The sequence below is a fragment of the Ensifer sp. Root423 genome (genome assembly GCF_001426275.1).
Taxonomy (GTDB): Bacteria; Pseudomonadota; Alphaproteobacteria; order Rhizobiales; family Rhizobiaceae; genus Ensifer; species Ensifer adhaerens.
Window position 1 is genome coordinate 115,343 of the sequence record NZ_LMEG01000046.1, and the last position, 56,304, is coordinate 171,646.

General features: G+C 59.3%; 56 protein-coding genes and 6 pseudogenes (2 of these 62 only partly in view). 27 read left to right on the forward strand and 35 right to left on the reverse strand.

Translation table 11 applies throughout. From position 1 onward, the window contains the following. The 5 genes and pseudogenes from ASD01_RS36345 to ASD01_RS36350 all read left to right on the forward strand — a co-directional run. Positions 1 to 176, forward strand: partial view of a hypothetical protein gene (locus tag ASD01_RS36345; RefSeq protein ID WP_029742947.1) — the 3' portion only. Its footprint begins 1 nt before the window's first position; only the last 176 of its 177 coding nucleotides appear in the window; its start codon straddles the left edge of the window (only 2 of its three bases are visible, at positions 1 to 2); its stop codon occupies positions 174 to 176. Continuing rightward, positions 163 to 639, forward strand: coding sequence for a hypothetical protein (locus tag ASD01_RS32645; protein WP_244495327.1), 477 nt, complete (start codon positions 163 to 165; stop codon positions 637 to 639). The genes ASD01_RS36345 and ASD01_RS32645 overlap by 14 nt, the downstream gene beginning before the upstream one ends. A 23-nt stretch (positions 640 to 662) precedes the next feature. Next, positions 663 to 881, forward strand: a complete 219-nt coding sequence (locus ASD01_RS35895) for a hypothetical protein (protein ID WP_156623722.1) — start codon at positions 663 to 665, stop codon at positions 879 to 881. A 252-nt stretch (positions 882 to 1,133) separates the two neighbouring features. After that, positions 1,134 to 1,539, forward strand: a pseudogene (locus ASD01_RS35125) (hypothetical protein); the annotation flags it as partial. Next, positions 1,516 to 1,623 (forward strand): annotated as a pseudogene (locus ASD01_RS36350) (antirestriction protein ArdC); the annotation flags it as partial. The pseudogenes ASD01_RS35125 and ASD01_RS36350, both read left to right, overlap by 24 nt. 3 nt (positions 1,624 to 1,626) lie before the next feature. Here the strand turns inward: ASD01_RS36350 and ASD01_RS32655 are convergent. After that, entirely contained in the window at positions 1,627 to 1,809 is a 183-nt protein-coding gene (locus ASD01_RS32655; RefSeq protein WP_049811044.1) for a hypothetical protein, read from the reverse strand. A gap of 527 nt (positions 1,810 to 2,336) precedes the next feature. On the opposite strand from ASD01_RS32655, the gene ASD01_RS32660 reads away from it, so the two are divergent. Then, entirely contained in the window at positions 2,337 to 2,645 is a 309-nt protein-coding gene (locus ASD01_RS32660; RefSeq protein ID WP_060644933.1) for a DUF736 domain-containing protein, read from the forward strand. 662 nt (positions 2,646 to 3,307) lie between these two features. Beyond that, complete coding sequence (locus tag ASD01_RS36355) at positions 3,308 to 3,478, forward strand: hypothetical protein (RefSeq protein ID WP_176960363.1); 171 nt, start codon at positions 3,308 to 3,310, stop codon at positions 3,476 to 3,478. 157 nt (positions 3,479 to 3,635) lie between these two features. Here the strand turns inward: ASD01_RS36355 and ASD01_RS32665 are convergent. From ASD01_RS32665 to traC, 5 genes and pseudogenes are all read right to left on the reverse strand, one after another. Then, a pseudogene (locus tag ASD01_RS32665) lies at positions 3,636 to 3,910 on the reverse strand (HU family DNA-binding protein). A 338-nt stretch (positions 3,911 to 4,248) separates the two neighbouring features. Beyond that, a complete protein-coding gene (locus ASD01_RS32670; RefSeq protein WP_049810932.1) occupies positions 4,249 to 4,689 on the reverse strand; it encodes a thermonuclease family protein in 441 nt (146 codons plus the stop codon). Between the two features lie 9 nt (positions 4,690 to 4,698). Further along, positions 4,699 to 6,615: a Ti-type conjugative transfer system protein TraG gene (gene traG, locus ASD01_RS32675; RefSeq protein WP_029742455.1), complete on the reverse strand. Its 1,917-nt coding sequence runs from the start codon at positions 6,613 to 6,615 to the stop codon at positions 4,699 to 4,701. Beyond that, entirely contained in the window at positions 6,602 to 6,817 is a 216-nt protein-coding gene (traD, locus tag ASD01_RS32680) for a type IV conjugative transfer system coupling protein TraD (protein WP_060644934.1), read from the reverse strand. Before traD ends, traG begins: the two co-directional genes overlap by 14 nt. 4 nt (positions 6,818 to 6,821) lie before the next feature. Next, positions 6,822 to 7,118: a conjugal transfer protein TraC gene (gene traC, locus ASD01_RS32685; RefSeq protein WP_029742457.1), complete on the reverse strand. Its 297-nt coding sequence runs from the start codon at positions 7,116 to 7,118 to the stop codon at positions 6,822 to 6,824. Between the two features lie 253 nt (positions 7,119 to 7,371). On the opposite strand from traC, the gene traA reads away from it, so the two are divergent. From traA to ASD01_RS32705, 4 genes are all read left to right on the forward strand, one after another. Beyond that, on the forward strand, positions 7,372 to 10,683 hold the full coding sequence (traA, locus tag ASD01_RS32690) for a Ti-type conjugative transfer relaxase TraA (RefSeq protein ID WP_060644935.1): 3,312 nt from the start codon (positions 7,372 to 7,374) through the stop codon (positions 10,681 to 10,683). Between the two features lie 62 nt (positions 10,684 to 10,745). Next, the gene (traF, locus tag ASD01_RS32695; protein WP_060645001.1) at positions 10,746 to 11,246 is read left to right on the forward strand and encodes a conjugative transfer signal peptidase TraF; all 501 of its coding nucleotides are present in this window, start codon (positions 10,746 to 10,748) and stop codon (positions 11,244 to 11,246) included. Beyond that, complete coding sequence (locus tag ASD01_RS32700) at positions 11,236 to 12,402, forward strand: conjugal transfer protein TraB (protein WP_060644936.1); 1,167 nt, start codon at positions 11,236 to 11,238, stop codon at positions 12,400 to 12,402. The genes traF and ASD01_RS32700 overlap by 11 nt, the downstream gene beginning before the upstream one ends. A 13-nt stretch (positions 12,403 to 12,415) precedes the next feature. Beyond that, positions 12,416 to 13,018, forward strand: a complete 603-nt coding sequence (locus ASD01_RS32705; protein ID WP_029742461.1) for a TraH family protein — start codon at positions 12,416 to 12,418, stop codon at positions 13,016 to 13,018. Positions 13,019 to 13,041: 23 nt separating this feature from the next. Here the strand turns inward: ASD01_RS32705 and ASD01_RS32710 are convergent, their stop codons facing one another. From ASD01_RS32710 to trbB, 12 genes are all read right to left on the reverse strand, one after another. After that, positions 13,042 to 14,130, reverse strand: a complete 1,089-nt coding sequence (locus tag ASD01_RS32710) for a nucleotidyltransferase family protein (RefSeq protein WP_060645002.1) — start codon at positions 14,128 to 14,130, stop codon at positions 13,042 to 13,044. Between the two features lie 464 nt (positions 14,131 to 14,594). Continuing rightward, entirely contained in the window at positions 14,595 to 15,890 is a 1,296-nt protein-coding gene (trbI, locus tag ASD01_RS32715) for an IncP-type conjugal transfer protein TrbI (protein ID WP_029742464.1), read from the reverse strand. Between the two features lie 12 nt (positions 15,891 to 15,902). After that, positions 15,903 to 16,340, reverse strand: a complete 438-nt coding sequence (gene trbH, locus ASD01_RS32720) for a conjugal transfer protein TrbH (protein WP_029742465.1) — start codon at positions 16,338 to 16,340, stop codon at positions 15,903 to 15,905. Positions 16,341 to 16,343: 3 nt separating this feature from the next. Next, positions 16,344 to 17,156, reverse strand: coding sequence for a P-type conjugative transfer protein TrbG (trbG, locus tag ASD01_RS32725; RefSeq protein ID WP_029742466.1), 813 nt, complete (start codon positions 17,154 to 17,156; stop codon positions 16,344 to 16,346). 16 nt (positions 17,157 to 17,172) lie between these two features. Beyond that, positions 17,173 to 17,835 carry a conjugal transfer protein TrbF gene (locus ASD01_RS32730; RefSeq protein WP_060644937.1) on the reverse strand — a complete coding sequence of 221 codons (663 nt, stop codon included), beginning with the start codon at positions 17,833 to 17,835 and terminating at the stop codon, positions 17,173 to 17,175. Positions 17,836 to 17,855: 20 nt separating this feature from the next. Next, positions 17,856 to 19,040, reverse strand: a complete 1,185-nt coding sequence (trbL, locus tag ASD01_RS32735; RefSeq protein ID WP_060644938.1) for a P-type conjugative transfer protein TrbL — start codon at positions 19,038 to 19,040, stop codon at positions 17,856 to 17,858. A 4-nt stretch (positions 19,041 to 19,044) separates the two neighbouring features. Further along, a complete protein-coding gene (trbK, locus tag ASD01_RS32740; protein ID WP_060644939.1) occupies positions 19,045 to 19,221 on the reverse strand; it encodes an entry exclusion protein TrbK in 177 nt (58 codons plus the stop codon). Next, positions 19,215 to 20,018, reverse strand: coding sequence for a P-type conjugative transfer protein TrbJ (gene trbJ / locus ASD01_RS32745; RefSeq protein WP_060644940.1), 804 nt, complete (start codon positions 20,016 to 20,018; stop codon positions 19,215 to 19,217). The genes trbK and trbJ overlap by 7 nt, the downstream gene beginning before the upstream one ends. Continuing rightward, positions 19,990 to 22,440, reverse strand: a complete 2,451-nt coding sequence (locus ASD01_RS32750; protein ID WP_060644941.1) for a conjugal transfer protein TrbE — start codon at positions 22,438 to 22,440, stop codon at positions 19,990 to 19,992. The genes trbJ and ASD01_RS32750 overlap by 29 nt, the downstream gene beginning before the upstream one ends. Positions 22,441 to 22,450: 10 nt before the next feature. Continuing rightward, a complete protein-coding gene (locus ASD01_RS32755) occupies positions 22,451 to 22,765 on the reverse strand; it encodes a conjugal transfer protein TrbD (RefSeq protein ID WP_060644942.1) in 315 nt (104 codons plus the stop codon). Beyond that, positions 22,737 to 23,117: a TrbC/VirB2 family protein gene (locus ASD01_RS32760; RefSeq protein WP_060644943.1), complete on the reverse strand. Its 381-nt coding sequence runs from the start codon at positions 23,115 to 23,117 to the stop codon at positions 22,737 to 22,739. The genes ASD01_RS32755 and ASD01_RS32760 overlap by 29 nt, the downstream gene beginning before the upstream one ends. Continuing rightward, the gene (gene trbB / locus ASD01_RS32765) at positions 23,107 to 24,075 is read right to left on the reverse strand and encodes a P-type conjugative transfer ATPase TrbB (protein ID WP_060644944.1); all 969 of its coding nucleotides are present in this window, start codon (positions 24,073 to 24,075) and stop codon (positions 23,107 to 23,109) included. Before trbB ends, ASD01_RS32760 begins: the two co-directional genes overlap by 11 nt. Before the next feature lie 399 nt (positions 24,076 to 24,474). Here trbB and ASD01_RS32770 point away from each other — a divergent pair, with 399 nt between their 5' ends. The 3 genes from ASD01_RS32770 to ASD01_RS32780 all read left to right on the forward strand — a co-directional run bounded on the left by ASD01_RS32770 (position 24,475) and on the right by ASD01_RS32780 (position 27,408). After that, complete coding sequence (locus ASD01_RS32770) at positions 24,475 to 25,401, forward strand: nucleotidyltransferase and HEPN domain-containing protein (protein ID WP_244495328.1); 927 nt, start codon at positions 24,475 to 24,477, stop codon at positions 25,399 to 25,401. Between the two features lie 431 nt (positions 25,402 to 25,832). Further along, positions 25,833 to 26,168 carry a helix-turn-helix domain-containing protein gene (locus ASD01_RS32775; RefSeq protein WP_029742477.1) on the forward strand — a complete coding sequence of 112 codons (336 nt, stop codon included), beginning with the start codon at positions 25,833 to 25,835 and terminating at the stop codon, positions 26,166 to 26,168. After that, entirely contained in the window at positions 26,161 to 27,408 is a 1,248-nt protein-coding gene (locus ASD01_RS32780; RefSeq protein WP_060644945.1) for a type II toxin-antitoxin system HipA family toxin, read from the forward strand. Before ASD01_RS32775 ends, ASD01_RS32780 begins: the two co-directional genes overlap by 8 nt. A 338-nt stretch (positions 27,409 to 27,746) precedes the next feature. On the opposite strand, the gene ASD01_RS32785 is transcribed toward ASD01_RS32780, so the two are convergent. Both ASD01_RS32785 and ASD01_RS37700 read right to left on the reverse strand, forming a co-directional pair. Then, positions 27,747 to 28,445 carry a helix-turn-helix transcriptional regulator gene (locus ASD01_RS32785; RefSeq protein WP_049810934.1) on the reverse strand — a complete coding sequence of 233 codons (699 nt, stop codon included), beginning with the start codon at positions 28,443 to 28,445 and terminating at the stop codon, positions 27,747 to 27,749. Positions 28,446 to 28,554: 109 nt separating this feature from the next. Continuing rightward, on the reverse strand, positions 28,555 to 29,049 hold the full coding sequence (locus tag ASD01_RS37700) for a winged helix-turn-helix transcriptional regulator (protein ID WP_458574515.1): 495 nt from the start codon (positions 29,047 to 29,049) through the stop codon (positions 28,555 to 28,557). On the opposite strand from ASD01_RS37700, the gene ASD01_RS37095 reads away from it, so the two are divergent. Both ASD01_RS37095 and ASD01_RS32795 read left to right on the forward strand, forming a co-directional pair. Next, a complete protein-coding gene (locus ASD01_RS37095) occupies positions 28,945 to 29,214 on the forward strand; it encodes a hypothetical protein (protein ID WP_060644946.1) in 270 nt (89 codons plus the stop codon). The two genes, ASD01_RS37700 and ASD01_RS37095, sit on opposite strands and share 105 nt — an antisense overlap. A 322-nt stretch (positions 29,215 to 29,536) precedes the next feature. Then, positions 29,537 to 29,755 carry a hypothetical protein gene (locus ASD01_RS32795; protein WP_156623723.1) on the forward strand — a complete coding sequence of 73 codons (219 nt, stop codon included), beginning with the start codon at positions 29,537 to 29,539 and terminating at the stop codon, positions 29,753 to 29,755. Positions 29,756 to 29,759: 4 nt separating this feature from the next. On the opposite strand, the gene ASD01_RS32800 is transcribed toward ASD01_RS32795, so the two are convergent. The 5 genes from ASD01_RS32800 to ASD01_RS32820 form a co-directional block, all read right to left on the reverse strand. After that, positions 29,760 to 30,419 (reverse strand): response regulator transcription factor, encoded by a 660-nt coding sequence (locus ASD01_RS32800; RefSeq protein ID WP_060644948.1) that lies wholly within the window; start codon positions 30,417 to 30,419, stop codon positions 29,760 to 29,762. An 18-nt stretch (positions 30,420 to 30,437) separates the two neighbouring features. Next, complete coding sequence (locus tag ASD01_RS32805) at positions 30,438 to 31,217, reverse strand: SDR family NAD(P)-dependent oxidoreductase (protein WP_060644949.1); 780 nt, start codon at positions 31,215 to 31,217, stop codon at positions 30,438 to 30,440. Further along, a complete protein-coding gene (locus tag ASD01_RS32810; protein ID WP_060644950.1) occupies positions 31,208 to 32,923 on the reverse strand; it encodes an acetolactate synthase catalytic subunit in 1,716 nt (571 codons plus the stop codon). Before ASD01_RS32810 ends, ASD01_RS32805 begins: the two co-directional genes overlap by 10 nt. 15 nt (positions 32,924 to 32,938) lie before the next feature. Continuing rightward, a complete protein-coding gene (locus ASD01_RS32815; protein ID WP_060644951.1) occupies positions 32,939 to 34,270 on the reverse strand; it encodes an aspartate aminotransferase family protein in 1,332 nt (443 codons plus the stop codon). A 98-nt stretch (positions 34,271 to 34,368) separates the two neighbouring features. Then, complete coding sequence (locus ASD01_RS32820) at positions 34,369 to 35,073, reverse strand: GntR family transcriptional regulator (RefSeq protein WP_060520095.1); 705 nt, start codon at positions 35,071 to 35,073, stop codon at positions 34,369 to 34,371. Between the two features lie 185 nt (positions 35,074 to 35,258). Between ASD01_RS32820 and ASD01_RS32825 the strand changes: the two genes are divergently transcribed. The 5 genes from ASD01_RS32825 (at position 35,259) to ASD01_RS32845 (ending at position 40,751) form a co-directional block, all read left to right on the forward strand. Then, positions 35,259 to 36,356, forward strand: a complete 1,098-nt coding sequence (locus ASD01_RS32825) for an ABC transporter ATP-binding protein (RefSeq protein ID WP_060645004.1) — start codon at positions 35,259 to 35,261, stop codon at positions 36,354 to 36,356. Then, positions 36,357 to 37,250 (forward strand): ABC transporter permease, encoded by an 894-nt coding sequence (locus ASD01_RS32830; protein WP_049810937.1) that lies wholly within the window; start codon positions 36,357 to 36,359, stop codon positions 37,248 to 37,250. A 124-nt stretch (positions 37,251 to 37,374) separates the two neighbouring features. Then, positions 37,375 to 38,091: an ABC transporter permease gene (locus ASD01_RS32835; RefSeq protein WP_244546829.1), complete on the forward strand. Its 717-nt coding sequence runs from the start codon at positions 37,375 to 37,377 to the stop codon at positions 38,089 to 38,091. Positions 38,092 to 38,130: 39 nt separating this feature from the next. Next, entirely contained in the window at positions 38,131 to 39,204 is a 1,074-nt protein-coding gene (locus ASD01_RS32840) for an ABC transporter substrate-binding protein (protein WP_060644952.1), read from the forward strand. 8 nt (positions 39,205 to 39,212) lie between these two features. Further along, positions 39,213 to 40,751, forward strand: a complete 1,539-nt coding sequence (locus tag ASD01_RS32845; RefSeq protein WP_156623724.1) for a M81 family metallopeptidase — start codon at positions 39,213 to 39,215, stop codon at positions 40,749 to 40,751. Here ASD01_RS32845 and ASD01_RS35135 read toward each other — a convergent pair. Both ASD01_RS35135 and ASD01_RS32855 read right to left on the reverse strand, forming a co-directional pair. Further along, entirely contained in the window at positions 40,693 to 41,211 is a 519-nt protein-coding gene (locus tag ASD01_RS35135) for a GNAT family N-acetyltransferase (protein WP_162251061.1), read from the reverse strand. The genes ASD01_RS32845 and ASD01_RS35135 overlap by 59 nt on opposite strands. 69 nt (positions 41,212 to 41,280) lie before the next feature. Then, complete coding sequence (locus ASD01_RS32855) at positions 41,281 to 42,516, reverse strand: 8-amino-7-oxononanoate synthase family protein (protein ID WP_060645005.1); 1,236 nt, start codon at positions 42,514 to 42,516, stop codon at positions 41,281 to 41,283. A 530-nt stretch (positions 42,517 to 43,046) separates the two neighbouring features. On the opposite strand from ASD01_RS32855, the gene repA reads away from it, so the two are divergent. Together repA and repB are read left to right on the forward strand one after the other, a co-directional pair. After that, positions 43,047 to 44,270 (forward strand): plasmid partitioning protein RepA, encoded by a 1,224-nt coding sequence (gene repA / locus ASD01_RS32860; protein WP_082566386.1) that lies wholly within the window; start codon positions 43,047 to 43,049, stop codon positions 44,268 to 44,270. A 48-nt stretch (positions 44,271 to 44,318) separates the two neighbouring features. Next, positions 44,319 to 45,299: a plasmid partitioning protein RepB gene (gene repB / locus ASD01_RS32865; protein WP_060644954.1), complete on the forward strand. Its 981-nt coding sequence runs from the start codon at positions 44,319 to 44,321 to the stop codon at positions 45,297 to 45,299. 222 nt (positions 45,300 to 45,521) lie between these two features. Here the strand turns inward: repB and ASD01_RS32870 are convergent, their stop codons facing one another. Both ASD01_RS32870 and ASD01_RS32875 read right to left on the reverse strand, forming a co-directional pair. After that, positions 45,522 to 45,785: a hypothetical protein gene (locus ASD01_RS32870; RefSeq protein ID WP_060644955.1), complete on the reverse strand. Its 264-nt coding sequence runs from the start codon at positions 45,783 to 45,785 to the stop codon at positions 45,522 to 45,524. A 272-nt stretch (positions 45,786 to 46,057) separates the two neighbouring features. Next, a pseudogene (locus ASD01_RS32875) lies at positions 46,058 to 46,954 on the reverse strand (recombinase family protein). 417 nt (positions 46,955 to 47,371) lie between these two features. On the opposite strand from ASD01_RS32875, the gene ASD01_RS32880 reads away from it, so the two are divergent. Beyond that, entirely contained in the window at positions 47,372 to 47,617 is a 246-nt protein-coding gene (locus ASD01_RS32880) for a type II toxin-antitoxin system ParD family antitoxin (protein WP_060644956.1), read from the forward strand. A gap of 2 nt (positions 47,618 to 47,619) precedes the next feature. Continuing rightward, positions 47,620 to 47,937 carry a type II toxin-antitoxin system RelE/ParE family toxin gene (locus ASD01_RS32885; protein WP_060608248.1) on the forward strand — a complete coding sequence of 106 codons (318 nt, stop codon included), beginning with the start codon at positions 47,620 to 47,622 and terminating at the stop codon, positions 47,935 to 47,937. Between the two features lie 63 nt (positions 47,938 to 48,000). Here ASD01_RS32885 and ASD01_RS32890 read toward each other — a convergent pair. From ASD01_RS32890 to ASD01_RS32905, 5 genes and pseudogenes are all read right to left on the reverse strand, one after another. Further along, positions 48,001 to 49,162 (reverse strand): annotated as a pseudogene (locus ASD01_RS32890) (site-specific integrase). Positions 49,163 to 49,419: 257 nt separating this feature from the next. Beyond that, a pseudogene (locus ASD01_RS32895) lies at positions 49,420 to 50,618 on the reverse strand (IS256 family transposase). 197 nt (positions 50,619 to 50,815) lie between these two features. Continuing rightward, complete coding sequence (locus ASD01_RS32900) at positions 50,816 to 52,267, reverse strand: ATP-binding protein (RefSeq protein WP_348272367.1); 1,452 nt, start codon at positions 52,265 to 52,267, stop codon at positions 50,816 to 50,818. Further along, entirely contained in the window at positions 52,185 to 52,523 is a 339-nt protein-coding gene (locus tag ASD01_RS37470) for a PAS domain S-box protein (protein ID WP_082584727.1), read from the reverse strand. The genes ASD01_RS32900 and ASD01_RS37470 overlap by 83 nt, the downstream gene beginning before the upstream one ends. After that, positions 52,516 to 53,304, reverse strand: coding sequence for an alpha/beta fold hydrolase (locus ASD01_RS32905; protein ID WP_060644957.1), 789 nt, complete (start codon positions 53,302 to 53,304; stop codon positions 52,516 to 52,518). The genes ASD01_RS37470 and ASD01_RS32905 overlap by 8 nt, the downstream gene beginning before the upstream one ends. A 279-nt stretch (positions 53,305 to 53,583) precedes the next feature. Between ASD01_RS32905 and ASD01_RS32910 the strand changes: the two genes are divergently transcribed. Continuing rightward, a complete protein-coding gene (locus ASD01_RS32910; RefSeq protein WP_060645006.1) occupies positions 53,584 to 55,767 on the forward strand; it encodes a PAS domain-containing sensor histidine kinase in 2,184 nt (727 codons plus the stop codon). Next, positions 55,764 to 56,141 carry a response regulator gene (locus tag ASD01_RS32915; RefSeq protein WP_060644958.1) on the forward strand — a complete coding sequence of 126 codons (378 nt, stop codon included), beginning with the start codon at positions 55,764 to 55,766 and terminating at the stop codon, positions 56,139 to 56,141. The genes ASD01_RS32910 and ASD01_RS32915 overlap by 4 nt, the downstream gene beginning before the upstream one ends. Positions 56,142 to 56,258: 117 nt before the next feature. On the opposite strand, the gene ASD01_RS32920 is transcribed toward ASD01_RS32915, so the two are convergent. Then, positions 56,259 to 56,304: the end of a PAS domain S-box protein gene (locus ASD01_RS32920; RefSeq protein ID WP_162251062.1), read on the reverse strand. 3,329 nt of this gene lie beyond the right edge of the window; only the last 46 of its 3,375 coding nucleotides appear in the window; its start codon lies beyond the right edge, outside the window; its stop codon occupies positions 56,259 to 56,261.

The following is a 56,304-nucleotide window of genomic DNA, read 5'->3' on the forward strand; positions in this document are numbered from 1 at the left end:
TGTCGCACGACCTTTCTCTTGCACAGGCCCACGCGTTCCAGCTTTCCCGCGACCTGATGGTCCCGGTCACCGTCTTCGAAGTCGACGGCGAATACGGCGTCCTTCCCTCTGACGAGATCGACGCTGGCGATGACCTTGAGGTCATCCACGAGCTCTATCCCTTTGCGGCTCATTGAGCCTCCCGACGAATTTCTGCCGAACATGGGTTCGGAGGAGTTCTTGTTATGCCTGTCGCGCCAGGCGCTGGAAGGCTCTTGCGCGGAGGCGTCCGTCCAGCCCCGGCCGAAGGTACGTGAAACCCGTGCGGCGCTCGTCGAGCAGTTCGCAAACGAGCACTTCGTCCATGCGTTGGGCCGCTTCGCGCCGCCAGCCGACGAGCTGCTGGGCTGGGTCCGCGCCGGCGCTGCGACCGATATCATTGGCGCGGGACCTCAGAATGTGGCGTCGGCGATGGGCACGATCCCGCCGAAGAGGATCACGACGACGCGGTCGATGGCGATCCACTGGATGCAGTTCTACCAGCCGACGAGAAGAATGATCATGACATCGATAAGAGGGCTGCAGCATGACCCTCCGCCATTCAATCGAACATCGCATCACCAACGGGGGTGGAGTTTTCCAGCAGCGCGGATGTTTTAGCCGTTGCCCGCATTGGTGATCTGGTGCTGGATATAGTCACGGCATCCAGCGCCTTTACCTGTCTCGTGAGTGCTGTCGCTGTCCGTCGGCCGCTTGCGACGATGACGCGCAGCGGCATCTCGATTGCCCTGACCCGGCAGATTGCGGCGCCTGCCGAAAGACAGGCGACGACGGTTAAGGTCCGGAGCCGGAAAGGCGCCGATCCGATCCCCGTCTCTCGCATCTGCCTGACCTTCGAATGATGGCGGAACTCGACGCCGTTGCAAACAGGCAAGCAGGTTATCGGCGAGCTTGAGTATCGCGATCATGCGGCTGTGGGGTACAGGCGGGAATAGGCGGACCTGAGACGACGGCGCCAGTGCTACACTTGCCCGGTTTCGGTCGGCATGCCGGGCTTGGCCATGTCGTCTTCTCTCGGTCTGGAACTGATATCGGGCCCGAACCGGATTGCCAACACCAGGTCATCGCAACCTCGCCGCGGCACCACCCTCGCAATGGTCCGCCTTTCCTGCCCCCACGCCACCCAGGCATTGAAGATCGCCGAAAGCTTCGGACAGCAGTCGTCGACAGCGATGGCATCCGCAGCCTTCATGAACGGTTGATCATCCACACTTCCAAGTGCCTCTCCGAAGGCCTGGGCTAAAAGGCCATGCAGATCCATCTGCAGCGCATCGTCGGGACCTTTGTCGGATCGGCGCACGGCGCTGGACAGTTCTACTCCCGCGCCGTGACCGAGCCGCGCGACGCCACCGCCAAGGCGTCCAACGATCCCTCGATGGCCCGGTTGGCTATGACAGCGCCGCCCAACGCAAGCGGGAGTTCGCGGCCGATATGGAGGTCCAGTCCCACGCGCTCAGAATGGCAGCGGAGGGCGCAGTGGCCAACGACAAACAGGCGATTTTCCAGGCGGCGGCTCACGCGCAGCGCGCCGTCAGCTTCCTGCATTCGTTGCAGCCAGAGGCGGAAGTGAAGGCAGCGGCATGATGTTCATGCTTGAGCGCGGCCGTCACCACCGGTGGCGGCCGCCTGATCCGTATCCAACGGCTCCTTGAGACCTTGTGCGATGATGTCAGCGTCCAGCCTTCCCCAGATCGATGGTCTCTCGGCATCGGGTTTGGGTTTGCGGGACGGTTTGCGTTCGACGATGAACGGCTTGGTCTGCTGACGCATTGATCCTCCAGGCTGCGACAAGCGAGAGCAACGATATCCCACCGGGTATGTCCGGCAAACGGGCACATTGAGGGAAGCGGATGCCCCGATTGATGCGGGTTGACAAAGGCCATGGTGGGTCAAGGCGACGGGTGCCGTTTGTGCACCGGCGAGCGCTGCGACACGCCTTTGCCATATCCCTTCACGTCAGAGTTTCCGGCAACCCATCTGCGGGCTCGATGAGGCATGTCTGACCGGAGACCGGCTTCGCCTCGATCGTCTTGCCGCAACGGCAGCCTCAGATTTCTTACCCCGGAGCCAACCTACCCCACTCGACAAGTCGAGCGAGGACCCCAGCTCGGTCTCCTCCTCTCCCACTAACAAATCTGCGACTTGCCGCCCTCCATTTTATTGCGGCCTAATCGCCACCCCAACGCGCGGGCGCGATGGGGACCCCGGCTGGGTGCGGTCCGATCGTCACCGGTCTTTGCGACAGCCATCGAGGCCGCGATGGGCGCGGCCCGATACACAAGAAAAGGAATACGACAATGGCAACCATCGGCACCTTCACCTCCACCGAAAACGGCTTCACCGGCTCCATTCGCACCCTCGCGCTCAACGTCAAGGCGCGCGTCGCCCGGGTCGAGAACCCTTCCGACAAGGGCCCGCAGTTCCGCGTCTACGCCGGCAGCGTTGAACTCGGCGCCGCCTGGCAGAAGACCTCCGAGCAGGGCCGCGACTACCTGTCGGTCAAGCTTGACGATCCGAGCTTCCCTGCCCCGATCTACGCAACGCTCGCTGAAGTGGAAGGCGAAGACGGACTCCAGCTCATCTGGTCCCGCCCGAGCAGGGACTGAGGTTTCCAGGGCCCCGCCGCCGGCGGGGCCCCCAGCAATGCAGGAAAACATGGCTCCGTCTTGGCGGTCTTGGTACCGGAAGCGGGATTTCATCAGTTGCAAATTTCTCGGGCCGGTTTTGTGCAGTCCGAATATCTGCAAAGGCGCGCCAACCGCCGTACCTACCCGATGTTGGGATTTGCTCTTGCGCAGTTTGTCAGATGTCTCAAACACGTCTTAATGCGTCTCGATGACCTACAATCGACATCGATTTGTTGTATCCCGGATCGAACAAATAGCCATGGCCACCCAGCTATCTCTTCCACGCAACCGAATTTCCGTGCTTCCAGCGGTGTAGGAGCAACAGGCGCGGGTGGCTTCGCGCGCCGGTGAGGCCTCTTCTTGTGTCGAGAAGACGATGCCGGACCCGGCATCGAGCCCGGTCCGGCTTTCTTGGTGCCATACGGCTTGCGGAAAAGCTGCTCAGAATATCCGATTGTACCAAGCGGGCATGCAGGCCTCAAGGACGAGCGGTGCCCCCAATTTCCTCCCGCAGCCTGATTGCTGCCCCGGAAATCGGCTCCCCCACTCGCCGGCTCTGCCGGTCGCTGTTGCGATCCCTGACTCCGCCATCCCCTTCTCGGGACTGTCGGTCATCTTTCACAAACGTCAGGGAAACGAAGATGACCCATTCTCTCGAAATCCAGATCGAAGAACTGCGGGCTGAACTGACTGGGACCATCAGCGACAGTGAACGGCGCGAGATCAAAATTGAGCTGGAACTGGCGCAAGCCGAATTGGCAATCATCACGGCGGAGCAGGAAGACAGAGCTGTACCTGAGCCGCCCTTCTAAGCCGGCATTTCCCATTCAGTGTCTTGCCAGCGGCTATGGATCGAAGATGGAATCGAGTCCGCTGGACTCGGTCTCTTTGCATGCGAAGGCCGCCATGGCGGCCTCCGCATGCAAAGAGAGTTTTCGCGACGCGCCCGATCGCGCACGCGAACAAAGCTCATTGGTTCAAGGCATCTTTCAACGCCTTGGCGGGCGCGAAAGTGAGCTTTTTGGCTGCCGCGACCTTGATCGTCGCTCCCGTGGCCGGATTGCGTGCCTCGCGTTCAGGCGTATCCTTCACCTTGAACTTGCCGAAGCCCGGAATGGAAGTCTCGGCGATTCCGCGGCAGTCGTGATCGCAGAGAAAACTGCTTCGACGATCGCCTTGCTTTGCACTTTGGTGAGGCCATGGTTGGTTGCGATCTTGTCGGCGATTTCATTCGTTGTCGTCACCCGCTCTTGCCCGCGCGGGCCTATACGCCCCATGGCTCGAGCATCGCCGATCGGGCAGTTGCACCTCCAACGACTTATATGGATCGATCGCAGCCAATCGATTCACGAGGGTGATGTTTCGTAAAGGTGGCTTCAAATGGAGCCGCTTGCCGGGGATAGTCGGTCCCGGGTTCCGCCTGGCGGCGGCGCTATGCTAACCCTCCTGCGGCGACCCTTTTAACCGGTCAAGCGGCGCGTGAATTGGCGCCGGACGCAGGATGCGTCCTCTGCCTGATACGCTCATTGCCTCAAGAGTGGCGGGGCGAAAGCCGCGACAGGTCTCATCGCCTTCGGCTGCGTCAGTTGCACCAGCTCCGACGCTGTCCCTCCCAGCTGCGCGCCAGGCCCTCGGATATCATGATTTCGCCGAGCGATGATCCGTTGCGCAGCACTGTCCGCAGCTTCCGGCCGTTGCGATCTGCATCGCGCAAGCCGCTGGTGAGCGAAAATTCCCCGGCATTTAGGAGCACGAGCAGACGGTACTTTGCGGCTTCACCGAGCTCTGCTTCGCGCACGCAACGCGGCGGACTGAGCTCCGGTGTGTCGATGTCGGCGATGCGGATTTTTTGACCGCGAAACCAGAAGGTGTCCCCATCTACGACGCAATTGACGCGCGGGGCGCTGGAGCAGATCGAAAACTGTGCCGAAAGGCTGTCACGCGCCGCGGCATGCGAGACTGCCGGCCCAGCCATACAGAGCAGCGTGCCCGCGATGGCCAACGAGCCTTTGAGAAAATTCATGCTTGCTTCCTATTTCATTTTTTCGAATCTGTTTTCCGCTACGCAACTTTTCATGTCTGCACGGCGAAACCAAATCGCTCGGCCGCAGCGAAGCGGCGGATTGCCAGCAGTAAATACGATCTGCTCGTCGGCTCGCATTTGCAGCACTTCGTGCGGCTGGATCAATGGTCTTGCCGCGAGTTGCTTCGAACGTGTCCGCGAGGATCCCCGTGACTGGAAACTGCGGCTCACCTGATCGATCTCGACAGTCGTCATTCCGCATCGCCGGGAAATGTAGTCGGCGGTTTCAGGATCGTTGATGGCAGCGAAACTGATCCAGCTTACACTTTCGAACCACTTGCTTGCCGCGTCGCGCCCGCCATAAGCTTCTCGCATCTGACCAATCGACTGATAGATCATCGTGAGCGTGATACCGTACTTGCGACCGGCGTCCCTTGCCGTTTCAAGAACGCGCATGTAACCGAGCCGGGACACCTCGTCGAGAAGGAACAAGGTGCGACCGTTCATCTCCCCATTGCGATTGTAGATCGCGTTGAGCAACGCGCCGATGATGACACGGGCAAGACCGGAGTGGCCTTCCAATGTTTTCAGATCCACGTTGATGAAAACGTCCGCGTGTCCGGTGGCAATCTCTCCGGTTGAGAACGTCGAGCCGGATACAAGTGCGGCGTAGTTTGAGTAGGACAGCCAATGCGTTTCCCTAACCGCGTTTGCATAGACGCCCGAAAAAGTCTCCGGCGTCATGTTCACGAAGGCCGCAACGTTCTCCTTCACGAAGTCGGAATCCGAATTGTCATAGATTGTTTGCAACCGCTCGCGAAGCTTCGGCTCCGGTTCGGAGAGGTTCTTGCGTACCTGACGCAAAGTTTGGTCCGCTTTGTCAGTGCGTCCCGACAGGCACACATCGGCGATCAGAGCCGTCAACAACTGTAGCGCTGACGCGCGAAAGAAGTCATCGCGCACGCCACGTACACCACCGCTTTCGCTCATGATCCACGAAGCGACCGACGCAATATCCTCTTCCTTCGTTCCACCAAACCGACCGACCCAATCCAACGCGTTGAATCCTGTCTCCGGGGCCATTGGATCGAGGACGAAGACGTCCCGGTCGGCGTCTCGCCTATGCTTCGAGACCATTGGCGCTACTTCTTTCGACGGATCAAGGATGACTACCGAGCCACCCCATTTGAGTGCCGTCGGGATCGTCACTGACGTCGTCTTGAAGCCGCCGGATCCGGCGAATACGATCCCGTGTGAGGAGCCGAATGACCCGTCGAAGCAAAGGAGCGGCGATTTGCCACCGGCACCCCAGGTGTCGGGACTATCCGCGCGAAACGACTGTGCTGCAGTGCTATCCTTATCGACCCGGTAAAGCTCTCCGACAACGATTCCTCCGGATTCGGGAAAAAGCCTTGCGGCCGATGCGAGCTTCATCCAGTCCGCTTCTCCATGAAGTGCCCGTCTTCCGTTGACACGCTTCGGTTCTGGACGCGCAAAAGCGGCGTTGCCGATCAACACGACCCTCAAAGCGAAAGACGCCGCCATCAGCGCGATCGCAGCGCCGAGCACTGTTGCGGGGTCAAGAGAGGCCGCCAGGTTCTTGCCTGCCGGCATCTTCCCCGCAAACGCGGCAAGACGTACCGCTTCACGCAACGCGGCGATCAGGATTGTTGCACCGCTCCCGGCAACGACACCCCAGCCGGAAAAGCGGACACTTGCCGAACCAGCAGACGCGAATAGGAAGACGACACCCACCGCCGACGCTGCAATATACGGCGCAGAAATTCCAACGCGACCAAGAGCGACCTTTGCCGCTTCCGTGTTTCCGAAGCCTTGAAGCCAAGTCTCCATTCCGGTCGTGACAAAGATGGCGGTCACCATGAGTGCGACCGGTGCGACGACCAACAGGGTCCTAGTCGCCGTCATTGCTGAAGGCCTCCGCACCGATAGCGATCAGCCTGGTTCGCTCGCCTTCATCGTATTTGAGGCGGCGAGCGAGTTCGATGAGCGCGCCCAGGATAAGCGCGCGCTTCTCGTATCGCAGACATGCTTTGACGATCAGGTCGCCAAGTTCGATCTTGTCGCGCGTGTCCTTTTCGCGCGCCTTTGAAGTCGTAGTGCGGCGCATGCGCTCAAGCCTCGTGACCGCTCCCCGAAGTCGCGCCAGCCGAGACCGTCGCACTTTCCGTCGTGGCCGCGACGCCAACCCCTGCCCGCCCCTTTCCGTTCGATCCGACTTTGCCTCCGCGAAAGTGTTTGGCCATATCCTCGAAGGCCTTCTGAAGATCCGCCTCATCGATCTCGATTTCACCGAGTCCGGCCTTGAGTGCAATGCGACCGATCCGTTCGGCTTCACGCGTCTCGGCGTGCTTCAGCTGTTCCTGAAGCTTGGCGATTTCTTCGCGGATCCTGGAGGAGGGCTTCTTCATTTACGGTTGTCCCTTTCTGATGTTGTTTGGATTGAACAGCATCAGGTTCCTTCAGATCGGCGTGCCGATCCACTAACAGAAGTGCGAGTTGGCGCAGCCAACGCCTTTGATCATGATCCCGGCCGTTCCGAAGGAGCGGATCCGAAGGGCGCAATTATACGTCGCTGACGCGACGCTTTGCTTTTTGGCCCAGCGGGGCCGCCGCTCACGACGAATGTATTGAATTCGCTCGATCACAGGAACTTTCGTAGCGATGGCCGCTCCGCATTTTTCCGTCAGTATCGTCGCACGCGGCTCCGGCCGAAGTGCGGTGCTGTCGGCGGCCTACCGGCACTGCGCGAAGATGGACTACAAGCGTGAGGCCCGTACGATCGACTACACCCGCAAGCAGGGACTTCTGCATGAGGAGTTCGTCATCCCCGCTGATGCGCCGGAATGGCTGCAATCGATGATTGCCTATCATTCGGTGTCCGGCACCTCGGAAGCCTTCTGGAACAAGGTCGAGGATTTCGAGAAACGCTCGGACGCCCAGCTTGCCAAGGACGTGACCATCGCCCTACCGATCGAACTTTCGGCCGCGCAGAACATCGAGCTCGTGCGGGATTTTGTTGCAAGACATATTACGGGTCAGGGCATGGTGGCGGACTGGGTCTTCCACGACGCGCCCGGCAATCCGCATATCCATCTTATGACGACATTGCGGCCCCTGACCGAAGATGGGTTCGGTTCGAAGAAGGTTGCTGTCACAGGTCCGGACGGCAAACCGCTTCGTAATGATGCTGGCAAGATCGTCTACCAGCTTTGGGCCGGAAGCCTCAACGACTTCATTGTGTTTCGAGATGGCTGGTTCGCCTGCCAGAACAGGCATCTTGCGCTCGCCGGCCTCGACTTGCGCGTCGATGGCCGCTCCTTCGAGAAGCAGGGTATTGCGCTCATGCCCGCAATCCATCTCGGCGTCGGCGCCAAGGCCATGGAGCGGAAAGCGACTGGTTGCGGAGAGGTGGCAGCGCTCGAACGGTTGGAGCTCCAGGCGGAACGTCGCGCCGAGAATGCGCGTCGGATCCAGAGAAATCCTGGTATCGTGCTCGACCTGCTCACCCGTGAGAAGAGCGTTTTCGACAGCCAAGACATCGCGAAGATCTTGCATCGCTATATCGACGACGCCGGCCACTTCCAGAACCTGATGGCGCGCATTCTGGAGAGCCCGGAGACGCTGCGGCTGAATCTCGAGAGGATCGACTTTGCGACGGGTTTGCGCGCCCCGGCGAAATACACCACCCGCGAGCTGATCCGGCTGGAAGCCGGGATGGCCAATCGCGCGATCTGGCTGTCGCAGCGGTCCTCGCATGAAGTTCGCCGGCCAGTGCTCGACGCGACATTTGCACGTCATGACCGGTTATCAGACGAACAGAAAACGGCGATCGAGCATGTCGTGGGTAAGGCACGCATCGCTCTTGTCATCGGCCGCGCCGGTGCGGGCAAGACGACTATGATGAAGGCGGCGCGGGAGGCGTGGGAAGCCGCCGGTTATCGTGTCGTCGGCGGCGCACTTGCCGGTAAGGCGACCGAAGGTCTGGAGAAGGAAGCGGGCATTGCCTCGCGCACGCTTGCGTCCTGGGAAATGTGCTGGGGCAAGGGTCGCGAGCAACTCGACGACCGTTGCGTTTTCGTTCTCGACGAGGCGGGCATGGTCTCATCGCGGCAGATGGCGCTGTTTGTCGAAGCCGTCACCAGTTCCGGTGCCAAGCTCGTTCTTGTCGGTGATCCGGAGCAATTGCAGCCGATCGAAGCGGGCGCCGCCTTCCGGGCCATCGCGGATCGGATCGGTTATGCCGAGCTCGAAATCATCTACCGCCAGCGCGAGCAGTGGATGCGCGATGCATCGCTCGATCTGGCGCGTAGCAATGTCGGCAAGGCGGTCGAAGCCTATCGCGCCAACGGCAGGATGATCGGCGCAGAACTGAAGTCGGAGGCAGTCGCAGCTCTCATTGCCGACTGGAACCGCGACTTCGATCCTGCGAAGTCTTCCCTGATCCTCGCTCATCTACGGCGCGACGTCCGGATGTTGAACGAATTGGCGCGGGCCAAGCTCATACAGCGCGGCATCATTGAGTCGGGTGCGACATTCAAGACAGCAGACGGCGATCGCAGTTTCGCAGCGGGCGACCAGATCGTCTTCCTGAAGAACGAGGGATCGCTGGGCGTCAAGAATGGCATGCTGGCCAAAGTCGCCAATGCGGCTCCCGGTCGCATCGTTGCGGAGATTGGCGACGGCAAGCATCGCCGCCAGATCTCGGTGGATCAGCGCTTCTACAGCAATGTCGATCACGGCTACGCGACCACCATTCACAAGAGCCAGGGTGCCACGGTCGACCGGGTGAAAGTACTCGCTTCCCTCTCGCTGGATCGTCATCTGACCTATGTGGCGATGACGCGCCATCGCGAGGATCTCGGCGTCTATTACGGCCGTCGTTCTTTTGCGAAGGCCGGCGGCCTGATCGCGATCCTGTCTCGCAAGAATTCGAAGGAAACCACGCTCGACTATGTGAACGGCAGCTTCTACCGCCAGGCCCTCCTTTTTGCCGAAGCTCGGGGATTCCATCTCGTCAATGTCGCGCGCACTTTAGCGCGAGACCGGGTCGTTTGGGTTGTCCGGCAGAAGCAGCGGCTCGTTGAGCTCGGCGCTCAACTGTCTGCCCTCGGCAAAGCTTTGGGCCTGTCCCCAATCAAGAAATCATCCGAAACAGCGAGCGCCATCAACGAGGCAAAGCCCATGGTGTCAGGAATTAAGGTATTTCCAAAATCGCTTGAACAGACGGTAGAGGATAGGCTTGCAGCCGATCCCGGTCTGAAGAAGCAGTGGGAGGAAGTCTCATCTCGCTTCCACGTTGTCTACGCGGAGCCGGAAGCCGCATTCAAAGCGATCAATGTCGACGCCATCCTTGCGGACGAAGCTGCCGCGAAGTCCGCGATCGCGAAAATCAACACGGAACCGGAAAGTTTTGGTGCGCTCAAGGGCAAGACAGGCATGTTCGTGAGCAGCGCCCACAAGCAAGATCGAGAAAAGGCGACTCTGAATGCCCCCGCTCTCGCGCGCAATCTGGAACGCTACCTGCGCCACCGCGCGGTGGCCGAGCGCAAGCACGAGACGGAGGAACGGTCGATCCGCGCAAAGTTCTCGATCGACATTCCCGCCCTCTCGCCGTCCGCCAAGCAGACACTCGAACGGGTTCGAGATGCGATCGATCGGAATGATCTTCCGGCGGGTCTGGAGTTTGCGCTTGCCGAGGGACAAGTGAAGGCGGAACTCGATGGTTTTGCCAGAGCGGTGTCCGAGCGGTTTGGCGAACGGACCTTCCTCACACTGGCTGCGAAAGAGCCGAACGGCGAGACGTTCCAGAGGCTGACGTCGGATATGAACCCATCGCAGAAGGGCGAGGTCCAATCTGCTTGGAACGCCATGCGGACCGCTCAGCAGCTCGCCGCGCATGAGCACACCATGACTGCCTTGAAACAGTCAGAGACATCTCGTCAAACGAAGAGCCAGGGGCTCTCACTGAAATGATCCTTGCTCTATTTGGACATTCGGGTCGGCCATCACGCGCAAGCGTCCGGTCGAGGAGTTTTCTGGTCGCCACCCTGGCAATTCCGATCATTGTCGGCTTGGGCGGGCTCCTCGGTTATCGTGTGAACCTGACACCAAGCGAGCCCTTGGGCGTCTGGCGTATCAGGCCGCTCGAGCGGCCGGCAGCCCGCGGCGATCTCGTCTTCATCTGCCCTCCGCAGGCGAGGTCTATGGAGATCGCGCGCCAGCGCGGTTATCTGAGGGCGGGACTTTGCCCAGGCGGTTACGCTCCGCTTATCAAGACGATCGTGGCCTTGCCAGGCCAATACGTTCAGATCGGTCACAACGTCACCATCGACGGTATTCCCGTGTTGAGCTCCACGCTTTCATCGAAGGACGGGGGAGGCCGACGATTGACAGCTTTCAGTGGCGGCAGCGTGCCGTCGGGCACCGTGTTCCTGCACTCTGGTTTCCGGGGCTCCTTCGATTCTCGCTACTTCGGCCCGGTGCCGGCGTCGGGCATCCTCGGTTTGGCAGAGGAGGTTATCACTTATGCCCCATAATTGGTTCCGACCTCTCCTGCAGGTCATCAGTGCTGCGGCCGTCGGATGGGTTGGCTGGAGCGGTGAAGTGCTGCTGCTGCCGGTCTCGGCATTATTTCCCGCACTCTGGTCCACGGCGGAAAACAGAGCGCAGGCCGCGCTGGATTCCACCGCTTACTTTCTGTCGGCGTCGCGTGGCTTGCCGCAAGGCGTCGCAACGTTTTACGCGTCCGACCTCTGGCCCGGATTGATACTGTGGTTGATCGCCTCGAGCGCCTTCGTCGTCGTCCATACGTCCTGTTGGACCGGAAGAAGTGGTTGGCGGCGCGGGATTTTCTATCTCGGCGCATCCGTCCTCATGGCGGTCCCACCATTTGGAATTCTTGGCTGGGCGCACCCGATCACCGCCGCAGGCGTCGTGTTCCCGGGATGGGGTTGGTCGGGACTGGCGCTGATGGCAGCCGGCCTCGCCGTCATGACGACTTGGCTTCGGCCGGCTGCAGCCATAGCCTTGATGAGCTTCTGGCTCTGGTCCGCCGCTGAGTGGACGACGCAGAGTTTACTTTCGGGTTGGCATGGTGTCGATCTTGATTTCGGCGCCTCCCTCGGTCGCGTGAGCAATCTTGACCGCCACCGTGCTCTTGCAGCAACGGTCCGGGCAGCAAACCAAGGCCAAGGTTCGGTTGTCGTTCTTCCCGAGAGCGCGCTCGGTTTCTGGACGCCGACGGTCGAACGCCTCTGGAACCATGAGCTGAATGGAACCGGTCTCATCGTGCTCGCTGGCGCAGCGGTCTTGAATGACGATGGATACGACAACGTCTTGGTGTCGATTTCCGAAAAGGGTGGTGAAGTCGCTTATCGTGAGCGAATGCCGGTTCCCGGTTCCATGTGGCAGCCGTGGCGGGCCTGGACAGGGGGAGACGGTGGCGCCAAAGCACATTTCTTTGGCGATTCCGCCGCCTTCGTTGGCAATACCCGCATCGCTCCCCTGATTTGCTACGAATTGCTTGTCGCCTGGCCGGTCCTGCAATCGATGCTCCGTGATCCCGACGCCATCGTCGCCGTCGGCAATGGGTGGTGGACGGCTGGAACCTCAATCGTCGACATTCAACGCGCCAGCGCTCAGGCCTGGGCACGGCTCTTCGACAAACCTCTCGTCATTTCCTTCAATACCTGAACCGGGAGATCGCATGATGGACATTGCGTTGATCAAAGAATGTGCCGACCCCTCACTCAGGCCGGCGATCGTAGAGAAGTTCGTTGAGGCAGCCGGCTCGCCCGATCCGCTTACCATTACCGTGAATTCGGGCGGGCGATTGATCCTTGTGCCGAAGGCGACAACAGCGGACAGCGCAATGGAGATCATACGGCAGAATGTAGGGCGCGCAGTCGTTCGCGTGGGCCTAACGCAGTTTCCGGCAGGAGTAGTCTTGAAAGAGGCGTACGAACTGAAATCCGACCTCGTCGAACCATGTGCGAACCTGCGAATGGGCACGCTGATGTTTGCGAAGATCCTGCGGATCGTTGCCAAATGGTACGGCAATCCGAGGAGCGATGACGTCTTTCCGCAGATTTTCGAGGATGCGGTCTATGCCTGGAAGACGGGAGAGTTCGAAGGCGTAAGCGTGTTCGAGGCGGAGGACCCGGGAGGTTCAATCGAAATGCCGAAGCAAAGCAAAGTGCATTCTATCGATGATGAGGAAGCAGCAATGACTATACCCGCGAACGGGACGAATGAGGATCTTGGACGCGCTGGAATTCGCATTGACCTGTCCCGCATCGGCGGAAATTGACATTCATCCCGTTCCCTGTGTCGTCAGAATGGCATTGTGATATCTTCGCCGATCTGGATGGCGCCGTACGTGAGACAGTCCCTAAGGCGGTCCAATCCCTCTTCCCTCATCATGCCAGCTCCGGCGCGAATGGCTTCCTGCCATTGCGGACCGCGTTCCCACGCCTCGTTGTATACGAGGGCTAGGTCCGATGCCCTCCTCGTCTGCTGCAGGGCCTCGAACAGAAGTTCGGCCTGTCGGATATCCTTGTCCCGCTTCGCAGCCCCCTGCACGTCGTTGTGTCGGCGGCTGGCGACGATGAGCTTATGGACGGCATACCGCTCGGGGGCTGGGACAGTCACAGGGACACCGGACTTGTGAAGCAGCATTGTCCGCACCGGATCGCGGATCAGCAAATCGAGAAAACGCAGCGGATCGGCACGAGCTCCACCCAGAGCTGGCATCTTAGCGGGCGGGTCGAGGTAATCGTCTGAGCCGCGGTTCGATGTCAGAAACTCGACCCTGTAGCAGTTGGCGGTTCGGAAAGCGGACGAGGACGCGGCGCCCGATCGATGGGGCACCGGGATGAAGGTGGGATCCACTGACTGCAGCAGTTCAAGCATCGGCGGCAGGGTGTCTTCAACCTCACGAGAGATGGCGTAGTCCTGTGCGATGTCCGCATCGCCTGTGAGGAGCGCGGCCATCGGCAGGCGAACACCGAGGATTCCGGCGTAAGTCTGAAAAGCTACCGTGCCGATGAGAACGCCCCGCAGCCGAAATAGGCCTGCAGCCGACAGCGCCTCGACGATATCGCCCGTCATTGAATCCGGAGCGATCATGCCTCCTTCGCGGGTCAGCGACGCCACCATGCGCCTGCGGGCGCGAAGGTCGTCTTTCTCTCGCTTGTGGGTTTCGACGCGCTTTGCGATGTCCGGATCGTCCGCAGGACCAACGTAGCGGCGTGTCCTGCCCCCAGTTCCATCAGGGATATCGAAGTACCAGTAGCGGCGATCTTTCACTGTGACCGGCGTGAACCTGCCCTCAGGGGGGAAGTCGGCCGTCCATGCGGCGTCGAGCGAGCGTTGGCCGAGTTCGGCCAGCATGGTCTGGTACATGAGGTCGATTTGCTTCATTGGCGGGCTTTTTTCCTCGGATTTCTGCATCTCCATTGCGTAGCAGGATAGGCAAGCCGCTTGTCGCCGAGCGGATAGACCGCCACTGGCTCTCTTTTCGGGAGGATCTCGGCTTATTTTTCACCGGACTCAGCTGCCCGTGTCGCATTCCTCGACGTTATACCGTTTATCAAAAAAGGTATAACTGGATCTAGGTCAAGGATAGGACTGATGTTCGTCGAAAAAATCAACGTTATACCTTTCCACAAAAAAGGCATAACCTTCGTCCAAACACTCAAGACCGTTGGCGCACTGTGGCGTTTGAGTCCAAAGCGCGATTCAGATACTTGATATTAGTGTTTGTCGAAGGCGCCAAATAAAAGCGCAACAATGCACGGAAATAGCGAGCCGCTAACCGTGCGCCGTCGCTCAACCTGCGGAAATCGATCAACAACCGACGAGGTTCGTCTAATGGCCGTGCTCAGCTAGCCCTTGTAATGGGATGGGAAGATAATGTCCTGGTCGACGAGAACGTTGAACCTGTAGCCCGGCCTGATCCGGATTGTCGGCTGCACGTTGAGATTCTTGGAGATCGTCTGCTCGGCGACGCGTCCGAAGGTTTCTGCGAAATTCCTGCGCGCTGCGTCCGAGGCGCTATCCTGTGTCGCAAGGGTCGAGCTTTCCGGCATTGAAGCATCGATCCCGGTGCCGATGAGCGCAATAAGCGCCGCCGATCCGAATGTTCGCCAGAGGTGCCGGTCGACCCGGTCTCTAAAGCCGCCATAGCCCTCGGCATCTGTGCCGGCCATGCCGCCGATCTGTAGTGTTGAGCCATTCGGAAGAATGAGATCGGTCCACACAACGAGCACGCGCTGCTGGCCGAACGACACCTTTGAATCGTAGCGCCCGAACAGTCTTGCACCTTGCGGGATCAACAGGCGGTGCCCGGTTGCGCTGTCATAGACGTTTTGGCTGACCTGCGCTGTGATCCTTCCAGGTAGGTCGGAGTTCAAGCCCGTAAGCAAGATAGCAGGAATGACTGAGCCGCGTTTCAGCTCATAGGGAGAAAGCGCCGGCACGACCTGGTTGGGCAGGTACCCGAGATCCTTGATGTCCTGATTGAAAAAGTCTTCCTTCGATGTTTGTCCATTTGGATCGGCATTCTGGCCCATCGCACTGGACTTCATCGCAGCTGCATAGAGGTCAGAAGCGCTATTGGGGGCGCGACTTGAGCTCTGGCTGCCGCTGACACGATCAGCCGCAGACGTCCGAGCGTTGGAGACGTCAACAGTCAGAGGTGAATCCATTGCGGTAGCACGCGCCTGCAGGCGGGCCATTCGTTGGCGCTGGGCTTCCCGGATATATTGTTCGTCCTGCTCGCGCTTCAGTCGAGCTTTCCAGTCTTCCTCGGACTCCAGCCGTTGCCGCTTGCTATCGCGGACCTCTGCTTGCCGCTCGATGTCCGGCTCCCTCGCCTGCTCTTTCTCGACAACGGCTGGCGTCGGCTGGACGCTTTCTTTGCCTTCAGGCTCCCCGATAATCCCGTCCGGCACACCGCGCTTCAACTGGTCTCCGAAATTCGTAGCGCTGCCGTTTGCCGCGCTTTCAAGCTCATTGGCTCGATTGAACGATAGTCCGCGCCATGAAAGTCCAATCACGACAACGCCGAGGAACAGCGCAACGATCATGACTGTGACGATGATTGGCAGCCGGTTGAGGCGGCGCATCCCATGCTGATCGTCGCCATTAGGGGATGCACCGAGCTGTAGCGATTGAACCAAAGTCGCCTCCTGTCATCCGCGCTGCATGATCGAAAGCGGGCTCGTCGGCGTCGCGCCTGTCGCAGTGGGCGTGTAGGCGCGGCCAAGCGAGATCGAGGACGTGGTCAGCCGCGCGAAAACCTGGCCGTCGATGCTATCGACTGAATAGGCGAGTTCGATCGGGTTCTGATCCTTGGCAGCTTTTCCATCGGCAACGATCGTGTGCCCCCACCCCTTCAAGGCGGCCTCGAGCGCCGCCGCATATTCGGACGGCTCTCCCTGCAACTTGATGGTGGCCGCGCCGGCGGACCTGATTTGCTCGGCAAACCTGCTCGCCATGTCGCCTGCTATCGCGCTTGCAGCCGGCCCGGTGATGGCGATCGGCGCTCCTATCACCGAGTGCTGTGGATCGGCGGTCTGGCAGCTTGCAAGAAGGGGTGCCGCAACGAGAGCGGCGAAAAATCTTGGCACGGTTCAACCTCCTCGCCTGATCGTGATTTTCTGCTGACGCCAGCCAACACCAGAGACAAGGATTGCCCGATCGATGGTGTAGTCGACGATCATCATGTCGTTCTTCATGCGGTAATTGACCACGCGGTTCTGGCCGCCGCTGACGACAAAGAGAACCGGTGCATCCTGCCCGGCGATGGAACGTGGAAAGTGGATGTAGGTCTTGCGGCCATCGGAATAGACGCGCTTCGGCTTCCAAGGCGCGCGTCCGCTTACCGTATATGAAAAAGTCAGCACCTCGGGCGCCGCCGACCCGAAGCTTCCGGCCTCCAGTCGTGAGTTGATATCGGCGAGCTTGTGCGCGACATCCTCCGGATACTCAAACCCCACCCTGGCCATATATTGGTTCGGATGAGACTTCAGCTGGATGTGATAGGTTCGCCGCGACGTCGTGACGACCATTGAGGTCACGATGCCAGGTTCGGATGGCTTGACGATGAGATGGATTGCCTGCCCGCCGGCAGCACCTGATGTCGCCGGCTCGACCTTCCATCGGACCGTATCGCCAACAAGCACGTCGCGAACGATCTCGCCGCCTTGCAGTTCGATATCGCAGACTTGGAGCGGCGAGCAAACCACCGAGGGCTGGATTTGCCCAAAGAGGAAGATGACCTTGCCGTCGGGCCCCTTTGTAACGAGCCCCGGCGCGCCACGCCATTTGGCGGATAAACTCGTGCCCTTTGCCTCGCTCGTCGTCATATCTTGCGCGAACGTGCCGCCGACAAACGCGAGCCCGGCCATGCAGCCTGCCGCCGCCATCAATACTGATTTGTGCATTTGAATGTCCCTGCCCTTAAAGCTGCGCGGTCCAGTCGAAGTCCTGGACGTAGAGGCCAATGGGATTGATGCGGATGATCGCCTCGTCCTGCGGCGTCGTCAGCGTGACAGTTGCGATCCCGCGGAACCGGCGCGTGCCGGATTCCTTGCCCTTGCGGTCGCGCTCGTATTCCGTCCAGTCGATTTGGTAGGTCTGGTTCGAAAGCGCGACAACGTTGTTGACCTCGATGGCCACGGTCGACGACTTGGCCTTCTCAAACGGCGAGTTGCCGCGAAACCATGAGTTGATCTTTTGGGTAGATGGATCCGATGTGCGAAGGAGGGCGTAAGTGCGGTCTATGTACTGCTTCTGGACCACTGCATCCGGGGAGATGCTCCGGAAGCTCGCCACAAAATTTGCAAGCGTCGCACGCACCACGCGCGCATCGGCATACTCTATCTGCTCCGGGAAACCCGCGGCGATCGGTGTGCCTAGCTTGTCGACCTCGACGATGTAGGGCACCAGCCTGACCTGGGTGCTCAAATACATTGCGTAGCTGAATCCGATAACAGCCATGGCAAGCCCGAGAATGCCAACGATGCGCCACGCGGCGGCCGCCTTGACATAGGAGCCGTATCGCTCGGACCATTCCTGACGCGCAGCAAGGTACGGGTTTTCGGGGGCGCGGTTTGCTGCCATTGGTATATTCCTTCGATAAGCTATTCATCGTTTCGCTCAGGCATCGCCTTGCTCCGGCCGGCGCGCCCGCGTGCCTTGTCGAGTTTCGCGTTGGCAAGGCCGAGCAGTGACCCGGCATAGGCACCAGGCGATCCGATCGCCTTCTCTTTGGCGGCAGACCCCATTGCCTTGCCGCCGGAGCCGAGAGCCGCTCCCATTCCGCGAAGCGCTGAGGCGGCGGTCGTTGAGCCGGCTGCGCGAGCGGACTGGGCCGCTGCGGCGCCGGCGCCGACCGCACCGGCTGCCAGTGACGCCGCACCGGCGGCGAAGGAGGCAGCTTGACCCCCATGACGAATGGTTTCCATTCCACCCGTCACAGAGGCGCCCTGCACGACGCCCTGCAGAATTGCGGGCACGTACATGGCGATGATGAAGACGACGACGGCTATGCCGGCAATCGCCAGGGCGGTTTGAAACTGGTCGCCCACTTCGGGATCATTCGCGAGCCCGATTAGAACCTCGGATCCTATGCGTGAGATCATTACCAGTCCCATCAGCTTCATGCCGACGGAGAAGGCGTAGACAAGATATCTGACTGCGAAGTCTTTTGTGAATGACGATCCGCCGAGACCCAGCATGATCATGCCGGCGAGAAGACCCAGGTACATCTCGACCATCACCGATACGAAGATCGCCGCCACGAGCGAGAACGCTATCACCGTCACGACCATTGCCACCGCCGCTGAGATAGCCAGTGCATTGTCCTCGAAAAGGCCAAACTGCACCTTCTCCGACATCTTGGTGGCAACGACTAAACCGGCGTTGAAGACATCTGCAGGTGAGGCGGTACCGTTCCCGGCTCCAATCTCGAACAAGCTATCGACAACAGACTTCGCAAACTCCGGGCCTTGCTCGAGCACGAATGCAAAGAGGCCGACGAACAGAATCCGGCGAACGAGCTCGGCGAACCAACTGTCGAGTGAGGCCGCTTGTAAGGCAAGCCAGACCGCCGCGACGCCAATCTCGATTGTCGCAAGAATCCAGAAGAGCGACCTGGCCGCGTCCATCACCGTGGTTTCCCAACCCTTGGCTGCCGTTGTGATTTGGTTTTGCAGAGACGTGAGGACCGAGCCTTCCTGCGCAAGGGCCGGGTGTGTGGTGGCCAACGCTGCAGTGGCTGCGATGAGCGCGACCGTCCGAAATCTAGGATGGAGCGTTAATGACATGGGATCACCACTCAATTTTCATCTTCTCACCGCCCGAGGTCGGATATTCCCTTGAGCTGCCGATGAACTTTGCACGTCTTTCTTGAGCCGCTTGTTTCTCCGACATGAGAATCCAGACGCCTGTGCTGATGATGGCGAGGGTGAGGGCCAATGAGACCAGGATGATCTTCGTTCTCACCATTCCACCTTCATCTTTTCACCACCTGTCGTGGACGGAGCGGTCACTCCGAAGAATTCTTCGCGCCGCGCCTGTGCCAGATCCTTGTCGGTCTGTTCCGACTGAAGCCACGTGCCCATCATCGTCATCTGCTGCGAGACGAGACCGCGCAGTTTCTGCATCTGGCTTACCTGTTGTGCAGCGATCTGATGACCGACTTGCAGCGCCTTCATCTGTCCGTCCGCGGACTGTGACATCGACCGGATCTCGTCCATGGTGCCCTCCTCCGTATCGAACTGGTCGGCGGTGAGGCTTGCTGCCCTCAGAGTGCCGGCGATTGTGTCGCGGTTTGTCTCTGACCAGGCCCGGTAGGTCGACGAGAAACTCTCACCGCTAGGCAGGTTCTTCTTCAAGTCTGCGTAGCTCTTGAAGCGCTGCTGAAGAACGTCGTCCGCGTTACCCATCGAGAAGGCGATGCTTTGCCCATTCTCCACGATGCCGCGCAACTGGCTCAGGTCGCGCTCGACCTCGCCCCAGATATGATCAGGTAATCGCGCCGTGTTCTGGAGCATGTTGTCGTAAATCTTCAGCTGGTTCTGGATTTGCTCCGCCAGCTGGCTGATCTGGGTCAGTTGGTTGTCGACCTGCAGGCCACTGCTCTTGAGGAGATCGACGAGCTGAGCGTTGTTGGCAAGCTGCGTCCATTCGGTGGCAACGCCCGTTGCCGAGCCGGAGCGTGCCGGCAGCGGGGACAAGGATGCCATGGCAATGGCGGCTAATACCGGAACCACCCTATTCGATATTGAGCAGTGACGCAGCATCCTGAACTCCTCTCGTTTTCAGCCATTGGGTCGGCCAGTCCCGGCCATGTTCCGATCTGAGCGCGCGAATGCGTTTGAGGTCCTCCTTGCCGGACGCGCCAACGAAGCTGAGCGCAAAAGGACCCAGCGCCATATCGAAAAGCCGGCGGCCCTCGGGCGTAACCACGTAGTATTCGCGCTTTGGAGTGGCCATCGAAACAATCTCGATCTGCCGCTCGTTGAAGCCAATCCGCTCGTAGAACGCTCGAGTGCCGGGTTCCCGCGCAGCACCGTTTGGAAGGCAGATCTTGGTTAGGCAGGATTCTTTCAACACGTCGATGATGCCAGAGCGCTCAGCATCCGAGATCGACTGGGTCGCGAGCACAACGGCGCAGTTTGCCTTCCGCAAAACCTTGAGCCACTCACGGATCTTGTCGCGGAAAACCGGGTGGCCAAGCATCAGCCAAGCTTCGTCGAGCAGTATCAAGCTTGGGGATCCGTCGAGACGCTTTTCGATCCTTCGAAACAGGTAGGTGAGCACTGGAACGAGGTTGCGCTCTCCCATGTTCATGAGCTGTTCGATCTCGAAGCATTGGAGCGATCTTAAACTGAGCCCGTCATGCTCCGCGTCGAGCAGGTGGCCCATCGGACCGTCAACCGTGTAATGATGCAGAGCATCCTTGATCTCACGAAGCTGAACGCCTGAGACAAAGTCAGACAGCGAACGTCCGGGCGCACTGGCCATGAGCCTGATTTGCCTGGCGATCGCGTTGCGAAGGTCCGGGGTGATCGTGACGCCTTGAAGCGCCACAAGCATCTCGATCCACTCGGTCGCCCAAGCGCGATCTTCGTCGGTGGAGAGCTCCGAAAGCGGGCAGAACGCCAGTGCCCTCCCCTTCTCGTCGCTGCCGATCTCATAATGGTCGCCGCCTGCGGCAAGTGTCAGCGGCAGAAGTGAGTTTCCTTTGTCGAAGGCAAAGATCTGGGCATGTTCATAGCGTCGGAATTGCGCAGCGATCAGCGCCAGCAAGGTCGACTTGCCGGAGCCAGTGGGGCCGAAAATCAAAGTATGACCGACGTCATCGACATGCAGGTTCAACCGAAAGGGTGTCGAACCGCTGGCGACCTGCATGAGAGGCGGCGAGTTCTGCGGATAAAACGGGCTCGGGGCTACCGGATCACCCGACCAGACCGAGTTCAACGGGATGAGGTCAGCGAGATTGTTCGTGTTGATCAGAGGCTCACGGATGTTACAGTACCAGTTGCCCGGCAGGCTTCCGAGGTAGGCGTCCGTCGCGTTTAGTGTTTCGATCCTGGCGCCGAAACCCTCGGCCTGAATCAGCCGGCGGACCGCCTCCGCCTTTTCTTGTAAGGCTTCTTTGTTGCCATCGAACAACACGACGACAGTCGTGTAGTAACCGTAGGCGACCAGTTGCGACGATGCCTGGGCGATGGCGTCCTCAGTCTCCGCCACCATGGTGAGAGCATCCTGATCGACTGATCGGCTCTGCGTCTGGAAGAGCTGATCGAAGAACGGCCGCACCTTCTGCTGCCATTTCTTCCTCGTCCGCTCGAGTTTCTGTCGAGCTTCCTCCGCATCGAGGAACACGAAACGCGACGACCAACGATAGGCCAGCGGCATCAGGTCAAGACTGTTCAGGATTCCCGGCCAGCTCTCAGCAGGAAAGCCATCAATCGCGACGACGCCGAGGAAGCGGCTTTCGACCATCGGTGTCAGCCCGTGCTGAAGCTCGGCCGTCGCGATCCAGTCCAAATACATCGGGACGTCTGGGAGGCGGATTGGATGGTTTTCGCCGGTAATGCAAAACCGGGCGAACTGAAGGAGTTCGTCATAGTGGGCTGTTCGTGCGCCGCCTCGATCGGCGACGGCGCGGGTTCGCATTCTGTGCATGGATAGGGTGTTTGCGAAGTATTGCTCGACCTCGCGGACAGCGTTCTTGAACGCGATGAGAACCGTGTCGGCGTAGGACTTCTTGCGGCTCTCTTCGTCGGAGTAGATATATTTGCTCAGCACCGCTTTCCTGGACTCGGGCGGCCGATACGTCAGCACCAGGGCGTGCTTGCTCTCGAAATGCCCGTTGTCGCGCGCGAAATGCATGCGGCGTTCCGCATCGATTGCCCGCGTAACTGGGTCCGGAAAATGGCAACGTTCTTGCGACGGGTAGTCGACGGTTGGAATCCGGATTGCTTCGACCTGGATCATCCAACCGCTGCCCAGCCGCGACAGGACGGCGTTGATCTGGCGAGAGAGCTCGTTCCTCTCCTGATCTGTCGCGCTTTCCAGGTCTGGCCCGGCAAAGTACCAGGCGGACATGAGGCTTCCGTCTTTCAAGAGAAGGACGCCGTTATCCACCATACCGGCATAGGGCACGAGGTCAGAAAACGAAGGGCCTTTGGCCCTGAATTGCTTGAGCGCGACCATGCTCGCCTCCTCAATACTTACGCCACGGCGAGGCGGTTGGTCTGTAAGAGGGTCTATAGGAAATGTGGCGGAGGTAGACCTTCCGCATCAGCGGATCCGACTTGGCCATGATGCGTAGCGCGCCAACGACCATGATCCATACAGCGATCCCGAAGAGCGCCGAATAGATCGTTAACACCACGAAGATAAGGATGACGGCGGCAAGGCCTGTAATCAGCACCAGTTCGCGATCTGCACCAAGCAGAAGGTTTGGTCGGGAGAGGGCCCGATGTATACGGTTGCGTTGAAGACCGGTTTCAGCCACGCGCCGCCTCCCAACTTCCATCCGAACGCACCGATTCTGCCTGCGACTCCGACAGTGCGATGGTGGCTCCGGTGGCGCCGAAAAGGGCGACGATCTGTGTGGCACCGAGCAGGACCCCGGCGACCAGGACCACATACACCAGCCGTCGTGCGAAGTCGTTTAGCTCGCCACCAAAGATCAGCATGCCGCCGGCGATGGCGACTGCCGCGAGCGCGATATAGCCGGCGACTGGACCAGTGATTGACTCCTGAATCTGCTCAAGCGGCCCTTCCCATGGAAGTCCTCCGCCCGAGCCGGCGACCGCGGGGCCAGCAATAGCGATTGCAGATAGTGCAACAATGCTGAATGGAAGAAATCTGCGGTTAGGCTGCATTGCGTGCTTCCTCGGCGTAGGGCTCGATCTGGTACTGGCCGCCGGCAAATCGCTCGACGTGAAGGATTTCCGGGACGCGACGCCCCTTCGGTGTCCGCTCGATCGAGATGATCAGATCGACAGCGTCCCCGATCACCGCCTGCATCGGTTGCTGGCTGACCTCGGCCGTAAGCTGCTCGAAACGCTGAAGCGCAGAGCGCGCCGTGTTCGAGTGTATCGTCGCAACGCCACCCGGATGGCCAGTGTTCCAGGCCTTCAGCAGCGTCAGAGCTGCTCCGTCGCGGACTTCACCGACAATGATGCGGTCGGGACGAAGTCGCATCGTGCTTTTGAGGAGACGGGACATGTCAACGGCATCGCTCGTGTGGAGGCAAACGGCATTTTCCGCTGCGCATTGGATTTCGGCCGTATCTTCAAGAATGATCAGGCGATCCTCTGGTGCCTGGGCGACGATTTCGGCAACGATCGCGTTGGCAAGCGTCGTCTTGCCTGATCCCGTGCCGCCGGAGATGACGATATTCAGCTTGGCGGCCACCGCACTCCGAATGACTTCGCCCTGTGTGGTCGTCATGACTTTGCTGGCGACAAACTCGTCCAGGGGGATGAGGCGTGCGGCACGGCGCCGGATCGTGAAGGATGGTCCCGACACAACCGGCGGAAGAAGACCCTCGAAGCGGTGGCCGCCAATTGGAAGCTCGCCCGTAACGATCGGGCGTTCGTCGTCCACCTCGCAGTTCAGTACATGAGCGACGGTGCCGATTACGGTTTCGGCCGCAGATCGAGACAGCTCGCCGGCCGTTGTGATGCCGTGCCCCAGGCGTTCGATGAACAGTTTTCCGTCGGGATTCAGCATGATTTCGACTACGCTTGGATCATCGAGAGCGACGCAAAGATGATCGCCGAGAGCGTTCTGAAGTTTGCTGATGAGGCGAGGAAGTGAGCGATTGAGGGGTGTCATCACGATGCAGCTTTCTGCTGAAGAGGAAACAAGACGATCGGACGACCGGAAGCGAATGAAAAGGGAACATCGGGAAGTTCGGTGTCGAAGCTGCACGTCCCGGTAGTTGCTCTCGGTCTGGGGGTGTCACGGCACGCAATCGGACTGGTTTCGCAACGAGTCATCGGGATGACAGGCATCAAGTAAATCTCCTGTTCGTTTCGTCGGGGAGATTTGCAGCGTCGCGCGGATCAATCTACTCGCAGAAGTGTTAGTCGCCCCTCGCCGGGAGGATTGGCCCTTCGGGCAAAGCCTCGGCAGCAGCAGCATCTAACGCTTGGGTTGCGGCGAGTCGGAGAGTGTTTAATATTGTTTCGATCGACTGCCTATTGAACCGCGAAGCTAGAGCCCCCTCCGACCATGATGAAATCCAACCTGGATCACCTTCCCGAAGCCAAGCGGCGCCAGCTCGCTCGGGCATTGGAGATCCTGCGCGAGGAGTTCGACGATGCGCTGGCCGAAGGCGCTGCGGAGTTCAAGAAGAAGGGGCGCATACTCAAGGTCATCCTGTTCGGCTCCTATGCCCGCGGCGATTGGGTGGACGAGGCGCACACTGGCAAAGGATATCGTTCCGACTACGACCTGTTGGTCATCGTCAACAATCGCAAGCTGACGGATTTTGTCACCTACTGGAACAGCGCCGCTGATCGCTTGCTGACCGACAAAATGCTGAAAGGCGACCAAGTGCCGTTTATCGTGCATTCGCGGCGGGAGGTGAATGAAGAGCTCAAAAAGGGAAACGACTTCTTCTGCGATATCCGTCAACAAGGGATTGTGCTCTATGAACTTGACAGTGAGCCGCTCGCTGAGCCGCGACCGCTAAGCCCGCAGCAGCAACTTGATGTCGCGCGCGAGCATTATCAGGGCCGGTTGCCGCACGCCCTTGGATTCCTCAAGGTTGCACGGTTTTGCATATCTGAGGGTGATGCCGCACTTGCAGCGTTTCAGCTCCATCAATCTATAGAACACGCCTATTCGACCGTGCTGCTTGTCCTGAAGAACTATGGTCCGCCGACGCACAATCTGCGTTCCCTGCGCGGCTTTGCGGAAGAACTTGACCGTAGTCTGGCGGATGCCTGGCCCCAGGACCGCCAGCGCTATGTTGCCTGGTTCAACACGATAAACGAAGCCTATGTGAAGGCGCGGTACTCGAAGCACTACCAGATAACCGACGAGGCGCTCGCTTTCCTTGTCGAGCGCACGCAAGTCCTCCACGCGTTGGTCAAGAAAGTCTGCGAAGACCATCTCAATGCGCTCGAAGCTCTGGCTACGAAACTCGAAGGCTAGGTGGGGAGATATGTTGGGTGAGCCGTTTCCCGGCAAGACCGTCAGGCAAAACGTATCCGTTGCAAATTCGGTCCGGCAGAAGATCGGATAGAACCATACGCGTTGCTGTATTCGCCTCATGTCTCAAGGAGTCGAAGAAGCAAAAACGATCCGGCGCGTCTATCCAGAGCCGAGCGTGAGTATCCGATGAGCCCGTGGGGCGAAGTCGATGGCTCTTGGCACGATCATGTTTGGTGACATCACCATTGTCGGCCTTAAGTCGAGCGCAGGAGCGCTGAGAGCCTATATAGAGTGGCGGACCGGCGCGTCAGACTTCTCATCGTACCATTTCCCGAGTTGAACCCGTTGGACTTCTTGTCTGACTATCGCCTCTGGAAAAATTGTAAGCTTCGTGCTACATATTCGGCCAAATTGTAGTGCGAAGGTAGCAAATGCCGACACCTCATAATCCTCCGGCCGCGGTGCGGCGCGCGCTGCGCAAACTGGGCGCAGACATACATGACGCACGTCGGCGCCGGCGGCTGCCGATGGCTGTGGTGGCCGAACGTGCCTTCACGTCGCGCTCGACACTTCAGAAGATCGAGGCAGGCGACACCAACGTCAGTATCGGCATTTATGCCGGCGTCCTGCACGCGCTTGGCCTCTTGGATGGGCTGAGCCAGATCGCCGACATCAGTAACGACAGTGTCGGTCAGTCGCTGGCCAGCGCCCAACTACCTAAGCACGCTCACCCGAGGCGATTGCCGGGATCATCGCGAGATGGCTGATTTCGAAGTTCACATCGACCTTCACGGCCGCACGCGCCCGATCGGGCTGGCGCGGAGCAACCGCGTCCGTGGCGCTGAGACTATCATGTTCGAGTATGACCGCGCCTGGCTGGAGGACCCCGACCGCTTCTCGCTGGAGCCGGCTCTGGCCCTCACTCGAGGAGCTTTCGCGCCGCCCGCCGGCCTCACGACCTTCGGCTCCATCGGCGATTCGGCACCTGACACCTGGGGCCGCCGCCTCATGCAACGCTCCGAACGACGCATTGCGGAGCGGGACGGCCGTGCTGTGCGCACGCTAGCTGAAAGTGACTATCTGCTCGGCGTCGCCGACGAGACCCGGTTGGGTGCACTACGCTTTCGCTGGGCCGGCGAAGAGCCGTTCCAGGCTCCGATCCGCGCCGGTGTCCCCGCCTTTATCGAGCTCGGTCGCCTGCTGCAGATCACCGAGCGGATCCTACGCGATGAGGAGACCGACGAAGACCTCCAACTTATCTTTGCACCTGGCTCGTCGCTTGGTGGGGCCCGGCCGAAGGCCTCCGTCATCGATCAACATGGCCACCTCTCGATTGCCAAGTTTCCCAAGGAGACCGACGAATATAGCATGGAGACATGGGAGGAGATTGCTCTGCGACTGGCTGATCAGGCCGGCATTGCGACGCCCCTCCACGAACTCATGGACGTGGCCGGTAAGAAGGTCATGTTGTCCCGTCGCTTCGACCGCGATGGTACCGTCCGAATTCCCTTCCTGTCGGCAATGGCGATGATGGGCGCCAGGGACGGTGAGCGCGGTAGCTACCCAGAGATCGTGGACGCGTTGGCTGAACACGGAGCGCAAGGAAGAACCGATGCCCACGCCCTTTATCGCCGCGTGGCCTTCAATGTGCTGATTTCCAACGTCGATGATCACCTGCGAAATCACGGCTTTCTCTGGCTCGGTAAGGTCGGGTGGTCGTTGTCCCCTGCCTATGACCTTAATCCGGTGCCGACCGACGTCAAGGCACGGGTGCTGACGACCAATATCGATCTCGATGAGGGTACCTGCTCGCTCGATCTGCTGGAAGAAGCCGCCGGGTTCTTCGCCCTCACGCTCGCCCAAGCTCGCACTATCATCAAAGAAGTGGCGACCGCCACCGCGACTTGGCGGGAGACCGCAAAGGTGGTCGGTGCGCGGTCGGCCGAGATCAACCGCATGGCCAGCGCGTTTGAGCACGACGATCTGCAGCGGGCGCTAGCCCTGTGACGAGGACCTTCCTCCACAGCTTCGATCCGTCCTCCTGCTACATGGGGCTATCTGGGCGCGACGCATCGCCTCTCGGAGCAACCTCCTCGCCACGCTGCACGAGCGCTAGATTGCCCGCGTCGGCGGCGAGCTGAGACCATACCGCCGCCGCCAACGGAGAGACCTCGCTTGCAAGGTCATAGGGACAGTCCTGTTATCGAGCGGCGAGTTCGAGCTGTTCGAAAAGAGCCACAAGTTCGCTATGGTCTCGCATCCCATCATGGACCGCCCTTGGCTCCGAGGTTGGCGGTATCGTTCGAGGAGGATCGGCGTCGCCGACTGCGAACGTTCACATGGCACTAAATCAATCGTTGACGGGTTGCCTGATAAACGGCGTTGGTGAGGTTGTACGCTCCAAGCTTCATTCGCGCCCGATCGAGGTGGAACTTCACGGTGCCTGGCCGCATGCCCACCAGTTCCGCTGTCATTGCCATCGATTTTCCGAGCGATGCCCAGGCGAGGCATTCGACTTCGCGCGCCGAAAGATTGACATCGGGCGCCTTGAGCGTGGTGGGCCGGCACGCAACGATGCGTGCATGGACGAAGGCGACCGCGGCGATCGCCTTGAATTCGTCGAGCGGTGACTTGATATGTGGCCAGTCTCTTGCGGCGAAAGTCAGTGCCGCGAAGTTGCCGAAGGGGCAACGGATAGGGATGGATACCCCTCCCCCGATACCGTGGCGGCGGGCGCCATCCCAGAATTGTCTGACGTTGCGATCGGCACCCGGCGTGGGTGCGTTTAGCCAGGCGAACGGGCGCATCAAGCGCTGGGCCTGGGCCAGGACGGGGTCGATCTGCAAGTAGCCGCAGGCGGAATACTCGTCCTGCCACGCCTCGGGGAAGTTCGTGAACGCTGCACCGAAAGGGAAGGTCATATCGACATAGGCAAACCAGTCGAATGCGCATCGCTTCGTGAACGCGCAAAGTGCCTCGCGAATGTCTTCTTCATTCATTGCAACATTGCTTGCGTCAATCAGTTGGTCCAGTGCCGAATTCATCTGGCATCATCTCCGGTTGCGATTGCCAAGCGTGCAATGCTCGCAAAAAGGGTGCAACGAAGCCTGGGTGAAGAATTCACAATGGTTTTGTGAAGGTTTGTGAGTGCAATCAGTTCTGATTGAGCGCGTATCCTATCGATCGCACTGTCCTGATTGGGTCGCGTCGTAAAGACCTGCGCAATGTGCGCCGCAATCGCCCGACGTGGACGTCTACGGTTCGTGGTTCGACGAACACAGTCGCTGGCCATGCTGCCTCGATCAGTTCGTCACGTGAACAGACCTGTCCCTGCTTGCTCAACAGAAGAACCAGAAGTTTGAACTCGAGAGGCGGAAGATAGATCTCCTCGTCAGCGCAGATGACACGATGCGACGCGAGATCGATCTGGATTTCAGCGAATCGTAGCGATTTCGGCCCTGGAGACCTTTGCTCCGGGTTCATTGTCTGTGTCGGCGAAAGGCGCAGCAAGTGGTCTACCAGCCGCCGCGGCGAGATTGGTCGATGGAACCGTTCGGCGCCCGCCTTGATCAGATCGAGATGGAGTTTGCGATCATCGCCCTCGACAAGGGCGATAAGAGGAACGGACAGAGCTGCAAGTTGGTCCATAGAGGCGCAGCACTGTTCAGATGGGTCGCCCGTGAGGCGGCAGTCAATTACGACAGCCAGGACCTCGCTATCGATCTGGCGATCGATCCCGTCACTCAGTTCCACCTGAAACCCCTCTGTGGCAAGGATGTATTCCAGCCAAAGGTAAAGTTCCGCATCGGTTGAATTGATGAGTATTCGAGGCACCATCCAGTCATCCTTTCGGCATCGTCATTTTGATGTCACAAAAAGATTGCGATAGGAAGGATTATTCTCGTTTTTCGATTGCAATACGGTAACGAATAGGCGAGTATGCAAGTCTTCTATCAGAATAAAATTCAATATTCTTTAACACTTAAATGAAAAATGAGGTAACATAAGGCAGTAATTTGTATTTCGACTGTCTTGCATACGCCAAGGGCTCAGTGCGAATTTCGCACTACCTGTGATCAGGTCCAATAGGCCGGCGCAACGCAAGTCAATCCACGCCGGCTCAGTGGAGCCTGTTATGTCGACGCAAACGACCGCTTCTATGATTACTTCGCAAGCCGCTTTGCGAGCGAATGAGAATGAAAGGCATCTCAGAAACGCCGTCACCAAGGTTTTTGGCGAAGATGCACGTCTGGTCGCTGCCTGGAGCGCTTTGGAGGCCAAATTCGATGGTCGCGAAGAGGATTGCCGCCTTTGGGCCGCAGTCTTTCATCAGCTGGGCGCGCGTACCGTGTAATGGTCTAATTGTCTGGCGGCGCAACCAACTTGTACCCGGAGCTTCTGATCGTTTCGATGAAGGTCTCGCCGAACGGCGCCAACGTCCGCCGCAGCCGGCAAACATGGACGTCGACGCAGCGGACCGTTAGTCCGGGCTGAGACCAGCCGGCGGCAAGCAGGTCTGTGCGCAGCCTTACCCGACCGTAGTGCCGATGCAGGTCCGCAAACAGACCGAATTCAATTGGCGAGAGCCGGATCGTCCGATCTTTCCAAGTGACCGTTCGCTCGAGACGATCAAGCCGGAGGCGAGATGGTGGGTGTTGTCGCTCGCCGAGGGAACCGGCGGCCCGTCGCAGAATATCGAGGAGGCGCGGGAGACCGAACGGTCTGATCACGCATATCGTCACTCCCGCTGGCAGCAATCGGGCGACAAGTTCGCAAGAGGTGGATCGAATGAGAGCGATGGTGGCAGCCGGCTGTTTGTTGCTCGACACTATCGATCGGCATATTACTAGCGTGTTTTCGCTGGTATCGAGGATGATGACCGCGGGATCGACGTGTTCATCGATCGCTATGTCGCCCGGCCCAATTGCTCGAGAAACCAGAAAGCCCTCAGCCTGGAGGACATACCCGAGCAGGCTGAAGAAATCCGGATCATCCGTAATCACAAGCACGCGCGCCATGTACCACCCTGACAGCTCCTAATTGGGAACGAATTCTCCGCCGTTGACGTCAATCGTAGCGCCGTTGACGAAGCCTGCCTCCGATGAGACCAAGAACGCGATTACGCTAGCAACGTCGTCCGGAGTTCCGAGCCGTCCGAGTGGAATGCGCTGACGCGCCTCCACATTGACCGGCAGCTCTGCGGGGCCCGTCATGTTGGTGATGATCCTTCCTGGTGCCACGAGGTTGACCGTTACTCCCTTCGGACTGAGGCAACCGACAAGGCCCTTCATCAATCCCGACAACCCGGCCTTGGAACTGACGTAGCCCAATCCTGCGATCCTCGGGCGAGTTCGTGCCGCGATCGATCCGACCAGCACTATCCGGCCGAAGCCCTGAATGATCATCTTTTCTGCGACCGCCTGGCAGCAGAGCATAGCGCCCGTTAAGTTCACCGCGAACACGCGGTTCCATTCATCGAGGGTGAGATCCGGAAGCGCTGTTGGGCCATTTTCGCCTTTCGGCGAAATCCCGGCGCAGCAAACGAGAATATCCGGGGATCTCCAGCTCTTTTCCACTTCAGCAAAAAAAGCTCTGATCGACGGCGGGTTCGTCAGATCGGCCTCCCCGCTGATCACCCACTCGTCGCTGGCGAGCGCTGTAAGCGCCTGCTTGGCGAGCACTGCCTGATCGTGTCGCTGTCCGAAAACAGCGACACGATAGCCATCCTTCAGCAGGCGCTGTGCCGTCGCGAGCCCGATGCCGGATGTGCCGCCCGTCACGACGGCCACCTTTTCGTGTTCGGCAATCATGCGCATTCGTCCATCTGCGCAAAGAGTGAAAGAGCCGGATGCGCACCGGGATCCGCTATCACCTCAATCAAGGTCGCGGTCTCGGTGCTCAAGGCACGCCCAAGCGCGCCGGCAAGATCCTCTGGCTTTTCGACCCGCTCGGATGCGCAACCGCAAGCGCGCGCGATCAAGCTGTGGTCAACGTTGCTGAAGTCGATCGCCGTCGTATGTCTGCCGAACTTTGCGATCTCGGCATCCTTCTGGAAGCCAAGAATGCCGTTGTTCAGCACGACGATGACTATGGGGAGGTCACTTCTGACGATCGTTTCGAGTTCGGCCCAGCTGTGGGCAAAGCCACCGTCTCCGACGATTGCGACGACCTTCTTGGCCGGTTGGGCGCACTTGGAACCGATCGCCAACGGCACGCCCCATCCCAGTCCCGCCAAGCCCCGCGGTGTTATGAAACGAGCGCCAGCGCTTGCGCAGCGCAACTGGCCGACCACCCACATGGAGGAGTAGCTGGCGTCAGCAGCTACGATCACGTTCTCATCCAACCGTGCCTGGAGCTCACGAAGCACGCGCTCCGGACGAATAGGCATCTTGTTCGAGGACGCAACATCTTGCCGATCGACCTCAAACCGGGCCCAGCATTGGGCGATCTGCTTTTCTATCCTGGTCCGCGCCGCCCTGCGCCTGGATAGGTCTCGGTCCTTCAATGCGTTGGTGAGTGCCATAAGCGTCGCCCTGACGTCGCCAACCAAGCGGAGTGCTTCGTAATTGCGTCCGATCTCCAGCGGATCGACGTCGATATGGATGATCTTCGCGTTGGGAGGAAACTGGCGCCAACTGTCGGTCCCGTTCTGATTGGTACGCGAGCCGACCAAGAGGATCAGGTCTGCGCCTTCGACCAGCGGCAGAGTGTGTCTGCCGAGCGAGCGCGGTCCGACGAGCGAGCCAAGAACGCCGGCTGAGAGTGGATGATGCTCGTCGACTGATCCTTTTCCCATGTTCGTCGTAAGCACCGGCAATCCAGCAGCTTCCTGGAGAGTTGCAAGTGCTTGCGACGCATCGCTTGCGTGGACCCCTCCCCCCGCGATGGCAATCGGTGCTTGCGCTTCGGCGATCAGCTTAGCTGCGAGCGCGATGACGTCATCGCAAGGGCGCCCGCGATCGAGCGGATAATGTCCGAGGTGGCTGCGCCTTGTTGCCGGCCGCTCGGGTCCTTGTTCTCTAAGGAGGTCCGCCGGCAGCAAAAGCACTGCAGGTCCTGGTCTTCCGGAGGCGGATGCAACGAAGGCCTGGTCGAGGTAGTCTTCAATGCGGTCCGCCTCAGTGACGCGGCGCACCCACTTTGCGCAAGGTTGGAACAACTGGATATGGTCCAGTTCCTGGAAGGCGTTCTTGTCGGTTTGTCTGCGTTCGACGTCCTGGACAAGTGCAATGAACGGGACGCTGGCTTTCAAGGCTTCGGCGAGGGGTGGAACCAGGAGCGTTGCTGCCGGCCCGTTTTGAGCGGCGACCACCGCAACCTTGCCGGAAACGCGCGCGTAGCCATCTGCCATTGCACCGCCCATGTTCTCCTGCCGGTAGGCGATCTGGCGTATGCCAATTGCTTCGGCTGCCAGGATGAGCGCGGATGGAAGGCTTTGTGCAAATATGTGCTCGACGCCATGACGCTGAAGCGCAAGCGCCATGCGTTCCGCGACGGTGACCATTTTCGTATTGATCGTCATTGTGCTTCTCGTCGTTTAGTAGGTCTGGGAAATAAAGTCATCGAAGACTTCGATGACATGTTCGATGTCAGCCGCCGTCATGGCGGTGGAGAGGCATGCCGAAGCGCCTATCGGGAGGGAGATGCCGTGGGAAATGCAATGGCGGGTCAATCGGCGCATCGTTTCCTCCTGCTCGGCCGACATGAAGGCTTCGCGGTAGGTGCGTGGAAGCTCTGAGCGTGGGTGGATCCGAAACAAGGACGCAGTGCCGGTCACGCAGAATGGCGCGCCGCTTCTTGCGATGGCTGTTCGAAGCCCGAGGCGGACTTCATCGCCAAAATGCTCGAGACGGCTGAATGCATCTTCATTCATGGCCTGCATAGTTGCTAGGCCGGCGACCATGGAGACTGGATTTGCAGAGAAGGTGCCGCCTTGCGGAACCGCCGGCCGGCCATGCTCCGCGCTAAAAACGCGCATCACCTCGCTGGCGCCCCCGATCGCACCGATGGGGAACCCCCCGCCAATGATTTTGCCCGCGGTGATGAGGTCCGGGGTAAGGCCGTGCCGCTCGGATGCGCCTTGGTATCCCTGCCTGAGGTTGAGAACTTCGTCGGACACGATCAAAATGGAATGACGGCGCGCCAGTTCCATGATCGCCTGGATGAACTCTGGCTCCGGTTCGATCAAGCCGGCCCTGCTCGGCATGACGTCGATCAAAATGCAGGCGGTTCGGCCGCCGACGGAACCGATCGCGTGTTCAAGGGCGTCAACGTCGTTGAATGGCAGGACCGTCACGTCGTCTGCGACGCTGGCCGGGGCGCCGTGGTAACCTGGAACGCTGCTCGGTCGCTGGACTGGTCCCCAATTTGCCGGGCTGTTTGACTGCCCGACTTCGGCCCAGTCGCTGGCACCGTGATAGGCGCCCTCGAAGCGAATCACATTTGTCTTGCCCGTGACGGCACGCGCCGTTTTGATTGCGAACATGACGGCTTCCGTGCCGCTGTTTACGAAGCGAATACTTTCGATCGCCGGAATGCGCTCGACGAGCAAGGCGGCGAGTGCAATTTCATGTTCGGTTGGGTTTGCGAAGCAGGTTCCGTCCCTTACCGTTCGAGACACTGCTTCGACGACCGGCGGGAACGCGTGGCCGTGTATCAGGGTAGTGAAGTTGTTGTTGAGGTCGAGAAATCTGCTGCCGTCGAGATCGACGAGGTGGGCCCCCTCCCCCCGCGTCACGTAGATCGGGCCACCATCGCGCTCAACCGTGGCTCTTGAGGTGCCATCCGGAAAGTACCGGCGCGCCTCCCTGAATGCGGCGTTGGACCGGGCTCTGGATTGAGCCCGAGCGGCCACTATGCTGTCCATCATCAAACTTCCCTTTGCAACGAGCAGTGGTTCATGTTTTCGTCGCAATTATGTTGCAACAAAAATGACGCTCTGGGAAGTCACGCAACAAAAAACTTTTCTTAGGTCGTCGACTGTCGCCGAATTCTGTCCGCATCGACCCGGCGGAGGCGACGGTATCCGTCCCGAATGTCGCTCTCGATTGCCGCCCGCACGCCCTCGGCATCGCCAATTACAAGGCTCTCGATTGCTGCCAGGTGGTTGTGCACGCCAAACCTGTTTTCTGCGAACTCCGGGTACAGATCATGGAAAGCCGCCCCTGTGCGCAGCCAAAGTGTCTCAATGGTTGCGACGAGGTTGGGCATTTCGCTGAGCTGGTAGAGCGCGAAATGGAATTCGCGGTTTGAGGCGAGAACGCCAACGTAGTCTCGTTTGTCGAGGCGCTCGTTGATCGTCTGTTGCAGTGTCTGCAACTGGGTGATCGTCTCTTGTGTGGCGTTGGGTGCCCCCTTGAACGCCGCAAGGCCTTCCAGGGCCAATCGCATCGCGGTCACCTCGTCGAGTGCTTCTCGCGTCAGGCTTGGAACGATCACCGTCTTCGGGCCTGCAAACACAAGCGCGCCTTCCTGTGTCAGCCGGTTGATGGCCTCACGAGCAGGAGTCGAACTCACTCCGAGTTCGTCGGCGACGCCCCGCACGGTCAATTTGGTGCCCGGCGCAAATGCCCCTCGGATCAAGCGTTCCTTCAGATCGTCGTATGCGACATCGCGTAGTCGCGGCGGATTCTTTCCATCTGTGGTTTCGATTCCATCCGCTGCGTCGCTCAATCTACGTCTCCCGGTTGACTTGTTCGCAATTATGTTGCAACAAAAGTGAAATATGTCGTTTGCGCGAACTTTATGTGACCTCGCAGAGCTACCACTATTCGCTGCACGGGTAACGCAATCATGACTTGCATGTTTATTCGCAGCTTTGCAGCCTGCGGTAATTGATTGATCAATGGGAGGTTTATTTGATCGGAGAGAGAGTCACCTTACGGGGTCTTCGAAAGAGCTATGCGGGCGCCTTGGCGGTGGAGCGACTGTCGCTCGACATAGGCGCAGGGGAGTTCTTGTCCATCCTCGGCCCCTCCGGCTCGGGAAAGACCACCCTCCTTACCATGATCGCGGGGTTCGAGTACCCGGACGAAGGAACGATCTCAGTCGGAGTCAGGGACATCACACGAGTTGTGCCGAACCGGCGCGGGATCGGCATGGTGTTTCAGAAGTATGCGCTGTTCCCGCATCTGACCGTGGCTGAAAACATTGCTTTTCCCCTGAAGATGCGGCGCCAGCCGAGTGGTGACATCAAGGCGGATGTGGCAGCCGCTCTCCACTTGGTTCAGCTTTCGGATTTTGCCGGGAGATATCCGCATGAACTGTCAGGTGGGCAGCAACAGCGCGTGGCCGTGGCGCGCGCATTGGTGTTCCGCCCACCCGTGCTTCTCATGGACGAGCCGCTGGGAGCATTGGACAAGAAGCTTCGGGAAAGCATGCAGTTCGAGATCAAGGCATTGCAGCAGAACCTGGGCGTAACCGTGGTTTATGTGACCCATGATCAGGAAGAAGCCCTGACAATGTCGGATCGGGTTGCGGTTATGGCCGGCGGCAACCTTGTTCAGGTCGGATCGCCGCAAGATCTCTATGAGAGGCCGCGCGACAGTTTTGTAGCTGACTTCATAGGCAAGATGAACTTCGTTGCAGGCCATGTTGTCGGGGTCGAGGCTGACGAGACGATAGTCCGAACCGCGCCAGGAGGTCTCTTCCGTGTCAAAGGTCGGACGGCAGGGGCCAGACAAGCTCAATCCGTCCAGCTGGCGTTCCGTCCCGAACGCGCCCGATTGATGGCGAAGGAAGAGGGCCGGCCGGATGCAATCGGCGGAACGGTGGCCGCGAGCGTATTCGTTGGAACTCACCACATGTATGTGATCGATATCGCCGCCGGAGATGCCCGCCAGCTGCACGTCCAGGCCGAGACAAGTGCAACGATGCGCTTTTCGACCGGCGACAAAGTCGATGTCATACCCGACCTCTCTCGTCTCGTGGCGTTTCCTCTGTCGGAGGCTCGCTAGATGGAGCAAGTTTCTCTGGAAATACCTGGAGGTTCGATTGCTCGCGGCGGATCGGCAAAGATCCTGTCGCGGAGCGCGACAATCCTGTTGCTGATGCCGCTGGCCCTGCTTTTGGCAATCGGGTTCGTCTACCCGCTTCTGCAACTGGTCAAGATCAGCCTCTTCACGCCCGAATTTGGAATAGAAAGCTATCGGCGCATCCTCAACGAGCCTTTGTATCTGCTGGTCCTGCTGCGGACTTTTATGGTGGCGTTTTGTGTCATGGTTTTATGCCTCGTCGGTGGCTACCCGGTTGCATTCGCCATGTCGCGTCTGAAAGGCAGATCCGCGGCGCTCGTTGCTGCATGTGTGCTGATCCCCTTGTGGACATCCGTTCTGATCCGCTCCTATGCGTGGATCGTCCTGCTCCAGCGCAACGGGATCATCAATTCCGCTCTGCTGGACGCAGGTCTCGTCAGCGAGCCGCTGAAGCTCATCTATACGGAGACCGCCGTGATCGTGGCGATGGCGCATGTGCTCATGCCGTTCATGATCCTGCCGTTGTTTTCCACCTTGCGCTCCATCCCGAAAGACCTGTCGCATGCAGCTCTCAACCTTGGTGCCGGACCGCTCGTAGCGTTCCTGCGAGTCACCTTGCCATTGAGCACGCCAGGTGTCTTCGCCGGCTGCGTCATGACCTTCATTCTCGCGATCGGCTTCTACATCACGCCCACCTTGGTTGGTGGGCCAGGTTCGATGATGATCGCAACCCTGATTGGCCAACAGACCACCGTTGTCTTGGATTGGTCGTTCGCAGCAGCACTGTCGACCGTGCTTCTGGTGATCACCCTCATCCTTGTCGTGGCCTTTCGAAAAACCATCTCGCTGAACAAGGGGTTCAACGGTGTCAACTGATCAAACCACTTCTCAAACTCCATTGCAGTTCACTCAAATGACCCTCGCAGAATCAGGACGCCTGTCGAGATCCGTCACGGGCGGTCTCGCCCGGATCGTTGTTGCCGCCGTCCTGCTTTTCCTGATGCTGCCCACGATCGTGGTCATCCCGATGTCGTTGAGCGCCGGCGAGTTCATCGAGTTCCCGCCGCGTGGTCTGAGTTTACGCTGGTATGGGGAGTTCTTCGCCGATCCAGAGTGGCTCTCTGCCACGCTCTTCAGCCTGAGAATTGCCCTTTCAACGACAGTTGCCGCAACGGTCGTCGGGACCCTGGCCTCTATCGCCCTCGTGCGGGGTCAGATTGCGGGGAAGCCGATTATTCAAGCGCTTTCGATCGGGCCGATGATCGTTCCGCATATCGTTCTCGGCGTTGCGCTCTATCTCGTGTTTGCACCGCTTCAGTTGACGGGCAACTTTCTCGGCTTTCTGATCGCTCACACCGTGCTTTCGATACCTTATGTGGTCATCACCGTGAGTGCGGCCCTTCAACGTCTCGATCCGGTCCTCGAACTTGCTGCACTTAGCTGCGGGGCCAGCAGACCGCGTGCCTTCTTTTCCGTCGTTCTGCCGAATATTGCCCCGGCGATCGCCGCTTCTTCCGTCTTCGCGTTCCTTGCTTCTTTCGACGAGGCAACGGTGGCGTTCTTCATCTCCGACACGGGCGGCAAGACGATCAGCCGCAAGATGTTCGAGGACATCGATTTCAATCTCACGCCCGTCATCGCAGCCGCATCAACGCTGCTCGTCGGTGTTTCGCTTTTGCTGATGGCATCCGTCCAGACCTTCGCAAAGAAACGCTGAAACAAACGCCAACATTTTTATTCCCGGGAGGAAAATCCAATGACAGCAGCCAAGTATCTCATACAGCGGCCGTGCACCTTCATCGTTGCAGCTTTCGCACTTGTGTTGGGCGCGAGCGGCCATGCAAGCGCCAACGAAGAGGTCATCATTGCCTCAACCGGCGGGGCCTACGACAAGGCCTTGCGCGAAGCGTGGTTCGACCCTTTCACAAAGGAAACGGGCATCACCGTGAAAACCGTCGCGGCAACCAATGCGGAAATGCGGGCCAAGGCCACTGCGATGGTCAAGACCGGCAACGTGTCCTGGGATCTCTTCATGCAGGGCGAAATACAGGCGATGTCCCCGCAACACCTCGAGACTGCTGCGGATATCAGTGACTTCTGCAGAAACCTCGACGGGCGTGAAGACCTGGTTGCGGACGCCTGCAGACCGGGCGGAATCCGGCTCCAGTCCACCGCAACGCTGCTCGTCTATGACCGCAGCAACGCGTCCGTGCCGGTTCCCGAGACGTGGGCGGACATGTGGGACACGAAGCGGTTCCCCGGCGGCAGAGCCTTTCCCAACTTTGATGACCCCTGGCGCGTGATGGCAGCGGCACTGCTTGCCGATGGGGTGCCGCGCGACAAGCTCTTTCCTCTCGACGTTGATCGGGCGTTTGCGAAGCTTGATGAAATCCGCCCGTCCGTATCGGTGTGGTGGAAGACGGGCGACCAAAGCGTGCAGGGTTTCAGAAACAAGGACTACAGTCTCGGTCAAATCTGGTTGACCAGAGCAACGGCGCTGAAAGCCGAGGGCCACCCGATCGGCTGGTCCTACAAGGCCGCCTTTCTTGTCGGAGACCGCGTCGCCCTGCTCAAGGATGCTCCCAATCGAGAAAACGCTCTCAAGCTCATGGCCTATTGGCTCAACAATCCGAAGGCCCAGGCGCGAGCCTGTGAGCTGCTTTCATGCACACCGCCTAGCAACCTTGCGATCGAAATGATGTCGGCTGAAGTGCGGGCCAGCATGCCCTCGCCTGTCGACATTGAAGAGCACATCATCGTGCCCGATGCCGAGTGGATCAACGCGAACGCCCCGCGGCTGCTCGAACGCTGGAATGCGTGGATCAGGTAAGGATCAAGATGAGCACTGACTTCAACTCACCAAGAAAAACCGTCCTTGTCGCTCGAATCTGGCACGAGTCGAACGGTTTTAATCCTCGGGTCACCGGGCGGGACGCCTTCGAGATCATGGCAGGCAAGGATTTCCTCGAGAAAGCTCGGAAGAGTGGTTCGACGATCGGCGGTATCATTTGCCGGCTAACCGAAGCCGATGTCGAAATCGTCGGAAGTTTGTCTGCCTCCGCCCCTCCGAGCGGACTTGTCGAGCATGAGTTCTATGTGGAACTGCGGGACCAATTGCTCGGTGATGTTGCGGCTCATCGGCCGGATGCCATCGCGTTGGAACTGCATGGGGCCATGGCGACGACCAGATGCCCCGATGCCGAAGGGGAGCTCCTTACGGGACTCAGAACGCTCGTCGGTCCTGACGTACCAATCGCCATCGGCCTCGACCTCCACGCCAACGTCACTGTGGATATGATCGAAGCGGTCGACATCTGCATCGCTTGCAAGGAGAACCCTCATTCCGATGTCGTCGAATGTGGCCACAAGGTTGCCGACTGCATACTGGCGATGCTGGATGGTCGATTGAAACCTGTCACGACAATGGCAAAGGTTCCAATGATCCTGCCTGGAGCTGGAGAGACTGCGACGGGCCCCCTTTATGACCTGCACGAGATGGCGCGCGATTACGTCAGTTCTGATCCGGGTATCTGGGACATATCGCTGTTCAACGTGTTTCGTTACTCGGATGATCACGATATCGGACAAGCAGTTGTGGTTACCACAAATGGCAAAGCCGACCCGATAACCATAGCAAGGAATCTTGCTGAGGCGTTCTGGATCCGGAGAGACGAGTTTATCGATGACCTTTTGTCCATCGACGAGGCGCTGACGAAGTGTGCCGCTAGCCACGGCGAGCGCTACATCTTCGCGGACATGGGTGACCGCATTCTTGCAGGGGCGCCCGGCGACAGTACAGCCATCCTGCAGGCCGCTATGGAAAGGTATCCCGGCCTGCGGGGTGCTATGTCACTGACCGATCCCCAAGCAGTGATCGCAGCGCACACCGCCGGACAAGGAGCGTCACTCGAAATTCTGATCGGCGGGCGCGTGACCCCGGGTTTTCTACCGTATCCTGTGAAGGCCGTCGTCAGACATCTTGGCGACGGACACTGCGTTCTTGCCGGCCCGTTTCAAGGGGGACAGGCGTGCACGATGGGCGATACGGCTGTGCTCGAAATTGACGGGCGACTTTCGGTGTTGCTGACCACTCATCCAGCCTTCAGCCATGACCCGGCTGTCTTTACCAGCCAAGGTGTCGGGCTAAGCAGCAAGGACTTTATCGTGGTGAAGTCCGGCTACCATTTCAAGCTCAATTTTGCTGACTACGGAGAACCTCTGCTCGTGCGTAGCCCGGGCGTCGGCTACTATGAAAAGGGTGTCTTCAACTACAAACGCGCCCGCTTTTGGCCAGAGCACGCGCAGGCCTCCTCCCCGGTCACGACCATGGTACGAAGGCCGATCGCTGGTTCAAGCCATGCCGAACGGATCGATTGAGTATGAACCGGTTGTGGGCTCTTCCCTGCTCTACGAAGCCCAGGTCTTGAAACCCGAGTTTTGTGAGAACGCGCATGGACTGATGGTTTTCCGGCCGAACGAAGGCGACGATCTGATTGATCGACATTGTCTGGAACGCGCGGTCAACGACGGCCGCCGCCGCCTCTGTCGCCACACCACGGCCGGTGGCTGCGGCTAAGAAACAGTAGCCGAGCTCGGCTTCTTTGTCGGGGGTGATCCGAAGACCACATCTGCCAATTGGAGGGCTCGCTGCCTCTTTTCTATCAAAGACGAGATAAAACCCGCAGCCGAAGGATCGCCAGTGTTGAACATAGCCTTGAAGCAGATGATCCGAGCAACTCCTGCTCATTTGATCCACATTGGCCAGAAGCAGCGACACGGCGACATCCCGGTGGACATGATAGAGGCCGTCACCATCGGCGTTCGTGGTGGGACGCATGTAAAGGCGCGACGTTTCCAGGCACGCCTCTCTTGCCCCTCGATACGACATCTGAGAGCCCTCGGTTGCTCAGCGCATTAACTTGGCGACAGCGTTTGCGAGGCCGTTGACCTCATCTATGGTATGGCCGGCGGTTGGGCACACACGGATCCCGGCCTTCCCTCGCGCTACGGTCGGGAAAAAGATCACCGAGGTGTAAAATCCCATGTCCAGCAGGGAGCGCGCAGTCGCGATGGCTTCGACGTGGTCGCCGATCGTTAAAGTCCTTATAGGTAACGTGGTGCCACGATGTTCGGTTGGCGTCAGGAGGTCGAACAAAGCGAGTTTCTCACCCAGGTCCCGTTGCCTGATCGCCAGTTCGGGGCTCTCATGAATCGCTACGGAGGCGATCGCTGCTCCAAGAGCGGCAACGTTGGGAGAGGCGGAGAACGCGTGAGCGATCGCGTATCTGCGAAAAAGCTCCTCTTGCCGCTCCGTTCCGAGCATCAGCAAACCGCCGGATGCGCCGAACCCCTTTCCGAGCGAAGCCGCGATAATTGTGCTGTCCCCAAGCGGGCCCTCAAGCTGGGAGCGGGCAAAGCCTTGTCCTTTATCGCCAAAGATCGAAATGCCATGCGCGTCATCGATGTAGAGGAACATGCCATATCGGCTCTGCAGCTCTTGGAGGTTTCGGATTGGCGCTGCGCCGCCCATGGAATAGACGCCATCGCAGACATAGGCGACCTTTTTGCCCGTTCGACACACGCGCTCGAGTGCTTCGATGTCGTTGTGCGCTATCGTCAGGACTTCTGTCTCAAGAGCGACCGTCGCCTTATGAAACGCCAGAGTCGCGTGCGCGAATTTGTCGAACACGACAACGGGTTTCTCTCCGTTGGTCAGATGGCCGGAGGCAAGAAGCGGCAAGGCGCCCATGTTTGCAGCGAGGACAGTCGTATAAACGATAACCCGAGCGGAAAATAGCTTTGACAGAGCGTCTTCAAGATCGAATGCGATCTTGAAATTGAGGCGTGTTCTCGCGCATGACCAGTGCAGGTTTCCATATTGTTCGAGCGCTTCGATTGCTCCGGCGACTATCCGCGGGTGGTTGTCCAGCCCGAGATACGAGCATCGAACAAAATCCACGATGTTACGGCCTGCATCGTTTGCTGATTGGAGTTCAATGCCCCGCCCCCGATTTGGGTATGCGGAGACCCCGATCAGGCCGGCCGCCTGTGCCGCCCGGAAACACTCATCGGACGACTGAATAAGCGCGGCAGTGTTCCTTCGGACAGTCTGATCGGTTCCGGCCACGAAATCCGTGAGCATCCTTGCCTCCATCAAGAGCGGTTGTTGCGCCTAAAGGTGGCATAGATCACTTTTCACTCAACGAACGGCGGCAAAAGAACGGAACAAGTTTCTGCAAATTTTCGTATGCCATGGGTGGCATTGTGCAATGATTTTACGAACAAGTTTGACGGCCCTTCTCAGTGGTAGTGCTGGACGGTTAACGGTCAGCGCAGAATCGAACATAGCGGCGTCTAAGGGCGGCGATTCGGTCGGGCGGTGTGAGTCGGAGACGAAATAGTGCCTGTGCACACGTCGAGCCCCGAAAGCCGGAAGGGCATAAGAGACTCTCCGGTGCAAAACTTGCGGCGCCCCTAATGCGGAGAGTATGCAGGTAAGCTATTGAAAAACAGTGGGAAAATGCGCTCTATTGACTTCATGTGCTGCTGTCGATCCGTTCTGAGTTAACCCTTTGTTAACTCTATATTCCTTGTCAGACGAAAGGAACCGCACATAATAACGGTTAGGATGAGTTCCTGCCTGAAAAACCGTTATTTGAGAGCTTCCTTGCAATGAACGCTAATTCGCTGTCCATGGCTCCCGCACAGCCGATGCACTTTGAGGATTTGATCCTCGAACAGGGCGATTTGATTTCAAAGAAGCTGCACCTGTTGAGCATGCAGCAGTTCCCGCCGAATGCCAAGAAACTGCTGCGCCAATTCTCGCTCTCGGAGGTCGCTGATTTCCTCGGGGTGTCCCAAAGCACGTTGAAGAAGCTCCACCTTGAGAGCAAAGGCCCCCTCCCCCAGACGTCTTCGTCGGGCCGCCGTTCCTACAGCGCCGAGCAGATGGAGGAACTGCGCCAGTACCTCGACCAGCATGGTCGCTCCGAAGCGCGCAAGTACGTGCCACGCCGGCGCGCTGGCGAGAAGCTCCAGATCATTGCGGTCGTCAACTTCAAGGGTGGATCGGGCAAGACTACCACTGCCGCTCACCTGGCGCAGTACATGGCACTGACAGGTCACAGAGTGCTCGCCGTCGACCTCGACCCGCAGGCCTCGCTGTCTTCGCTTCACGGCTTCCAGCCCGAGCTCGACATGACGCCTTCCCTTTACGAAGCGATCCGCTACGACGAGCAACGGCGATCGATCACCGATATCATCCTGCCGACCACCTTCCCCGGCCTCGACATCGTACCCGCCAACCTTGAGCTGCAGGAATTCGAGTACGATACGCCCCTCGCGATGACGAACAAGAGCTCGAACGATGGCAAGACCTTCTTCACGCGCATTTCGCGCGCGCTTGTCGAGGTCGAAGATCGCTACGACGTGGTTGTCATCGACTGCCCACCTCAACTCGGCTACCTGACGATCACCGCCCTGACCGCGGCGACAAGCGTACTTGTCACTATCCACCCCCAGATGCTTGATGTCATGTCGATGGGACAGTTCTTGCTAATGCTGGGCGGCATCTTGAAGCCGATCCGCGAAGCTGGTGCCGCCGTCAATCTCGAATGGTACCGCTACGTCATCACGCGCTACGAGCCAACGGACGGGCCACAGGCGCAGATGGTAGGGTTCATGCAGACGCTGTTTCACCAGTTCGTTTTGAAGAACCAGATGCTGAAGTCGACAGCGATCTCTGACGCTGGAATTACAAAGCAGACACTTTATGAGGTCGACAAGGCCCAGATGACGCGCTCGACCTATGAACGAGCGATTGGATCCTTGAATGCGGTCAATGCCGAAATCGCTGAACTCGTGCATGCGTCCTGGGGACGTAAGGCTGCACGCTGATCACATCAACCTTCACACTCAGTCGGTTAGGTAGAACGGAGCAGGCACATGGCGAGAAAAAATCTGCTGGCGGGACTGGTAGACGCAGCGGAGATCCCGCAGGCGGATACCGCGCCAGCCTATCCCATGCGTGGTGCGTCAAAGAGCATGGTGCGTTCTCTCGACGAACTCTCTAAGCAGGCCGACAAGTTCCTCGAAGGTGAAGCCGTCGTCGAGCTCGATCCGGATACGGTGGATGGGTCCTTTGTGCTTGATCGTTTGACGGACGATAGCGAGCAGTTTGAAGAATTGAAGGCGGCAATTGCCGAACGCGGCCAGGACACGCCGATCCTCGTGCGCCCTCACCCGTCTGCATCCGGACGCTATCAGATCGTCTTTGGACATCGCCGTGTGTGTGTAGCGCGCGAACTCGGCCGTAAGGTCAAGGCAGTTGTCAAAGCAATCGATGACCGGACACACGTTATCGCTCAGGGCCAGGAAAACTCAGCCCGCGCCAACCTCTCGTTCATCGAACGTGCCAGCTTTGCTTCACGCTTGGAGGCGCTTGGTTACGACCGTGGAGTGATCGCATCAGCTCTTGCTGCGGACAAGACGGCGGTTTCGAAGATGATGAGCGTGACTGAACGGGTGCCGTTGGTAGTCATCGAGCAAATCGGTGCGGCGCCCTCGACTGGGCGCGACCGCTGGCTCGAGCTTTCGCTTCTGGTAGGCAAGGCCGCCAATGCGGAAAAGGTGAACGACATCGCCGGCGATCCAAGCTTCCAATCGCTTTCAAGCGACGAGCGGTTCAACACGCTATTCAAGGCACTGGATACGTCGGGGCAACCCGTCAAAAAGATGTCACTGAAATCCAAGGAAAGCTGGCAGACAAGCGACAAGGCAGTCTCGGCTCAGTATTCGAACTCCGGCAAGGCCTTCGAACTTTCAATGAAATCGAAGAACGCCGGTCGCTTCGGGCAGTATCTCGCTGAAAACCTGGATCGGCTCTATTCCGAATTCCTGGCGGCGAATGACGGGAAGGAAGACTGAACGCTCAAAAGAAAAAGGCCCCCAGACGGTAACCATCGTGGAAGCTCGCTTTAGCGCCTGATGAGCAAGATGGCCCCGCTGTCGTCGTGCCGACGTTATCTAAGCAATTGAAAAAAAATAATAAAACTGGAAAATTGTCGGCCGGCAACTTTCTCGACCCCCGTCAACGCTGATTTGCGTCCAGCGCATAGAGTGACCGTCAGCGCTAACCCGGTGTTAGGGTCAGCACCTCGCTGTTGGTTTTGCGCGAATCGCCGCTACGCCGATGCCGACAACCTGGAACGCCTCATTCAGTTTCGCCACGGTTCTGCTCACCTTGATCCCGGCGCCGCCGCCGGTGACCACCCACGAGCCGGGACAACGATTGTCCAGCACATGCTCGGCAATCAGGGCAGCATCGTCCAAATGCCCATCGTCGTCTGAAAAGCCGGTGAAGCTTTCGAGTATTTCGACCGCTGGGGGTTGGTCATTGTTTCTATGGTCCAAGCGGCGTTTCCGGCGCCGAAGGTGATACGGCGGCCAATCAAAAATTCTGGCACCAAAGTGCCAACCTTCTTAAACACCGTGGCCGGATCGGCATGGAGGGGAGGGGGGAGCCGGTGCCAAAAGAACCCACCGCGGCGGATGAGGATGCAGGCGCTTGGCTGAAACTGCGAGACGGCGGCAATTACCGTCGGCCGGCGGCGCCGATCGTCAATAGCTTGGAAGACCCTGTCGGCAGAGGAAGCACGCGATCGGTCGCCTGATGAGCCGCGCCTTCAATGGCGGATGAGGCCATATCGGTGGGCTTCGTCCAGCAGGTCGCGGACGGAGGAAGGCTGCCATTTCTTGCCGCCGCGCACAGGCCGTTCTCCCATCTGATTCAAATTGGCGGCAATGTCGCGGAGCGACAGATTGGGATCGGCAATGGCGATCGCCGCTACCAGCTTCATCAGATGGTCTTCGGGCGCACGGCGAGGGGACCGGGCCAGGAGGTCTTTTTCCGCGAGCTTGTCGCGCACCAAGCGCGCTCGACGGTCCAGTCGTGACCGCGGCGATTAAGCACCCGCACGACGTTGTCCCAACTGTGGTGAGGCCGCAGTTGCCGCACCATCGGCAGCCAAGTTTGCGCGGATGCAATGAGCTCGTCGAGATAACGCTTTGCGCGTGCTTTTGAGACTGATTTGATGGCCTCCGGTGGCCGTTCTCGCAAGCCCGGGTTTCCCGGGAGCTTGCCACGCGCCTTCGCCGCCTTGATGCCGGCTTTGGTGCGTTCGGCAATCAGCGCCCGCTCGAGTTGGGCGACCGCGCCGAGAACTTGGAGGGAGAACATGCCCTGAGGCGTCGATGTATCGATCGGATCGCGGATCGAGCGGAAATGCACACCGCGCTCTTCAAGATCCTCGATCACTGCCAATAGATGGCTCACGGCTGGCCAGCCGATCGAGGCGAACGACGACGAGGATATCTCCCGCGGCGAGCTCGCCAAGCAATTTGACCAAAACTGGGCGCGCGCGCGATGCCCCAGAACCGTGCTCCTGATAGATGCGGTCGCAGCCGGCAGCTCGCAGCTCATCGATCTGGGCATCGTGGATCTGGCCGTCTGTCGAGACGCGGGCGTAGCCGATCAGCCGTCTTTGAGGCTGTTGGACGCTAACTGTTAGTCGCTTTGCCATCGCGCTTTCACCGGCCTCATCTCAAGCTGGTTTGTACAGATAAGAAATGCGTGAGGAATTGCTCAGTTGCAAGCGTGTTTTATGTACTGAATAGCGGACCGCCAGACTCAAATCGGTGCCCGGGGCGAGCAACGGCGCATCCATATAGGCAAACGCGCGTCAACGGGCTTCTGCGGCTGAAATGCAGTTGTCATTATCGCCCAAACTCTGGAATGGGCGGGCAATTCGGCCCGGCGGCTCTCTGCGGGATTTGAGCGTGAGCCTGGGTCGACGCTGATGGCGCTGATGCGGCACTCGCCAAGTCTCAAGGCCTCTTGAATGCGGAATTGAGCGTTCGCATTTGGGGTGGTGGCGTAGTGTCAATAATTGCGCAATTCATGTTATTGTGCGATGCTTGTGAGCAAACGGAGGTGTGACATGAACGTTTCCATTGGTGACCGTTGGGAAGCCTTTGTATCCAACATCGTGAAGGACGGCCGTTACGGTTCGGCCAGCGAAGTCGTGCGTGAAGGATTGCGGCTGGTCGAGGAGCGCGAGCAGAAGTTGAGGGCTCTGACCAGCCTGCTCAACAAGTCGATCGCCGATGGCGGCGAAGCATCCGTCGCAGATATTGACGCGGCGCTGGAAGCCAAGGCCGCTCAACTGACCAAGGAAGGCTTCTAAGGGTGCCGCAGCTTCGTATGCTGCCTTCGGCACTCACAGACCTGGTCAATATTCTCGAATACATCACTCGACAGAGCGGTAGTTTGATGGCGGGACGTCGGTTTGTGGGAGAACTTCGGCAAAAATGCCGGACACTGGCCGATCTTCCCGGCACCCTCGGCCGAGCAAGGCCGGAATTGCGCCTCGATATACGCAGCGCGGCGTTCAAAGGATACGTCATCTTTTTCCGGTACGCCGACGAACGTTTTGAGGTCGTCAATATCATCGAGGGGCATCGCGATATCGATGAGTTGTTTTCCGCGGTCGACGCGAACGAATAGCACCCACGCCCCCGCTAGCCTGACTGCCGATTGCCGCTACCAAGGATGAGCGAGCGAGGGGCGCTAGGTAACCAACCGCGCCGCTCGTCCCAGCTTACGCTTGGCGTCGTTGTAGTAGCGGGCGGCCTGCGTCACGGTTTTGTGCAACGACTGCTGCATCGCTTCCGGAAGGGGAATGCCACGATTGGCGGCTTCAGTCAGATAACCTGATCGCAGTCCATGCGCCGAGAACAGGGTCGGGTCGAGACTGACCTGCTTACACCGGTTTTTGAGGATCAGATTGACCGACTGCGGCGTCAGCGCACGGCGATCAATGTTCGCCCACTGGTCAATCGGGCGAAACACCGTACCCTCTTTGATATTGGCTTCCTCGAGCCACCGTTTTAATGCGGTCACCGGTCGGCCGATCAGCAGTACATGTTCGTCGTCATCGCTGGTGGTCGTCTTCGTCCGACCCAGTCGGATGGCGAGGAAGGGAAGGGGAGGGGAGTGCGGGATCGATGGATCCGCCAGCACGGGATCCTCGTCGGTCAGATCCTCCACACGCAGCGCCGCCACTTCCGACCGGCGACGGCCGCCGGAGGCGAACGCGGTCAGCAGCAAGGCGCGGTCGCGCAGATCGACTAAGCGTTCACCCGCGCAGGCGTCAAGCAGCTTCGCCAGGGTGTCGCCGGTCACCGCCATTTTGCTCGTGCGTTGCCGCGGGCGGGCGCTGGCACGGACGGCAAGCCGCAGCGCCGATTTTAAGCGAGGGACCGTCGAAGGCGCCTGTCAGGCCGCGCCAACGGGTCAGGATCGACCAACTCGTCAGTCGGCGCCGTACCGTCTCCGGCGCATGCGGCCCGTCGGCGCGCAAAAGCCGCTGGGAACGCAGGCCGCTTTCCACCTCCACAGGCATGCCGTGGTTCGCATCCTCGGCGCGCTTGGTCGGATCCCACAGGTGATGGGCAACGAACTTCAAAAGCAGGCTCTCCGGCGCCGGCCAGGGGAGGGGGGTGTCGGTGGCGAGCTGACACCAGGTTTCGAGATAGCCGAGATCGGAGGTAAGCGCCCTCAGCGTGTTGTCACCCATGCCTTCGCTGGCAAGGTGCTTGAGCGTGGCGACGTCGTCATCCGTTAACAGGGTGGCGATCTGGTCACGCCGATCAAACGATAGGATGGCGTCGAGTGCGTCCAGTTCTTCGGCACGCCGGTGGACGGCTTCGGAAAGTGTCTTTTTTGCCAATTCGGAGGCTCCGCAAGTCTGTAGCTCTTGCGGAATTTTGGGCGATTTGCGACTCCAACGCTATCACAATCGATACCTGAAACCTATCGATAGTGATGGAGTCCAAGGACTGCCGCCTGGATCACGGAAGCAAATGCGCAGTTCTAATACATATGGTTAATTTCATGCTAAATTTAACGCGGCGCGTAGATCGTGTCCCGCGGGGTGGTGTAGCTGGCGGCATTGGTCGCCGTGCTCTCCGGCATGGGCCGGGCTGATCAGCGCGCCACTGCTGGCAGGCTGATCATGGGATCATCGCTCATCTGGCTGATCGTTTCCAGCGTCATGTATCTGGCGCGCTGCACAGCCCATTCGTCGTTCTGCTCGAGAAGGATCGCACCGACGAGGCGCACGATCGCATCGTCGTTGGGGAAGATGCCGACGACCTCGGTTCGTCGCTTAATTTCGCCGTTGAGACGCTCGATCGGATTCGTCGAGTGAAGCTTGGCACGATGTTCCTTCGGGAAAGTCATGTAAGCCAGTACGTCGGGCTCGGCCGCGTCCATGATTGTTGCCAGCTTCGGCACCTTCGGCCGGATCTGGTCGGCAACGGCTCGCCATTGTAGGGACGCTGTCTCGGGCGACTCCTGAGCGAAAGCGGTGGCGATGAAGGCCGAGACGACCCTGCGCCCGCTCTTGCCGGCGTGGGCCAGCACGTTCCTCATGAAGTGGACGCGGCACCTCTGCCATGTCGCGCACAGCACCTTGGTGACGGCCGCCTTGATGCCTTCGTGGGCATCGGAGACGACAAGCTTGACGCCACGCAGGCCGCGACGTGTCAGCTTGCGCAGGAACTCCGTCCAGATTGGCTCGGCTTCCGATGTGCCAATCTCCATGCCCAGAACCTCGCGCCGGCCGTCCGCATTGACGCCGACGGCGATGATGACGGCGACCGAGACGATCCGCCCGCCGCGGCGGACCTTCACGTAAGTGGCGTCGATCCACAGGTAGGGCCAATCGCCCTCGATCGGCCGCTCGAGGAAGGCCTTCACCTTGCCGTCGATCTCCTCGCACAGCCGCGAGACCTGGCTTTTGGAGATACCGCTCATGCCCACTGCCTTGACCAAGTCGTCGACCGAGCGCGTCGATATGCCTTGGATATAGGCTTCCTGGATGACGGCAGTCAGCGCCTTCTCGGCCATGCGGCGGGGTTCGAGGAAGCCTGGAAAGTAGGAGCCCTTCCTGAGCTTGGGGATGCGCAGCTCGACCGTACCGGCCCGCGTCTCCCAGTCCCTGTCGCGGTATCCGTTACGCTGGGCCAGCCGCAACGGGTCCTTCTCGCCATAGGCGGCGCCGGTGGCTGCGCCCACCTCCATTTCCATCAGCCGCTCGGCGGCAAGCCGATCATCTCCCGCAGCAGATCGGCATCAGGGGTCTTCTCCACGAGCGTGCGCAGGTTCATCATGTCGTCGGTCATCGGTGGTCCTTCCATCGGACTTCCTTCAACTGGGCTGATTGGCGAGGTATGGGGGCTTGGTGGGCTCCCGGAGAACGTCGGATTGGCGAGTGTTCGCCCGAGCCAATCAGCCAGACGCCTCAGGAATCGCATGTCTATGCGTTGCCCTCATTCAGATCTCATCCCCCTGCTCCTCGTCCCTTCGGGATAACGATAAACTAGGAAGGTATACTATCCAGAAGAGAACGAACACGCGCGGCGAGTTCAGCGAATGTGAAGGGCTTTCCGACCATCTGGACGCCTGGCTCCAGACGGCCGTTGTGGATCACGGCGTTTCGCGTGTAGCCCGTCGTGAACAATACGTGCAGGTCAGGGCGGCGGCGCTGCGCTTCCCGCGCAAGTTCCCGACCGTCCATTCCGTCGGGAAGAACAACGTCGGTGAACAGCAGCGCCACATCCGTATCGGCCTGAAGGATCTCCAAAGCGCGCCGACCATTGCTTGCCTCCAGCACGCGGTAACCAAGTTCCTGCAGCACGCCAACGCAGTAGGCACGCAGATCATCGTGGTCCTCGACCACCAGGACCGTCTCGGACCCGCCGTCCACGCTGCACTCACTGGTCAACTTGGGATCCGCGTCCACATCCTCGTTCGTCGCGCGCGGCAGGTAAAGTTTGACGGTGGTACCGTGACCAAGCTCCGAGTAAATCCGAACATGCCCTCCCGACTGTCGGATGAAGCCGTAGACCTGGCTCAAACCGAGCCCTGTTCCCTTGCCAACTTCCTTGGTAGTGAAAAAGGGTTCGAAAACACGGTCGATGGTTTCGGGAGACATCCCGGTTCCGGTGTCTGACACGGCGATCAGCACATATTGCCCAGGCTTCACGGGCTCGGTGAGTGCCGCGACATAGGCTTCGTCCAGCGAGGCGTTGGCCGTTTCGATAGTAAGTCGGCCACCTTCCGGCATCGCATCGCGGGCATTGACCGCCAGATTGATCAGCGCGTTTTCAAGCTCGCCTGGATCTGCGAATGTCTGCCATAATCCGCCGGCGGAGACGGTCTCGAAGGCGATTGTTTCCCCCAGCGTCCTCTGCAGCAGATCCGCGACACCGGAGATAAGCCTGTTTGCTTCGAGCTTCTGCGGGGCCAGGGTCTGCTGGCGTGAAAAAGCGAGAAGACGCGCCGTGAGCGTTGCGGCGCGCTCGGCACCATGATGCGCCATATCACGGGACCGGCGCATCCTTGCGAGATCCATCTCACCAGGAGGGCGATCAAGTTGCCGGCCGATGGTGTCGAGGCCACCGACGATGACGGTCAGCAGATTGTTGAAATCATGCGCAACGCCGCCCGTGAGTTGCCCAACGATCTCCATCTTCTGGCTTTGCCGAAGGGCCTCCTCCGTCTTCATCCGCTGCGCGACTTCTTCCGCCACGCGTTCCTCAAGGCGGGCGTTCAATTCCTGAAGCGCGTCGCTCGCGGCCCGCGCTTGACGTTGGGCGTCCAATAATTCCTGCTCATAGCGCCGGCGATCCACGGCATTGAATACCGTGATCCGGATGAATAACAGCTCGCCTTGCTCATCGCGCCGTTCAGCGGCGTTGACGAGCACCGGCAAGCGCTCTTTTGACTGTTTGACAAATTCGAGGGCCACCTCGTTGAAGTGGCCCTGCATGCGAAGCAACGGAGCAAAATGAGTTTCGTAATAGACGGCCGGCGACATTGAGCAAGTCGTGAAAGGACCGCCCTTTCAGTTCAACGCTGCTGTACCCGGTCCATGTCGCGACGGTGGCGTTTGCCCGCAAAATGCGGCCGTTCGGCTCCAGCGAGAGATAGCCGCAGGGGGCGTGTTCGAACAGGTCTTCGAAATCGTCCGCTTCGCCAGAGCGGTTCAACTGGTTGGGTTGTGAAGTTGGAGGATCCCTAGACAAATTCGCGGATCGCTTTGATCACTGCATCCGGCGCACTTAGATTGGGACAGTGGCCAGTCGCGTCCAGAATGACGAGCTTGCTGTTGGATAGCTGCTCGTGAACATATTCGCCCACACCGACCGGCGCGATGACGTCCTCCTTGCACTGCAACACGAGCGCCCGCGCCTGGAGACCCTGGAGATCCTCCCGGTTGTCTGACATGAAGGTTGTCCGGGCAAAATGTTTGGCGATCTCGGGATCGGTCCGGCAAAAGCTGTTGGTCAGTTCCTCGCCCAACTCGGGCCTGTCGGGATTCCCCATGATCGCCGGCGCCATGGCCGCGGACCACCCCATATGATTGCTGTCGAGAAAATCGAGCAATTCCTCGATCTGTTCCGCGCTGAAGCCGCCCGTGTAGCCGTCATCGTCTATGTAGCGGGGTGATGGCCCGACAAGCACGAGACTCTCGAAAAGCTCCGGAGCCATTTTGGCGGCCAGAACTCCGGTCATGGCGCTCACCGAATGCCCTACGAATACCCCACCCTTGATATCAAGTGCGTGCCCTAGCTCGACGATATCATCGGCGTAGCCCTGCAGGTCGCTGTATTTTGCCGGGGAGAACGCTGAAAGATCCGATCCACCCGCACCGACGTTATCGAAAAGGACCGTGCGGAAACTGTCTTCGAACGCCGGGGCAACGAAGCGCCACATATTCTGGTCGCAGCCAAATCCATGAGCGAACACCATCGACCGGCTTCCGTTTCCCGCGAGTTTCACATTATTCCGGACAAGAACTGACAAATTTGATCCTTTGGTCCATGGGGGAGCGCTGTTACGTCCACCTTATGGTATTTGGAACAGACTGGCGATGGCTGGTGACGTATTCGCATTGGTTGCCTCAGTTGGGGCAATTTCTCGTCCAGTCTGTAGAGCCAAGCTGCGGTCGCGGAAAAGCGACCCTCATGGAACTTATCGGGTGGCAGAGCGTTCTGTGGGGTTGATCGTGACGCCCAAGGAATTGGGAGCTTAGATAAAATCCCGTTGGAGGCATGCACCATCGGCAGGAACCAGGGGCAAAGCATGTCAAACGTCGAAGCGTTCCCGGGGAGGGGTAGGCGGTCTCGGACAGAGCTCGAGAGCCTGATGTCCGCTTCGCCGGCGACACTCGATGCGATCCCGGGAGCGGTCTATCTCTGTGACAAAGACGGTTGGCTGGTCCGCTACAACAGCGAAGCGGCAGACCTGTGGGGCAGGAAGCCACCCGTGGGCGTCAACGGCACTCGCCTATGTGGGTCTCACCGTCTTTTTCTGATCGATGGCACACCGCTGGCGGTTGACGACTGCCCCATGGCGGCTGCCGTTTACGGTGGTGTGGTCACGCGCAACGCCGAAGTCATTATGGAACGGCCTGACGGTTCGCGGTTCGTTGCTCTGGTCAACATTCGCCCGCTCAAGGACCCCGAAGGCCGGATCGAAGGCGCGATCAATTGCTTTCAGGACATCTCAGCTTACCAAGCCGTTTCGCAAGAGCTGCAACACAGGAATGAGGAGCTGGAAGACTTCTTCAACAACAGCGCGGTGGGTCTTCATATCGTCAGCGGCGAAGGCATCATCCTGCGCGCCAACCAAGCTGAACTATCTCTCCTGGGCTATCAGGCCGAAGAGTATGTTGGACGCCACATCGCTGAGTTCCACGCAGACGCGCCTGTTATCGGCGACATTCTGCAGCGTCTTTCGCGAGGGGAAAAGCTGGAGGGTTATCCCGCCCGCCTTCGCGCCAAAGACGGTTCGATACGACATGTCGTAATCACGTCGAATGGACGTTTTTCGAACGACAAGCTGGTCAACACCCGCTGCTTTACGGTCGACGTCTCTGGCGTGCACGCAGCGGAGGCTGCACGGCGCGAAAGCGAAGAGCGCCTGACGGCTACCTATGAGGCTGCCACAATCGGTATCGCGGAGGCGGGGCCCGACGGACGTTTAATGCGGGTCAATGATGCGATCTGTAAGATGCTCGGCCGCAGCCGCGAGCAGCTGCTTTCGATGACCTTCTACGATTACACCCACCCGGACGAAGTGAGTGCCGATGCGGCCCTCTACCAGCGCCAGGTCGCAGGAGAACTCGATCGGTATGTCCTGCGCAAGAGGGCCTTGAAGGCGGACGGGACGATCGTCTTTCTCGACATACACAGTTCCTCGGTTCGCGATACAGAGGGCTTCCGCTATGGCGTAAGGATTATCCAGGACGTCACTGAGGCACAGCATCTGGAGGACCGCTTGCGCGAGGGCGAACGCCATCTGCGCGACCTGCTCGAGGCACTTCCCGCCGCCGTGTACACCACCGATGCTGAAGGACGTATCACCTTCTTCAATCGCGCAGCAGTCGACATGGCCGGACGCGCGCCCCAGCAAGGCGACAAATGGTGCGTCACCTGGCGACTGTTCAACCCGGATGGATCTCCGCTCCCGCATGATGAGTGCCCGATGGCGATCGCGCTGAAGGAGGATCGGCCAGTTCGTGGGGCAGAGGCCATTGCAGAGCGACCGGATGGGAGCCGGGTGCCGTTCATCCCCTATCCGACGCCCCTTCACGATGCCGACGGCAGGCTTGTCGGCGCGATCAATATGCTGGTCGATATTACAGAGCGGAAGCTGGCCGAGAACCGGCAGAAGACACTGATCGATGAGCTCAACCATCGTGTGAAGAACACGCTGGCGACGGTGCAATCGCTGGCCGCTCAAACTGCGCGGCATGCAGTGAGCGCCCCGGACCTTTATGAGAAGCTTGAAGCGCGGTTGCTGGCGTTGTCGCGCGCGCACGATCTGCTAACGCGCCGGCATTGGGAGAATGCGCCGCTCAAGGACCTCGTGAAGGAGATTGTCTCGCCGTTAAATGATGGGGGGGCAGAGCGCCTCCGTATTGAGGGCCCCTCGATTCACGTCAGCACTCGGGAGGCACTCAACCTGACGATGGTGCTCAACGAACTGGCGACAAACGCGGTCAAATATGGCGCCTTGGCGATCGAGGGGGGCAACGTCGACCTGAATTGGGCGATCGAGCGTCAGGGCGATACCACACAACTTCTTCTCACCTGGCGAGAAGTCGGCGGCCCAGCCGTTACACCGCCGACGCGGCGTGGGCTTGGAAGCCGCTTGATGGAGCGCTGTATCGAACGAGATCTCGGTGGCGAGCTCGATCTGGCGTACTTTCCCGAAGGCCTTGTTTGCGGGATATCGATCCCTTTTGCACTGGAGACCGCATGACTGAACTGGCTGGTCTAAAAGTGCTCGTTGTCGAAGACGAGGCAATGGTTGCCATGCTGATCGAAGACATGCTGGAGGACCTCGGCTGCACGGTCGTCGGTTCAATCGCATCGCTTGCCAAGGCGTGTGATGCCGCCGCCACCGCCGATATGGACGTGGCCATGCTCGACATGAACATCGCCGGGCAAAAAGTTTTCCCCGTGGCGGATATCCTGCGGGAGCGTCGAATTCCCTTTCTGTTCAGCAGCGGATACGGTGAGGCCGGTTTGCCCGCGGAATATTTAGCGAGTCAGGTCGTGCCGAAGCCGTTTTCTCAGGAGAGCCTGAAGGAAAAACTGGTCCTGGCCTTGCAAGGCAAAGATACCCCGGCATAATAACGTCGGTCGCCTTATTTGGTGGGCCCTCAAAGCCGCGCTTGTTCGGCAGCTTTCGCTGGCAGGTGAAAAATGCCTGCCAGATTGCCAGCGTGTCCTCGAAGATTGGGTAGCGATCTATTCTCGATCCAGTCGGGTCGCCCCCGACTCGATTGCCGCCAAG

Coding starts and splice junctions, on each gene's coding strand:
- ASD01_RS32655 (WP_049811044.1), bottom strand. CDS start 1,809: ATGCGTCAGCAGACCAAGCCGTTCATCGTCGAACGCAAACCGTCCCGC.
- ASD01_RS32660 (WP_060644933.1), top strand. CDS start 2,337: ATGGCAACCATCGGCACCTTCACCTCCACCGAAAACGGCTTCACCGGC.
- ASD01_RS36355 (WP_176960363.1), top strand. CDS start 3,308: ATGACCCATTCTCTCGAAATCCAGATCGAAGAACTGCGGGCTGAACTG.
- ASD01_RS32670 (WP_049810932.1), bottom strand. CDS start 4,689: ATGAATTTTCTCAAAGGCTCGTTGGCCATCGCGGGCACGCTGCTCTGT.
- traG (WP_029742455.1), bottom strand. CDS start 6,615: ATGACGGCGACTAGGACCCTGTTGGTCGTCGCACCGGTCGCACTCATG.
- traD (WP_060644934.1), bottom strand. CDS start 6,817: ATGCGCCGCACTACGACTTCAAAGGCGCGCGAAAAGGACACGCGCGAC.
- traC (WP_029742457.1), bottom strand. CDS start 7,118: ATGAAGAAGCCCTCCTCCAGGATCCGCGAAGAAATCGCCAAGCTTCAG.
- traA (WP_060644935.1), top strand. CDS start 7,372: ATGGCCGCTCCGCATTTTTCCGTCAGTATCGTCGCACGCGGCTCCGGC.
- ASD01_RS32700 (WP_060644936.1), top strand. CDS start 11,236: ATGCCCCATAATTGGTTCCGACCTCTCCTGCAGGTCATCAGTGCTGCG.
- ASD01_RS32705 (WP_029742461.1), top strand. CDS start 12,416: ATGATGGACATTGCGTTGATCAAAGAATGTGCCGACCCCTCACTCAGG.
- ASD01_RS32710 (WP_060645002.1), bottom strand. CDS start 14,130: ATGAAGCAAATCGACCTCATGTACCAGACCATGCTGGCCGAACTCGGC.
- trbG (WP_029742466.1), bottom strand. CDS start 17,156: ATGCACAAATCAGTATTGATGGCGGCGGCAGGCTGCATGGCCGGGCTC.
- ASD01_RS32730 (WP_060644937.1), bottom strand. CDS start 17,835: ATGGCAGCAAACCGCGCCCCCGAAAACCCGTACCTTGCTGCGCGTCAG.
- trbL (WP_060644938.1), bottom strand. CDS start 19,040: ATGTCATTAACGCTCCATCCTAGATTTCGGACGGTCGCGCTCATCGCA.
- trbK (WP_060644939.1), bottom strand. CDS start 19,221: ATGGTGAGAACGAAGATCATCCTGGTCTCATTGGCCCTCACCCTCGCC.
- trbJ (WP_060644940.1), bottom strand. CDS start 20,018: ATGCTGCGTCACTGCTCAATATCGAATAGGGTGGTTCCGGTATTAGCC.
- ASD01_RS32750 (WP_060644941.1), bottom strand. CDS start 22,440: ATGGTCGCGCTCAAGCAATTCAGGGCCAAAGGCCCTTCGTTTTCTGAC.
- ASD01_RS32755 (WP_060644942.1), bottom strand. CDS start 22,765: ATGGAAGTTGGGAGGCGGCGCGTGGCTGAAACCGGTCTTCAACGCAAC.
- ASD01_RS32760 (WP_060644943.1), bottom strand. CDS start 23,117: ATGCAGCCTAACCGCAGATTTCTTCCATTCAGCATTGTTGCACTATCT.
- trbB (WP_060644944.1), bottom strand. CDS start 24,075: ATGACACCCCTCAATCGCTCACTTCCTCGCCTCATCAGCAAACTTCAG.
- ASD01_RS32770 (WP_244495328.1), top strand. CDS start 24,475: ATGATGAAATCCAACCTGGATCACCTTCCCGAAGCCAAGCGGCGCCAG.
- ASD01_RS32775 (WP_029742477.1), top strand. CDS start 25,833: ATGCCGACACCTCATAATCCTCCGGCCGCGGTGCGGCGCGCGCTGCGC.
- ASD01_RS32780 (WP_060644945.1), top strand. CDS start 26,161: ATGGCTGATTTCGAAGTTCACATCGACCTTCACGGCCGCACGCGCCCG.
- ASD01_RS32785 (WP_049810934.1), bottom strand. CDS start 28,445: ATGAATTCGGCACTGGACCAACTGATTGACGCAAGCAATGTTGCAATG.
- ASD01_RS37095 (WP_060644946.1), top strand. CDS start 28,945: ATGGAACCGTTCGGCGCCCGCCTTGATCAGATCGAGATGGAGTTTGCG.
- ASD01_RS37700 (WP_458574515.1), bottom strand. CDS start 29,049: ATGGACCAACTTGCAGCTCTGTCCGTTCCTCTTATCGCCCTTGTCGAG.
- ASD01_RS32795 (WP_156623723.1), top strand. CDS start 29,537: ATGTCGACGCAAACGACCGCTTCTATGATTACTTCGCAAGCCGCTTTG.
- ASD01_RS32800 (WP_060644948.1), bottom strand. CDS start 30,419: ATGGCGCGCGTGCTTGTGATTACGGATGATCCGGATTTCTTCAGCCTG.
- ASD01_RS32805 (WP_060644949.1), bottom strand. CDS start 31,217: ATGCGCATGATTGCCGAACACGAAAAGGTGGCCGTCGTGACGGGCGGC.
- ASD01_RS32810 (WP_060644950.1), bottom strand. CDS start 32,923: ATGACGATCAATACGAAAATGGTCACCGTCGCGGAACGCATGGCGCTT.
- ASD01_RS32815 (WP_060644951.1), bottom strand. CDS start 34,270: ATGATGGACAGCATAGTGGCCGCTCGGGCTCAATCCAGAGCCCGGTCC.
- ASD01_RS32830 (WP_049810937.1), top strand. CDS start 36,357: ATGGAGCAAGTTTCTCTGGAAATACCTGGAGGTTCGATTGCTCGCGGC.
- ASD01_RS32835 (WP_244546829.1), top strand. CDS start 37,375: ATGCTGCCCACGATCGTGGTCATCCCGATGTCGTTGAGCGCCGGCGAG.
- ASD01_RS32840 (WP_060644952.1), top strand. CDS start 38,131: ATGACAGCAGCCAAGTATCTCATACAGCGGCCGTGCACCTTCATCGTT.
- ASD01_RS32845 (WP_156623724.1), top strand. CDS start 39,213: ATGAGCACTGACTTCAACTCACCAAGAAAAACCGTCCTTGTCGCTCGA.
- ASD01_RS35135 (WP_162251061.1), bottom strand. CDS start 41,211: ATGCGTCCCACCACGAACGCCGATGGTGACGGCCTCTATCATGTCCAC.
- ASD01_RS32855 (WP_060645005.1), bottom strand. CDS start 42,516: ATGCTCACGGATTTCGTGGCCGGAACCGATCAGACTGTCCGAAGGAAC.
- repA (WP_082566386.1), top strand. CDS start 43,047: ATGAACGCTAATTCGCTGTCCATGGCTCCCGCACAGCCGATGCACTTT.
- repB (WP_060644954.1), top strand. CDS start 44,319: ATGGCGAGAAAAAATCTGCTGGCGGGACTGGTAGACGCAGCGGAGATC.
- ASD01_RS32880 (WP_060644956.1), top strand. CDS start 47,372: ATGAACGTTTCCATTGGTGACCGTTGGGAAGCCTTTGTATCCAACATC.
- ASD01_RS32900 (WP_348272367.1), bottom strand. CDS start 52,267: ATGCAGGGCCACTTCAACGAGGTGGCCCTCGAATTTGTCAAACAGTCA.
- ASD01_RS32910 (WP_060645006.1), top strand. CDS start 53,584: ATGTCAAACGTCGAAGCGTTCCCGGGGAGGGGTAGGCGGTCTCGGACA.
- ASD01_RS32915 (WP_060644958.1), top strand. CDS start 55,764: ATGACTGAACTGGCTGGTCTAAAAGTGCTCGTTGTCGAAGACGAGGCA.